We start from the raw sequence: 55,269 nt of genomic DNA, 5'->3' as shown, positions 1-55,269 counted from the left end.
ACCGCATGACACCGGTTCCCTGGTCGAAACGGCTCCTCGACCGGCTCGACTCCTTCGGCATGACGGTCCGGGCGAGTTCCGCCCACGCCCATTCGGTGTCCGATCTGACCGTCACGCCGGGTTCGGTCAACGCCCAGGTGCGGGGTTCGCGGCGACGGCCTTACGACGTGTGGATCGATCTTCCGGTGTTCAGCGGCACCGAATGGACCCGGGTCGAGAACGCCCTCGCCGCCGCTCCCGACCTGGCCCTGCAGATCCTCGGCGGCGAACTCGCCTTCGACATCGACGCCCTGTTCGCCTCCCTCGGCCTCTCGCTGCTCCCCTCACGCGCCGGCGACCTGACCCTGGACTGCCCCTGTCCGGGACGCAGCCGGTTGTGCGCCCACGTCACCGCGGTCTTGCACAGCCTCGCGCACACCGTCGACGACGACCCGTTCGTCCTGCTGACCTGGCGAGGACGCACCCGCACCCGGCTGCGCGAGCGACTGCGGCACCTCCGCATCGCCGATTCCGACCCCGGCGCGACAGGGCAGCCTCGGGACGATCTCCCGCCGGAGAGCCTCCCCGACAGCTTCTGGCGCGAGGCCGGCACACCCCGCCCGAGCACGCCCCACACCCCACCCGCCGTCCCGGCCCTGTACCGGCTCGACCGCCCGGCCATCAGCGTCCACGGCCGCAACCTCACCAACCTCCTCGAACCCGCATACGAAGCCTTCTACACCTGGTGACACCACCGACCAGCACACCCGGGACCCACCCGCCACCCCCTGGCCTGCACCCGTCGCCTACCTCCCCACGCAAGCGGACCTGGCTGGCTACCGAGCTGCCGCACGGCGATCTGCACCGGCAGCGCTTGGAAGCACATCTGCTCTAGGGAGTGCCCCGCGTCCCCCGCCGGACGAAACCACGACCGAACCCCTGACACGTTTGGGCGTGGTTCCTGCTAAAGGAACCGGCTGATCACGCATTCCTGGTCGAGACGGCGCCTCCAGTAAGAGGAAATGGCCGCCTGCGACCACGTCGCCCCCGGCTTTGTCCAAGCGAAGACGGCCCAGGTCGACTCGCAGTAGGTGAACGCACGGTAACTGGAAGCCTCGAAGGCCCTGCTTTTGGGGAGGGACGGCCTCTGGCGGCCGGTGCGGGGCCGGGCTGAGCGTGGAGGGTATGGACGAGTCTTCCGGTGGCAGCAGAACGGGGACGCTGACGGGGCTGGGCCGGCGGGTGGAGGGATTGCTCGCGGACTGTGCGGCGGCCGAGTCGGTGTGGGCGCGGCAGATCGAAGGCGTGGACGAGCAGAACCGGGCCAGTGCGCTGAATCTGGCGCATTACACCGTCAGTGCCTCAACCTCGCGATCTCAACGGTCCTCGTGTCGGCGGTCCTCGTGTCGGCGGCCCTCGGTTGAACGGGCGCAGCACCGACCAGTCCCGCACCGACCGGCACGACATCGACCGGCACCCGTGCTCCACAAACCGGAGACTCCACCACCCCGGCACGCGTGAACAACCCACACCAGCCGGCGAAGGCCCACGCCCCACCACCCCAACGGCACCCCACCCTGCAACTCCGCCCGCCCAGCAGGCCCGCCTCCACCCGCACCACCGCCCCCGGTCCCGAGCGAGCGGATCAGCCCATGCCACCAGCCAGCACCCACCCACCCGCAGGCACCCTGATCGCCGTCGAACCCGACCTCCGCACCACCGCCGCGGAAAGCCCGGCTCCGCACCACCCACCGCACTTCAACCGGGACCCGCACGAACACCAGCGACTCATCCATGACCACACCGAAACCGTCCTGCACGCCGCGTTCGTCCTCACCGGCCTGCCGTGGGACACCTCCCGCCCCCTGCCCCGCCCCACCGGACTCCTCATCCACTGCCCCGCCACCCTCGACAACGCTGAGATCCTCGATACCTTCACCGGCCACATGGCGGCCCTCCTGCAACGACGCAACCGCCTTTTCGTCGACCGTCTCCGCCTCCGCGCCGCCGTCCACGCACTCCAATCACCCACCCCAGGGGCCAGCTCCCCTTCTCTGGAGCAGGCGGCTCAACTGCTGCACCGGCTGATATCGGCCGATGACCTTCAACGCCAGATGACCGACAACCCCGACGCCGACCTGGGCATCGTCGTCACGAACACCGTCGCTGAACACGCCACACGACCCGGCCACTACCGCCCGCTGAACCTCACCGGCACCCCGGCAGAGACGGCCGCCCGCCCCGCAGGCTCACTACGGCTGACCCGCCACACCGGACCCGAGCCGGTGCCCCACGACTTCCTGGCCCACACGATCGACACCCGCGAACCCCCAGACACCCAGGCGTGACTGGCAGCAAGACCATGAAGCCATCACCGGGAACCAGCCGTACGACCTCCAGCGACCCCGCATAGCACCGTGCTACTGCCGATCGTGACAGGACGGCAAAGCGATACCTTTCCGCCGTGACACTCGACGATTTCTGGACGCTCATTCACCGGTCCGCGGCCGAGAGCGACGGCAAAGACCAGCGCACGGAATGGCTCGCCGCTCACCTCGCCAGCCGTCCAGTCTCAGAGATCATCGAGTTCGAGCTGCACCTCACCACCCAGCGCAAGCGAGTCGACACCTGGCACATGTGGGGCGCTGCCTGGAACATCTTGCAAGGCCGGTGCTCCGACGACAGCTTCTAATACTTCCAGCCCTGGCTCGTCAGCCTGGGCCGCGACACTTTCGACCGCGTCGCCGCGCACCCCGACGCCCTCGCCGACACCCACGAAGTCCGCCGTCTCGCCGGACGCCACATGTCACGGTGGACCGACGAGGAGTGGCCTGCATGGGAAAGCATGAACTATATCGCGCTCGACGCCTACGACCGCGCCACGGGAGAAGAGGAAGGGCTCGAAGAAGCCTTTGAGGCACGAGGCCTCTCCCGCATCTGCCACGCCTCCCCGGAAGACGAACGCTGGGACTACAAGGACCTCGAACAGCGCCGAGCGCGACTCCCTCGCCTCACAAATCTGTTGGGCGAGCGCCCCCCACGGCCTGCCAGACCACGCGCTGATTCCACCAACGCACCGCCGAATCGCCGAACCGCCGAGTGCAGCTTGGCCTGGACCATGCGCACCCGCCGCAACCACAGGATCTGAGAGCCGACGCCGGCACCGGCCGAATGGCCTACAGCGAAGCCTCCGAAAGAACCTTCCTCAACCGGCCGCACTGCTCACGCCAGCCGTCGTCACCGGCATCCGCCCACAACTCCGCCGACTCCGAGGCTTCTCCCATCGCCCGGTCGAGCGCCCGGACCGCCAACGATCGCAGGTCGGCGGGCAGCGGCGGGATCGCCTGCTTGGGACCGTAGGGCGAGGCGACCGGTGAACCACCGGCGCAATGCGCGGCCACAAGCGCCGCTCTCGACGGCGGCGTCACCCGAGGCCCTGCTCACTCGTGTGGTTCGTCGGAGTCGCTGCAGTCCAGGCGACCTGAGCACCGGGCCGCCGATAGAGCGATGATGACCAGGGGCGCTGCCGCAGAGCTCAGCCTCCGATAGCCGGCGCCCAGGGCGATGGGTCGTTCCGCCGATGGCGCCCTCGGAGGAGGTGGCGATGTCGAAGGCACCGAAGCTTCGTCAGAGCATGCATACAAATCACCGTCGAACAACATGACCGCGGCATTGCTCTGAAGCACACGAATATCAGATGCCCCGATGGGCTCAACCCCGCCGACAAGATGATCAAAATTTGAGCTCGTTAAGTGACCTTCGGGGCCGGGTGATCGTTGCATGACCGGGCAAACCGAGTGGAAGACCTCGACCTGTTCGGATCACCGGACACCTTCAGATGTCCGAACCTGGCGCTGGCCGAACAGACGTCCGGCACGGGTCCCACAAGCCCCCAGGGGCGTTGACGCCCAAGCCCGATACGCTCCAAGGTGACTTCACCTTCCGAGCCGCCCCTGACGGGCTGGGACCGCCACCGAAACGTCCTGCTGATCCACCCGGTCAACGTGCCGGGCCCAGCGAACGAGACTCGATGCATGTTCTGGAACAAGCGTGAAAGTTGTAACACTTTGAATCCAGAGTCGATCGAGAAGTGATCTGAAAGACGCCCTCGGACACGGGGCGGACCCGCTGCCCAAAGGGCCTTTCGTCCCTGGCACCACACTCCCAACCGTCTATGATTCAAACATGGACGGAATTAATGAACTCGGCGGCGAGCACCCTTCAGAGCCGCATGGTCTGAATCATGACCAAGGGCGAGTCTCGAACGATCTCTGGGAAACGATCCAGCGTGGCGCGGGCAGAGAAGTGAGGCCGACGGTAAGATCAGAGTTCGACTCGCGTCTCTGGGGACCGGTCGTCAAACGCTCGCGAGAAGCCGACGATTTCCTGAGCAAGGTGCAGGAAGTCGGACAGGGAGGAGAAGCCGCATTCCATGATGCCCGTCTGGCCCTCCAGGACTTCCAGGCCCCGGACGACCCCCGTATCCAGGTAGTCGCTCAAGGTATAGGCCGTGCCTCCGAGGTGTTCAAGGCGATGGTTTCTCGCGGCCCCGGACAGTCCCCTCAGTACATGATCATCATCTTTGCTGAAATGGACGTGGTCGAACAGGAGGCGGCGCGCGCGGCGAAAGATGAGACCGATGAGATCTGGAGGAACAGGTGGGAGAAGTTCACGGCCGAGGCGGGGACAATCCGCAAATGGGTTAACCTGCTGTCCGCGCGACTGGTGACACCAGCCCAGGTGAAGGTCACCGGAGAGATCGGCGGTAACTGGGTCGTCCTCGCCAAGGCGAGCGTCGAGTTGACGTATACAGCAGAGTCGACCAAACACGACCCGACAGGAACCCAGCCGAACGTCACCAAGACCTGAAGAAATGAGTACCGCAGTCACCGCTCTCCGCTGAGCAGCTCCATCGCCAACCGGGTCGCTTCGACGATACCGAGCTCCGCGGCATGCTCGGCGAGGTGCACACGGGCCTGCGGGTTCACGGGCTGCAACGCGGCGAGGATCAGGCCGGAGACGTCCACGCCGAGGATGCAGCCGTCGTCGTCCCGCGCCAGGGAGTGAGGGGTCAGCTCGGCGCGGAAGAACGGCTCGACCAGAGCACCCGCCCGCAGTTCCGCACCGCCTCCACTGCGGAGACTCGGGCGCAGGCAGCGGCGGTCGCCGCGGTCACGGCCTGTGGCGGCACGCTTGTAATGATCCATAACCCTGGTCGAAACAGGACAGGCCGCCTCGGAGTAGGCCGCGCACTCGGGGTGGAGACACGGTTCCACGGTCCGGCCGAGGACGAGGTCCTGAGGGCGGACGTACAAATGACGGGACCTCCGAAGGTAGACGAACAGATGCCCTTACAGCCCGCAACCGCCCCGGAGCCAGAGGAGGGACGACGGGTTCAGCGGATGCGGCTGATGCGCTCGGCCACACTGAGCTCGGCCACACGAGGAGTTCCCCGGTCGGCTCAGTCGGCCTCCAGTGCCTTGCTTCACCGCGGCGAAGACGACGACGGCTCCCATACGGCCGAGTGGGGGCGTGCAGGTCGTACTCTCCGCGTTCCTCCGGTCGTCGTCGGAGGGGCGGAACGGTCCCTTGCCGGGCCTTCCCGCCCCTCCGACGGAATCCCCCCACGGAATCACGCTCACCCCCCACCGGCCCCCCACCCGGCAGGCGTCCCGCCCGGCGGGGTCAGGCCCGCAGGTACTCGTTCACGATCAACGGCAGCGACGCGTCCATCCCCGCGATGTTCAACACCCCCGGGTCCCTCGGGTCGCCGATGGTCGTCCCCGACGGCGACAGCGTCGCCACGACGACCCGCGCCGCCGGGTTCCGCCCCCGCCGGTACGCTTCGAGCGCCTGCACCGGATGCTGCCGGCCCGCCCACGTCTCGTTGTCGGTGAGGATCAGGAACCCGTCGACGTCGACCTGCTCCTCCAGGGTTTACTGGAACGGCAGGGCCAGGTCCGTGCCACCGCCCGACGGCCGCCACGACGCGACGTCGCTGAGACTGGTCCGCCGCCGGATCCGCGACGGCTGGACCTGGGTGTCGACGTCGATGACGTGACAGTTGCCCTGTTCGATCCGGCTCACGGTCATCGCCATCCCGCACGCGACCTGATAGGAGGATCCGAGCTTCGATCCCCCGGCATGCACCGACTCCCATGTCATCGAGGACGAGGAGTCCACGGCGATGAGAAGCCTCCGCCCGACGGCACCACGTTCCCGAACAACAGGTCGTACGCCCCGTCCAACGCGTCGGCGATCTCCGGGACCGGCGTCCACCTCCGGACGTCCGCCCGGGGATGCGGCTGCGCCTGCCCGGACTGGTAGACCCGCCCCGCCGGGTACAGGTCCATGGGCTGGATCCGCGCCGCGGCCAGCGCATCCTGATCGGTGAGCCGCTTCACGGCCCGCCGCGTCGCGCCCTCCAGCGGCTTCAAGGTTCTGATCTGCGTCATCCGCGCCAGGTTCCGGATCAGCGCGGTCAGCCCGACCGTCTCGACCAGCGCCTCCCACACCTTCGCATCGCCCAGGACGCGGTTCGGGAGGTACTCCCGCGGCACCCCAGGCCCCACAAGACCCTCACCGCCTCGGCGGGGGTCTGGACGGACTTCGCCGTCAGGTACGTGTCGATCGGGACGGACCGGGCACGCGCCTCGTCGTCCGACACGGTCCCCGCCAGCCACCCCAGCAGCGCCTGCCGCACCGCGCTGTCCGGGCCGGGTGCGCGATCCGGAGAATGTCCCGCAGGTCCACGACCTCACCGTCCGGGGCACGCCGCTGCCGGGCCTTGCACGCCCGGTGCGTCGCCACCGACACCGGAGGATCGAGGAACCACGACGCGAACATCTTCCGCGCCGCGCTCCCCACCCGCGGCGAGGTCCCGCTCCCCCGCGGCGACGGCTTCCCGCCGAGCTGCTTGAAGTAGCCGAAGAACGTGGTGAGGTGGTCGGGGTCCGCACCACCTCCGGGGACACCTTCCGGACGGCCCACCGGGCCTCCGGGCCGCCGTGTTTGGCGCTCTTCTCGGATCCGTCGGCTATCGCCCGGGGGGCGAATTCGTCGAGAGGACGGATGGTCGCAGATCGTCACGCAACTCCCCGTTCCCTGTCGGGCCGGTGCCAGAGCCGCCACCCGAGCACGATGGCGGCTTGCACCATGACCACGGTGGTCACCGCCGCGGCGACCGAACCGCGCGCCGCGACCGTCGCCGACCCGAGGTTGTAGGACGCGTGCCAACACGCCACCGCCAGCACACTGCCGGTGCGTTCGACAATCCATCCCAGCACCACCGCCCCCGCGAACATCCCCACCAGGAAACCGGTCAGCGTGCCCGGCCCGAACCCCTCGAAGGACTCCAGCACCCAGAACAGCGGCAGATGCCACCCCGCCCAGACCAGCGTGACGACCGCGACCGCGGGCACGAACCCCATCCGCGTCCGCAGCCGGAGCTGCAGGAACCCGCGCCACCCGGTCTCCTCCCCGAGCCCGTTCACCACCACCAGCAGCACCACCAGCACCGCCAGTCCCCAGAAACCGCCGACATCGGGGAAGCCGTTCACCCCGCCCAGGTCCACCGCCGTCGGCCAACGCCCCGTCGCCGCCCCCTTGGCCACCAGCACCACCACCGCCACCAGCACCGGGCTCACCGCCACGCCCCACCAGACCAGCCCGATCCGCCAACGCAGCATCCGGTGGACCAGTTCGACCAGCCCGATCCGCCCGGTGGTGAACGCGGTGACCAGCAGCGCCGCCAGTGCGGGGGCCATCAGCCCGGGCAACTGTGTCGGCGTGGCGCCATGGGTGACCGTTTCACCGCCGAGTGCGAGCGGGATCCACCACATCCAGCCCAGCCCGTAGGCGAGCACCACGAACACCACCACCGGCCGCCACCCCGACGGCACCCGCCGCACGTCCGCATCCGACTCGCGGGCCTCGGTCACGACGCTCAGCGCCCCTTCAGCGGCCGGTGACCAGCGCGCCCGAGCGGTCCAGCACCAACGCCCCCATCGCCTCCAGCACCCCGCGAGAACACCGGAAATGATGTCCGCACAGCAGCAGATCAACGCACCGCACCGACGGTCCCGGCGTGGTCACCACCACCACGACCATCGGCGCAGCCGGACAGCAGCAACTCTCGCCCCGCCGCAAGGCCAGCACCCACTCACGCGGCCCTGCCCCAGCCCCGTCGCGCGCCCCCGCATCGGGCACAACGGCCGGCCGGCTCGTCGCAAAGAACCTGGAACCCATGGCCGCAGCTTCACCCGCCCGCGATCACCCGGCCACGGCCGAACGCCCCCAGCGGCAGGGCCGATAGTCCCGCAACCCAGGGGGCCCGCAGAACCCGGCGCCGACACGGAACGCGCGGTGCTGTGACCCGACTCACCGCCCAAGGCCGAGGAAGCCGTGGTAGCCGCAAGCCTGTCGTCCACCGTCAGCTCGCAGATCCCGGCTCGGAGGCTGATGACCACGACGCCCAGAGGGCTTGCCGAGGCCACTGGAGGTCATGGTCGTTCGCTGGTCCGAGCGGCCCGGCGGATTCGGTACGCCTTGGTCTTGCACCGGCGGCCGCAGTACACCGCGTCGGCGTGGCTGTCGGTCCCGGACGCGCCGACCGGGGCGGGACACCTCGAGCGCGGGCCGCGCGCCCTCGGCGACGTCCAGGAGCGTCCGGCGCGGCGGGTGGCGGAGCAGCTCGCGCTGGACCTGGGCCTGGGCCTGGGCCTGGGCCTGGGCCTGGGCCTGGGGCTGGGCCTGGAGGTGCGGGACGACCGTCCGGACCGCGCTCGCGACGGCGGCGGGTGGGCGGTCGATCCGCTGTTCTGAGCGGGCCGCCGAGGTGACGATAGAGCTTGACCTGCCCCTCGCGGTGAAGCGGACCAGGTCGTGCCGGGCGTATCCGGCAGTGGTGGCGACCTCGATGAAGCGGGCGGGGCCGCCGAGCTGGTCAGCGAGGTGACCAGGGGCAGGCAGTGGCGGAAAACGGCGACCCAGGAGGTCGCGGCTCCGCGAGCCGGTCCGCGGGCGTCTCTCAGCCGGTTGGCGGTCTGTCCCGGGCTCCGCGAGGCCGGCGAGGCCGGTGTTGATCTTGGGACGTCCGCCGGCGGCTGCTTGGGTGGGCTGGACGGCGCGGGGGCAGGGGCTGGGCGGTGATGTCGCGCGGACGGCGGGTTCAGGCGCCGGCGCCGCCGTCCACCGGCACTATGGCACCGGTGACCATCGAGGCGCGGTCGCTGAGCAGCCATGCGGCCGCCTCGGCGACCTCGCGGGGCTCGGCCATCCGGCCGAGCGGCGTCGCGGCGTTGTTGCGCTCGATGATGCCCGGGGACACCGCCTCCCACTCTTGCATCATCTCCGTCGCGGTGCCGCCGGGGGTGATGCCGTTCACCCGGATGCCCTGCGGGCCCCAGGTCACGGCGGCGGTCTCGGTGATGCTGTTGAGCGCGCGCTTCATCGCGGCGTAGGCGGGCAGGGCGGGGTTGGCGCGGCGGCTGCCGATGCTGGAGGTGTTGACGATCGCCCCGCCGCCGTTGCGGCGCATGAGTGCGGCCTCGGCGGTCATCGCGGTCCAGTGCGCGCGGAAGTTCACCGTGAACTGGGTGTCGATGTCCTCATCGCCGGTGGTGTCCAGCGGGCCGGGCCGCTGGCCCGCCGCGCCGTTGTTGAAGGCGCCGTCGAGTCGTCCGTGCAGTTCCTGGACACGGTCGACAGCGGCGCGGATGCTCGCGCGGTCGGCGAGGTCCAGGGGGACGGCGTCGGCGACGCCGCCGTCGGCGCGGATGCCGGCGACGATCCGGTCGAGGGCCCGGGTGTCGCGGGCGGCGAGGACGACGGCGGCGCCCTCGGCGGCGAACAGCCGGGCCGCGGCCGCGCCGATGCCGCGGCTGGCGCCGGTGATGAACACGATCTTGCCGGCCAGCAGGCCGATGGACGTGGTGTCGTTGTCACTGGTCATGACGCCAGTGTCAGGCCGCTCACCGGTCCGGATGCAGGTACAGGCGGTACCAGGAAGCATCGCCGCGCAGCATGCAGACTCAAGGTATGGACAAGCGAGAACTCGGGGCGTTCCTCCGCAGCCGGCGCGAGCGGCTCCGGCCCGAGGACGTCGGCCTGCCTTCGGGCTCGCGGCGCCGGACACCGGGTCTCCGCCGCGAGGAGGTGGCGGTCCTGGCGCACATCTCCACCGAGTACTACGTCCGGCTCGAACAGGGCAGGGCGCCGCGTCCCTCAGGCGAGGTCCTGGCCGGGATCGCCGGCGCGCTGCGGCTGACCGGCGCCGAGACCGATCACCTCCACGTCCTGGCGGGCACCGCGCCGAGCCGTACCGGGCTGCACCGGCGCGACGTCCGCCCGAGCATCCTGGCGCTCCTGGAGCGGTTGCCGCAGACGGCCGCGTTCGTGATGTCCGCCGCGTTCGAGGTGCTGGCGTGGAACGACCTGGCCGCCGCGCTCATGGAGGACTTCGCTCGGCTCGCCCCGCGGGACCGCAACCTTGCGCGCCGGGCCTTCCTCGGACCGGCGCGCGCCGATCAGCCGCGGTACGAGGTCTCCGACATCGCCGATTTCCGGCACCAGGTCGTCATGGAGCTCCGCACCACCCTCGCCCGCTACCCGGCGGATCCCGCGGTGACCGGGCTCGTCGACGAACTCCGCACCGCCAGCACCGACTTCGCCCGGCTCTGGGAGCGGCACGACGTGCAGGCCGCGCCGACGCTCACCAAGACCTTCCGCCACCCGGTCGTCGGGGAGGTCACCGTCGACTGCGACGCGCTCGCCCTCACCGACCGCGACCAGTACCTCGTCCTCTACAGCGCACCTCCCGGATCGTCCGGCGCCGAGGCTCTGGCCCTGCTGGACGTCCTCGGAGCCGAGTACGTCCAGGCGAACAGGTCACCTTGACCAGGTCGGCCCGTCCCCCGCCGGACGGCGCCGAAGGGCAACTGCACGTGCAACCGAGCCCCTTGTCGAGTTCCGCCTGACGACGGACGCCTGCCCGCGACCAACCAGCAGTCGGCCTCGGCGTACTCTCCCCGCCTTCTGGCAACCGAAAACCAGGCCTCCATCTGGCCTCACATCCGTTGGTTGTCGGTGTCGCCTGTTGGATGTTGGCCGCCCCGCCGCGTCGTGGCTTTCCTAGGTGTCGAACGCGAGACCGGCTCATCCGGCCCCGCGGCAACCAGGGGAACCACCGCCAATCAGGAGGCAGCCATGCCCGCCGTGACCGTTCAGCAGGGCCCCCGCGACATCGAGCTCAAGCGGGAGCTGATCAAGAAGATCACCGATGCGTTCGTCGAGACCTACCGGATCCCGGCCGAGACGGTGATGGTCTTCATCGAGGAGACCCCCGCCGACAGCTTCGGCGTCGGTGGGAAGCTCGCCGCCGACAAGTGACCTCCGCTCGGCCCGATCAGGCCGGCAGCTACGCCGGCGGGCCTGACGGCGGCGCGAACACCGTTGGCGGCATGTTCGCGCCGCTGCCGGCACCGCTGGCTGCGGCTGGCCCCGGCCCGGATCGGGCACCTGTTCCCGCGCCTGCCCTGCCAGTCGGATACAACCGGCACCTGCGTGATGCGGCGCCGCTTTCCCGCGGTCGCGGCGGGCGGCGCCCGTCACCTGAGCACGCCCGGCGCTGCTGCATCGCATTGATCCGCGCATCGGGCTGACCGCCGCCGACTTCGCCGAGCCGGCGGACTAGCGACCAGCTCGCCGGCACGGCGTTGGTGCCGGCGCGGTCGGCGCCCCGCGTTGAACAAGTGCAGCGTCCCCCGCCAGGCCGTGTCTCGGCGTTCCCCGTCTGAGCGTTCCGCGACCCGGCGATCCGACCCGGCACCTGAGCAGTTCGGAAACCGTGACGCTGGCATCAGCCGAGCAGCCGCAGCCAGCTAGTCGGATTCCCGGTCATCGGAGGGACGCTGGGCGCCTTCCGCTTTGCATTCCCGCACAGCAGCTCGTTCAGCATCGGGTACGTCGCGCTGGAGACCTGGTGCTCGTGCTGCTGGTGATCATCAGCTACTGCAAGGACTGCGCCTCGGCCGGTCGCGGCGAGGCTCTCACCGGGTTCTGCTCAGGCACGCGTCCGGCTACCAGCGGGTTGGTGGACGAATTCCAGGAGCAGGGCGCAGAAGGCGGCGGGTTGTTCCAGGGGCGCCAGGTGTCCTGCGCCGGGCAGGACCACGGGCTCGTCGGCGTTCAGGTCGCGGGCCAGCGTCCGGCCACCCTGGAAGAAGTCGGGCATGTCGTGCTCGCCGACGCCGACGAGGGCGGGAAGGTCGAGGCGGCGCAGGGCCGCTGCGTCGTGGCCGAGCGGGTCCGGCGCTTGCGACGGTTCGCCGTGGGCGCGTTGGGCGCTGAGTTGGCGGTGGAGCATGCGGGCCGCGTGCGCGCGTACCTGGCCGGACGCGTCGGGCGAGGTCCACGCGCGGACACCGGCGGCCACCGCGGCCTCCAGGTCGTCGGCGGCGAGCGCCGCGCGTTCGGCTTCCCAGGCCGCCTGCAGGTGGGGGGAGGCCGGCTGGTCGTGGGGCCGGTACCCGATCAGCACCAGGCCCTCGATCCGTTCGGGTGCGGTGACGGCGGTCTGGAGCGCCACCAGGGCACCGAGGGAGTTGCCGGCCAGGACGGCGCGTTCGGCGCCGAGGTGGTCCAGGGTGTCGAGCACGTCGGACCAGGGGGCCACGTGGTGGAGGCCGGGCCCGGCCGCGTCGCCGTGGCCGGGCAGGTCCAGGGCGATGGCCCGCACGCCGGCCGCGGCGAGGAGCGGCAGATGCGCGTCCCACATGGTGCGGTCGGTAGGACGGGCGTGCAGCAGGACGACGGGAAGTCCCCGGCCTGCCTCGGTGGAAGGGAGCAGCATGGCGCTCATCCGTTCTGTTCGTCGGTGTCGTCCGGTTCCGGGACGCCGGTGGGCTGCTCGGCCAGTGCGCGCAGCTTCGCCAGGGCCTGTTCGCTGCCACCGCCCGGAGCGGCGGTGTAGACCGACAGGTGCTGGCCCGGGGCGCTGGTGATGGCCAGCGCCTCAAAGTGCAGGCGCAGCTCCCCCACCTGCGGGTGTCGGAAGCGCTTGTCCTCGTGCGTGCGCGGACGGACCTCGTAGCGCGCCCACATCCCGGCGAATCCGGGGCTGCGGACGCTCACCTCGCCGACGACCCGCTCAATCCGCTCGTCCTGCGGGAAATGCGACGAGGACGCCCGCAGGTTGCCGACCGCGGTCCGCGCGGCGGTGTCCCAGTCGAGGTAGAACTCGCGCGCGTGGGGATCCAGGAAGATCATCCGCAGGAGGTTGTCGTACCGGTCGAACCCCCGGTACAGCTCGCGCGCCATCGCGTTGGCCGCCAGGACGTCCTGGGCCGCGCCGACGATGAAGGCCGGCACGTCCCGCAGGCCGTCCATCAGCCGCAGCAGCTCCGGGGCGACGGTCGCCGTGGCGGTGGCCGCGGCCGGAAAGACCGGCAGGCCGAGCCGGAACAGGTGGGCGGCCGCGGCGCCGTCCAGCCGCAGGGCGCCGGCGATCGCCCGCAGCACCTGCTCGGACGGGTGCCGCTCGCGGCCCTGCTCCAGCCGGATGTAGTAGTCGGTGCTCACCCCGGCCAGCAGCGCCACCTCGTCGCGCCGCAGCCCCGGCACCCGCCGAGACCCGTCGTCGGGCAGCCCGACGTCGGCCGGCGCGGTCGCCGCGCGGCGCGCTCGCAGGTAGTCACCGAGCCTGTTCTCCGTGTTCACGGCAGTCACGCTAGCCGCAGCCGCGTCCCGGGGCGTGGGTGCGCCGCACCCACCCGGACCGCGCCGGGGTACCGGCGTCCGCGCAGGTCGGTGCCGGAGCGAGAACCGGAGGGGTCAGGGGTGTTCCAGGATGGCGACCTGGCGTTCGCGCGAGGTGAGGGCGGCCAACGGGCCGGAAGCGGCGTCGTCGGCGAGGGGCCGTGGCCGAACGGCTCGGGGCGGCGACCACGGTCAGGTCGCGCAGTTCTGGACAGCTTCGCGGGGCTGTCAGCGCGGGGGGCTGTCAGGGGTGAAGGCGGTGAGTAGGGCTGTGAGGGCGGGGAGGTAGGCGGATTCGGAGGGGGCGGCGAAGCCGATCAGGAGGCCTTGGGGGCGGTCGCGGGGGGCGTGGTGGAGTTCGGCCAGGCCGCGGACGGCGACTCCGTGCGCCGCGCAGCGGGCCAGGGCTTCGGGTTCGGACGGGCCGTCGTCCGGGAGAAGGAGCAGGCTGTGCAGGCCGGCGGGCACGCCCTGGACGGTGAGGCCGGTGACGGCGGCGACGCGGTCGAGGAGGACGGCGCGGCGGCGGCGGTAGCGGAGACGTGCGGCGCGGATGTGGCGGTCGTAGGTGTGGCGCGTGATGAGGTCGGCCAGGACCAGTTGGCTGAGGGTCTCCGTGTACAGGTCGGCGTCCTGCTTGGCGCGCACCACGTCGGGGACGAGGTGGCGGGGTAGGACCATCCAGGCCAGGCGGAGCGCCGGGCCGAGCGTCTTGGACGCCGTTCCGCAGTAGACGACGTGGTCCGGGGCGATGCCCTGGAGGGCTCCGACGGGTTGGCGGTCGTAGCGGAACTCGCCGTCGTAGTCGTCCTCGACGATGACGCCGCCAGTGGCCCGTGCCCATGCGCACACGGCTTGGCGGCGGGCGGGGTGGAGCGGCACACCGGTCGGGTACTGGTGCGAGGGCGTGAGGAAGACGGCGCCGGCGTCCGGGGGGATCAGGTCGATGCGGGCGCCTTCGGGATCGACCGTTAGCGGTGTAGTGGTGATTCCGCTGCGTTGGACGGCCTGGCGGAAGATGTTGTGGCCGGGGTCCTCGACGGCGGCGAGTGCCGTTCCGGCGCTGGCGAGGACGCCGCTGAGCAGGCGCACTCCCTGGTAGTAGCCGGAGGTGATCACGATCCGGTCGGGGGTGGCGACGACGCCGCGGGTGCGGCCCAGGTAGTCGGCGAGCGCCTGCCGCAGTTCGATCCGTCCCTGCGGGTCACCGGCCGCGAAGACCTCCGGACGGGCGCCTGTCAGCACGCGGCGCGTCGCGGCGAGCCAGGCAGTGGTGGGGAAAGCGCTGAGGTCGGGGCGTCCCGGCCGCAGGTCGTGGCGAGGAGGCGGCGGGTGAGGCGAGGGTGGTTCCGCCTCCGGCGTCCGCGACGGGAGACCGGCCACAGTGGTGCCCGCCCCCGGACGCGTGGTCAGGAACCCTTCCTCGGCCAGCTGGTCGTAGGCGGCCGTGACCGTCCCCCGGGACAGACCGAGGTCCCGCGCCAGGCCCCGGGTGGACGGCAGGAGGGTTCCGGCGGGCAGGCGGCCGTCCTGGATCGCGGCGCGCAGGGCCGCCTCCAGGCCCGCCCGCCGTCTTCCGGCGCCCCGCAGGTCGAGATGCAGGTCGAGTCCGGAACTGGACCAGGAAAGCGTCATGGAACTGGATCTTATTTATGGTCCGGTCGGCTCCTAGGCTCGGCATCCCACCGACCGAACCGGGACGAAGGAGCACCGCGTTGATCGTGATCGCCCATGTGAGCGATGTGCACATCGACGGCACCGAGCGCAGCGCCGAGCGCACCCGGGCCGTCATGTCGTACCTCGACGGCCTGCCCTTCGCTCTGGACGCCGTCCTGGTCACCGGGGACATCGCCGACCACGGCCGTCCGGAGGAGTACGAGCTGGCCCGCGATCTGCTGGCCTCGCGGCACCCCGTCATGGTCTGCCCCGGCAACCACGACGACCGCGCCGCCTTCCGGGAGTTCCTGCTGCGCCAGGCGCCGTCCAAGGAGCCGATCAACCAGGTGCGCGATGTCGGCGGCGCCGTGATCGCGCTCTGCGACTCCTCGATACCGGGCGCGGACGACGGGCTGCTGGACGACCAGACCCTCGACTGGCTGACGCACGTGCTCGCGGAGACTCCGCACACGACGCCCGTCCTCGTCGGTTTCCACCATCCGCCGACACTCCTGCACGAACCGTTCGTCGACGGCATCCGCCAGTTCCGCACCGAACGGCTGGCGGCCCTCGCCGAGCGGCACCCGAACCTGGCGGCCTTCCTGTGCGGGCACGCCCACACCGCGGCGGCCACCACCTTCGCCGGACGGCCGCTGCTGGTGGCGCCCGGCGTGGTCTCCACGCTCCGCCTCCCCTGGGAACGGCGCGCCCATCCCGAGGATCACGTCCATCTCGATCAGCCGCCCGCGCTCGCGTTCCACGTCCTGGACGACACGGGACGCCTCACCACCCACTACCGGACCGTCCTCGCCTGACGCCGCCCCGGCCGACCACGCAGGGAGAGGGAGTCCGCATGTCCGGCAACCTGGGGACGGGTGGTCATGCGCCGAGGCGGCGCGGGGAAGCGGCGTGGTCGGGAGGGCGGGGCGGGGGGACGGGGTGGCCGGGGAGCACGAAGGTCGGAGAGGTGGGGGCCGAGGGTGTGAGCGGGCGGATCAGGTCGTCGATGTCGTGGTGACGGCTTCGCGTCGCGCTCAGCTGCTGGAGTCGTCGCAGGGCGATGCCTTCGCGGAGCGCCCAGGGGCACAGCTCGACGTGCCTGAGGTCGAACGCCGTCATGAAGGCTTCGGCGACCATGGCTCCGGCGAGGATCTGGCGGGCGCGGGATTCGGACACGCCCTTCAGCCGGGCGCGCTGGCCGCTCGGCAGCTTGGCCAGCCGCGGGATCTGCTGGCGCAGTCGCTTGCGTTTCAGGACGCGGTGCCCGTCGCGGTTCCGTCCGCCGGTGAGCCTGGCGAGCTGCTTGAAGGTCTTGGACGTGACGACCGCGCGGAAGTCGAGGTGCGGTCCGGCGATGGCGTCGAGGCGTTCCGGGGAGAGCTCAGCGTGCACCCGGTCGGCGAACACGCGCCGGATGTGCTCGGCGAGCCGCTCGATCTGCTCCGGCTCGGGCGGGTCGTCCGGGAGGTGGTCGCGGGTGAGGCGCCCGGCTCCGAGCGGCACCGACAGCGTCGCCGCCGCTTCCAGGCCGTCACCGGCCGCGAGTTCGAGGGATCCGCCGCCGATGTCCGCGAGGAGCAGCGGCCCGGCCGACCTGCCGTACCAGGCGCGGGCCGCCAGGAACGTGAGCCGGGCCTCGTCCCGTCCGGGCAGCGACTCCAGCCGGACGCCGGTGCGGTCGGCGATCCGGGCGACCACGGCGTCCTGGTCGCCGGCGCCGCGGATCGCGGACGTCGCGAACGCCACCATCTCGTCCGCTCCCCGCTCCAGCGCCATCCGCCGGGCCGTTCCGACGGCCCGCGCGAGGCGCTCCACCGCCGCGTCGTCGATGCGGCCGCCGGGCCCCGTCCGTTCGGCCAGCCGCGTCGGGTGCTTGGCGGAGTCGACGTCCCGGATCGCCCCGTCGTCGCCCAGGTCGACGATCTTCAGATGTGCGGAGTTCGATCCCACGTCCAGAATCGCGATTCGCATGACCACGCTGTGCCCGCGTCCGAGGGATCAATTCCTTTCCCGCCGTGGGCCGGGCCCCCGCCATTCCGGCAGGCCGGCTAACGTCCTTCCGCCGCGCCCTGGTACTCGCGCGCCCGGGACTCCGCGGGCAACGCCTCCTCCATACTTCCGCGAATGTCGAACCGCTGGACCAGGCCGGTGATGGTGAACACCGACATGACGTTCGGCCGCGGCGCGACCAGCGTGAAACGGCCGCCGCACGCGTTCGCCCGCTTGTATCCGTCTATCAGGGCGCCCAGGCCGGACGAGTCGATGAACCCCAGCTCGGTGAGGTCGACGACCACGATGTCGCTGCGCTGGAACGCGGCCCGGACCTGGTCGGTCAGCTGCCCCACGCCCGCGAGATCCAGCTCCCCGCGCAACTCGATGACGACGCATCCGCGCCGCGGCCGGACGATGATTTCCAAGGACTGCATAACGCCACACTCTCCCGGGGGGCGGCACCTTTTCGCCGCTCTCTCACGTGTACTCCGTCGCCTTCTTATTCCCCGCCAGGGTCGATGAACCGTCTTCCGGGAGATGCCGCCGCGTCGTCCGGCCGCCGGGCGGCGATACCGCGCGCCGGAGGCCCCACGCCGACCGGACCAACGGGCCGACGCGCGCGCCCTCGACCCGGCGCCGGGGTCATGGACGGTGGCGCCACGCGCGCCGGGGAAGTTCGCGCGGCGGCGGGCCCTCGTCCCGCACGAGCCGCTCGAACAGCGCGTACCGCGCGACCAACTCGGGATTCTCCCGCGTCAGCCGGCTCTTGATCTCGGCCAGGACCTGCTCCTCGCGGTGGGAGGTGGACACCGCTGACCTCCTTTGCACGGGTGGTGGATGACTTTGCACGGGTGGTGGATGACCGTATTCCCACCGAGGACGGCTCCATGCCGGATCGTCCGGCGGGACGACCGATCGGCCCGCGCGACGGCCGCGGGCGCGCGCCCGTCCGGCGCGCGGGGGGCGGCGTGCCTGTTTGGCGTGTGACGCGCGGGTAGGGACCCGGTTCCGCCACCCAACGAAGGGGGACACGGTGCGCGGTCTACTGATCAATTGCACGCTGAAACGGTCGCCCGAATCGTCCAATACCGAGGCGCTGGCCTCGATCGTGGTCGAGGAGCTGCGCAAGCGCCAGGTGGAGGTGGACGAGATCCGCGCGGTCGATCTCGACATCCCGCCGGGGGTGAAGACGGAGATGGGGCCCGGCGATCCGTGGCCCGAGGTGCACCGCAAGCTGCTGGACTCGCAGATCCTCGTGCTGGCGTCGCCGACGTGGGCCGGACGGCCGTCGTCGGTCGCGCAGCGGGTCATCGAGCGGATGGACGCCATGCTGTCCGAGACCGACGACGAGGGCCGCCCGGTCTGCTTCAACCGCGTCGCGGGCATCGTGGTCACCGGCAACGAGGACGGCGCCCACCACGTCATCAGCGAACTGAACGGCGCGCTCGTCGACTTCGGCTACACGGTCCCCGGCCAGTCCTGGACCTACTGGAACAAGGGTCCCGGACCGGGGCCGTCCTACGGCGACACCGAGGACGGGCACGAGTGGTCGGCCTCGACCGGGCGCGCCATGGCGGCGAACCTCGTCGCCGTCGCGCACGCGCTCGCCGAGAACCCCGTCCCGGCGCCGCCGTCCTGAGAGAGGAGAGCTTCGATGAAGGCCGTCACCTGGCACGGCAAGCGGGACGTCCGCGTGGAGGAGGTCCCCGATCCGGCGATCAAGGAGCCGACGGACGCGATCGTCCGCATCACCAGCACCGCCATCTGCGGTTCCGACCTGCACCTCTACGAGGTGCTCGGGCCGTTCCTCGGTGAGGGCGACGTGCTCGGGCACGAGCCGATGGGCGTCGTCGAGGAGGTGGGCGCGGACGTCACCCACATCTCCCCCGGCGACCGCGTCGTGATCCCGTTCAACATCTCCTGCGGGCACTGCGCGATGTGCGACCGGAAACTGTACGCGCAGTGCGAGACCACGCAGGTGCGGGAGCAGGGCACCGGCGGCGCGCTGTTCGGCTACACCAAGCTGTACGGGCAGGTTCCCGGCGGGCAGGCCGAGTACCTGCGCGTCCCGCAGGCGCATTTCGGCCCGATCAAGGTCCCGGAGGGGACGCCGGACGAGCGCTACCTCTACCTGTCCGACGTGCTGCCCACCGCGTGGCAGGCGGTCGACTTCGCCGAAATCCCCGAGGGCGGCAGCGTGACCGTGCTCGGCCTCGGCCCGATCGGGCAGATGTCGGCGCGCATCGCGCGGCACCTCGGCTACCGGGCCATCGGCGTCGACCTCGTCCCCGAACGCCTGGAGATGGCGCGGCGGCACGGCGTCGAGACCGTGGACGGCGCCCGCACCAAGGACGTGCCGGAGGCGATCCGCGACCTGACCGACGGCCGCGGCACCGACTCGGTGATCGACGCGGTCGGCATGGAGGCCCACGGCTCGCCGTTCGGGAAGCTCGCGCAGACGATGGCGGGACTGATGCCCGACCGCGCCGCGGCGCCGCTGATGTCGAAGATGGGCGTCGACCGGCTGGCCGCGCTGAACCTGGCCATCGAGATCGTCCGCCGCGGCGGGACGATCTCCCTCTCCGGCGTCTACGGAGGCATGGCCGATCCGCTGCCGATGCTCCAGATGTTCGACAAGGGCATCACCCTCCGGATGGGCCAGGCCCACGTGAAGCGCTGGATCGACGACCTGCTGCCCCTGGTCGCCGACGACGCCGACCCGCTCGGCGTCGCGGACCTCGCCACCCACCGCCTCCCGCTCGCCGAGGCCCCGCACGGCTACGAGATCTTCCAGAAGAAGCAGGACGGCGCGATCAAGGTCGTCCTGGAACCCTGAAACCGACAGAGGAGATGAGCCGAATGCCGAACCCGCAACAGCCCGAGATCCGGCGCTCCGAGCGGACGGCGGTGACGGAGGACCCGCCCGCCGACCCGAAGAATCCGGTCACCAAGGGGCACGAGCACGGCACTGACAAGGGCGACCGAGGCGGCGGCAAGGGCGGCGGCGTCCCGCCGGACCAGCAGCCGCCGCACCCCGCCTGACCGGCGCCGATACGGGGGCCGACGCGCACGCCGCGCCGGCCCCCGGCCGCGTGCTCTTCCTATGAAGATCCTCTGAGCCCGCCCGGAGAACGGACAGGACGGCCTTCGCGCGGATTGACTGCGGTTCGTCACTCTGAGCGGAAGGACCCGTCATGCCCTCGTCCGTGTGGGGACTGCCCGTCCACCCCCTGGTCGTCCACCTCGTCGTCTTCCTGATCCCGCTGGTCGTCCTGGCCTCCCTCGTCGTCGCGGTGTGGCCGCGGGCGCGCAGGGTCGCGGCCCCGTGGGTCCTCGCCGTGGCCACCCTCGGCGTCCTGTCGGTGCCGCTGGCCACCTCCAGCGGCGAGCGCCTGGAGCACCAGGTCCCCCACTCCGCCCTCGTCGAGCGGCACGCCGAATTGGCCGACGGCCTCCTGCCGCTGGTCGCGGGCCTCTGGCTGGCCTTGGCGATCATGGTGGCGGTCGCCTGGCACGTCCGCCGCCGGCCCACCGCCCCGCGCTGGGCCGCCGCGGTCACCGTCATCGCCGCCGTCCTGACCGTCGGCACCTCCGCAGCCGCCGGCGTCCAGGTCGTCCGCATCGGCCACAGCGGAGCCAAGGCGGTCTGGCACAACGTCGACGCCCATTCCCGCCCCCGCTGACCGCCGCCCGCCCCGGGAATGTCCTACCTCGGGACCAGCATGGTGTCGAAGACCGACGAGCCGTCCGTTCTTGAGGAGGGACCATGCCTTTCGCCGAGCTTCCGCGGCCCGCCCCGGGCGAGGTGCTGCTGGTGAGCACGTGCTACGAGCACGGGAAGGCGTCGTGGGGCGGACTGCTCGGCGAGATCGGAGGCCGCCGCGACGGCGACGTGGTGCCGCTGGAGGACGGCCGGGTGCGGCTCCGGCTCGTGGGGGGCCGCGAATGGGACTACATGCACGGCGGAAACGTCCCGGCACTCGTCCCTGAAGGTGCGTCGATGCAGGTCGCCGTGCTCGCAGACATTCCGGTGGTCCACGGCGGGGACGGCCCGCTGCTGGTGGACCTGGCGTCGGTACCCGGACGCGGCGTCCGGGTCCCGCCGGCTCGGCTCGGCGAGATCCTGCTCGACCTCCGGGACGGCCCGCTCACGTTCGACGACCTGGTGCGGGGCATGGACCTGCGCGGGATGTACGAGGGAGACGCCGGCGAACCCGAGTTCCCCGTCCCGGCCACGGCGCCTCCGAAGCGGGACTTCCCGTCGTTGCCTGCCACCGAGGTCTCCGTGCTCGTGCGTACCTGTTTCGATGACGAGGACGGTTGGCGCGGTCTGCTCACCGCACTCGGCGGGGTCGACGCGGACGGCTGGGTGGGCACCGATCTGGACCTCGACGAGATCGATGTCGAGAACTATCCGCTGACGGCGGTGGTCGTCGACGACCGCGCGTTCGAGGACCTCCAGCCCGGCCAGGTGCCCGCGCTCGTCCCGGCCCGCGAGCACACGACCCTGGTCGCGCTGGCGGACGCCCGAACGTTCGCCGAGCCGGGGCGTCCGCTGACGGTCGTCGATCTCTACGACGCGCCGGGCAACGTCGCCGTCCTGCCCGCCCGCAAGGTCGGCTCCCTCGCGTGCAACCTGGACCTCGCCAACATGGACTTCTTCGAGTTCGTCCTGGAGAAGGGCGCTCATCCGTGGTGGGACGACCGGCCGTCCGGCGACGGAGGCTGACCCGCTCTCCGGACGCGTCGCTCACCGCGTCGGGAACGGGACGCCGGTCAGCTCTTCGCTCAGTTCCAGCAGGCGCTTGCGGGCGGTGGCGTCGTAGGCCTGGGCGTGGGCGCGGGCCTGGCGCGTCCGGTTGAAGTACGCGCTGGTGACCTCGGCGCCGATCGGGTCGGCGACCAGGCGCGCGGTGCTCTCCAGGCCCTCCTCCAGGGTGCTCTGCACCGAGAAGAGACGCGTGACGATCTTGGTGGGCATGTAGGACGCCGGGTGCAGCGCGTTGACGGTGACGCCGGAGCCGCGCAGCAGCTCGGCGTGCTCGAAGGTGAGCATGATCTGGGCGAGCTTGGCCTGGCAGTACGCCTGGACGCCGTCCCAGCCGCGGGTGAGCAGCACGTCGTCGAAGTCGAGCGGCGCCTGCCCGGCCGAGCTGACGTTGACGATCCGCGCGGGCGCCGAACGGGCGAGCAGCGGGGTGAGCAGGGCGCTGAGCACGTAGGTCGCCAGGTAGTCGACCTGGAAGGTGAGTTCCAGGCCGTCCTCGCTGTCCCGGCGGGCGAGCTCGACGCCCATCCCGGCGTTGTTGACCAGGACGTCGAGGCGGTCGCGGCGCGCGACGCGTTCGCCCAGGGCGCGGATCTCGGCGAGGGAGGAGAAGTCGGCGCGCTCGAAGGTGAGGCGGTCGTTGCCGGTCTCCTCGCGCAGTTCGGTGAGGAGCGCGTCGCCCTTGGCCTGGTCGCGTCCGTGCAGGATGAGGGTCGCGCCGCGCGCGGCGAGGTTCACGGCCAGGGCGCGGCCGAGGCCGTCGGTCGCGCCGGTGATGAGGATCGTCTGTTCTGACAGCGGTGCCATGGAAGGTCTCCTTGAGCCGGGAGGACGGTTACTTGGCCGCCGGTGCGAGCGGCGCATCGACGGCGGGTTCGGACGGGCGGCCCGACGCGGCGTGCGCGGCGGCGGCGAGCGCGAGGGGGGCGAACGCGAGCGCGGACAGCCAGCAGGCGCCCAGGTCGGGCAGCAGCGCGCTGCCGAGCAGGCTGCCGAGGCTCATGCCCAGGTAGAGGGCGGACGCGTTGAGCGCGAGCAGGATGCCGCGCTGCGCGGGCAGCAGCTCGACCAGCCGGGCCTGCTGCGGCGACACGAACGACGCGCTGAAGAACGCCCAGAAGGCGAACAGCGCGATCCCGGCGGCGGGCGCGTCCGGGACGGCGGTCAGCGCGGCGAACGTGACCGCGAGCCCGGCGAGCGTGACGGCGATGGTCCGCGCACCGCCGAGCCGCTCGAACATCCGGGCCCCGGCGCTGTTGCCGACCATCCCGACGGCGCCGAACACGAACAGCACGACCGAGACCATGCCCTGGGACGCGCCGAACCGCGCGGCCAGGTACGCCCCGGCGACGCCGTACACGGTGAACTGCGAGGCGAGCACCAGCAGCGTGGTCGCCACCATCGGCAGCGCGCCGGGGACGCGCAGCACCTCGCGGAACACGCGGGCGGACGGCGCGGGCCCCGCCTCGACCGGCGGGAGCAGCCAGGCCAGCAGCGCCGTGGCGGCGGCGGTCAGGGCGACCACGCCCGCCATCGCCCAGCGCCAGCCGACCGCGTCCCCGACCGACGCGGCGACCGGGACGCCGAGGACGGTCGCGGCGGTCATCCCGGCGAAGACCGTGGCGAGCGCGCGCGGCCGCCGCTCGGGCGGGACGATCAGCGATCCGGCGGCCGACGCCGCGGGCCCGAAGATCGCGGCGCCGAGCCCGGCGACCACGCGGGCCCCGGTCAGCACGCCGAAGCTCGGCGCGACCGCCCCGGCGATCCCGCCGGCGATCATCAGCGCGAGGCCGAGCAGCAGCACCCGCTTGCGGCACATGCGGCCGAGCGCGACCGCGGCCACCGGCGCGGCGATCGCGAAGACCAGGGCGAACACGGTGACCAGCGTGCCGACCGTCGCGTCCCGGACGTGCAGGTCGGCCCCGATCGGGGCGCTGAGGCCGATGACGGCGAGCGACGCGGTGCCGAGGCTGAAGTATCCGAGCGCCAAGGCCAGCAGCGCGGGAGTCGGGGAGCCGGTCGAGGAGCGGGAGGGGAGTTCGGGCGAGGAGTGGGACGAGGGGCTGATCGGGACGTTCCGCACGACGCGCCTCCTAGTTCAAATACGGAGCGGTGCGTATTGGAATTACACTACGCACCGTCTCGGATGTCAACTAGGGTCGGGGCCATGACGGGACGACCGCGCGACCCCGCCGTCGACGACGCGATCCGCCGCGCAGCCCTGGAACTGGTCGGCGAGCACGGCTACCGGGGCGTGAGCATGGAGGCCATCGCCGCCCGCAGCGGCGTGTCCAAGCAGGCGATCTACCGCCGCCACGCGAGCAAGGGCGAGGTCATGCTGGACGCCCAGGCCGCCTTCGCCCGCACGCGGCTGCCCACCCCCGACACCGGCGACCTGCGCGAGGACCTGCTCGCCCTGCTGGAGGAGACCTTCTCGGGCCAGCGCGGCGTCAACGGGGCGCTCAACCGCGCCCTCGCCGCCGAGGCCCTCCAGGACGACGCCTTCTCCGAGCTGCTGAACGAGCGGCTGATCCGGCAGCGGCGCGACGCCGTCCGGCTGATCCTCGCGCGGGCCCGCGAGCGCGGCGAGGTGGCGCACCCCAGCGACGATCTCCTCATCGACCTGGTCTTCGGCCCGATGTGGTACGCCCTGCTCCTGGATCCGGGAAAGCTCACCGCCGAGTACGCCGCCACGCTGACCGACGCGGTGCTGGCCGTCGCGCGGAGCCATGGCCGCCCGGAATCCAGGACGAATTCCCCGACATCCGGAAATACCGCCGGGTGACACAGGGCGCCGAAACAGAGAATGCCGTCCTACCCGCGATACACCCAGACATGCCCGCACGCCCCGCCAAGGCCGAACGAATTGCCGCACATGATCTTGCCATCGGCCGCGGAGGCGGGTCAAGGGCGTTCAGGCCGTTCGCAAAATGCCGTCCAAAATCCTTTCGACGCCGGGATCCGGCCCGAAATAATTACTGTTGTGTGCGCTATCTTCTGAATCTGTGTTCCAAGGACCTGCCCGTGGAACTCCAGAGAGGAAGAACATGCTCAAGCGATTTGCGGCCGCCGGCCTTCTGTCCGTCACGGCCGCGGGCGTGGCGATGAGCGCCGCCCCGGCGATGGCCGACATCGACACCGACAACACCCATAACATCCAGATCGTCGGCGTCCAGACCTGCCGCGGTCTGGACATCGCCGGCATCGGCGCCGCCATCCACAACATCCTCGGCATCACCGACGAGTCCGGCGACTGCGTCAACGGCTCCACCAGCGTGCACGAGCACCCGACGGACGGCCACCACCCGGACCACAACCTTCCGTCCACCGGGTGACCCGCGCGGCGCGATGACCGCCCGCCCCTTCGCCGAGCCCTCGGCGCAAGGCGAATTCGAAGCCCATGGCGCTCGTCATGGGCTTCGAATTTGCCCCGACGTGATCAACCCATTGCCGTGACGCGGAGCGGGCGAGTGGAAATGCGGCGCTCCGGACGAGGTTCCGGACGGGCGACTCCCGAAGCCCGGGCAGGTCGGCGCTTCGATGACGGCGCGGCCACCGAACGTGCCGGACAATGGCCTCGGGCGAACGGGGCGGGGAAGGATTTCGAGGTGGTCCAGGGGGTTTTCCGGGGGGCCCGCTGATGGGGCGGTCGCCGCAGGTCTGGGGGCGGCGGCTGTTCGACCTCGGGACGCTGCGGTTCTCGGCGATGGTCGAGGGCGTGTGGCCGGTGCTCCAGCAGACGGCGGCGGTCTCGGCGTCGTGGCTGATCGCGGCGCGCTGGGCCGGGCACCCGCAGCCGGTGTTCGCGCCGATCGCCACCGCCGTCGCGCTCAACGCGCGGCGCGGGGACCGGGGGACCAACGCGATCCGGCTGCTGGTCGGCGTCGCCGTCGGCCTGCTCACCGCGGAGGCGAGCCAGTGGGCCTGGGGCGCGCCGAAGCACCTGCTCGCCGTCCTCGCCACGGCGGTGTTCGTGTCCCTGATGGTCGCGCGGGCGCTGACGTCCCAGCGGATCGTGATGGCGCAGGCGGCGGCGAGCGCGGTGATCGCCGTCGTGACCGGGGCGCCGCACGCGGGCCTGAACCGGATGGTCGACGCGGCGATCGGAGTGGCCGTCGCGCTCCTGGTCAGCCAGTTGCTGCTGCCGGCCGAGCCGCTCTCCACGCTGCGCCGGGTCGAGCAGGAGGCGATCGGGCGCCTGGCGGACACCGTCCGGCTGGTCGCGGACGCGATCGACCGGAGCGACGAGACGCGCACCAGGCGGGCGCTGGCGGAGATGGAGGAGGCGGTCGCCCGGCTGGCCGACCTCACCGACGTCCGCGGGTCGAGCACGCGCGCGGCCAAGCGGTCGCTCCAGCACCGCAGGCGCCTCGCCGCCGTCCGGCGGGAGGTGCGGCACGCGCACCGCCTGCAGCTCCTCAGCCTGAGCTGCCTCTCGCTGGTGCGGACGGTCCTGATCCCCCCGGCGGAGGACCGGCCGGTCGCGCACGCGGTGCCGCGCCGCCTCCAGGAGGTCCTGACCACCCTCGCCGCGCTCGACGGGACGGCCGAGCGGCGCGCCGCCGAGCAGGTGCTCGACCTCGTCCGGGCCACGGCCGTCGCCACCCGCCGGCGACCCCGGACCCTGGACGCGATCGGCGCGACCCTGCGCCTCACGGCCGTCGATGTGCTGATCTTCGCCGGACGCGACCAGACCGACGCGGACCGGATCGTCCGGGAGGCCTGGGAGCGGGCCACCGCTGAACCGGACGAGCCGGGAGACGCCGCGCCGGAAGGCTGATCGCGCGCCCTGTTCGTTGTCGACGAGTGCCTGGCCTCGTGCATGGGGCCGTCTGAGGCGGGCCGCGTCGGCCGGCCCGTGGACGTTCGTCCCGGACGGCACGGAAGTTGCCGGTGAGGCAAGGTGGCCGGTGTGGCGGACGAGACGGACCAGGTCATGGACACGGTCGGGCCCCGGCTGCGGGCCCTGCGCAGGCAGCGCGAGCTGACCCTGGCCGACGTGCCGGCGGCGACCGGGACGTGTCGGCCGACGGCCACCCCGTCGAGACGCTCGTCCTGTTCGGTCCGCAGGGCGAACGCGCCCACGTCCGCGCCCGGCCCGCGCGGGAGGGCGCCTCCTGACCGGCGTCGGCGCTCCCCGGGCGGCAACGGTCGGGTAACGATGCGGGCGGGTTCGCGCGAGCGGACGGCGCGGCGCGGATGATCTTCTGCGCCAACCCTGAGATCGCTTGAACGGACGTGGATCCATGCGACGACTCCCCTCGGCGTTGACCCCGGCGTTGACCACCGCGCTCACCACCGCGCTCACCGCCGGGCTCGCCCTCGGCGCCGCGGGCTGCGGCTCCTCCCCCGGCCGCAGCGGCGCTCTCTCCGGTGCCGACTCCCGGTCGAACTCCGACGCGGCGGCGGCGAGCCTCGGCAAGCTGCACTCCACGAGCACGCAGGCGTTCGTGCGCGCCGACGGCAAGGCGGTGCGGCTCGACGGGCCGAACGTGCAGCCCGTCTGGGACGCCTCGTCCCGCGACACCTGGCCCCAGTCGGCGTACACCGCCATCAAGGCCAAGGGCTTCACGAGCGTGCGCTTCGTCCTGTTCTGGGATGACTTCGAGCCGCGCAAGGGCGCCTGGAACGAGACCGCCTTCGCGACCCTGTCCACCGCGCTCGGACGCGCGAAGTCCGTCGGCCTGTACGTCGTGCTCGACTGCGTCCACCTGTACGGGCAGCCGGAGGGCCAGGGCCGCGTGCCCGCGTGGGCCCGCAAGGCCGACGGGATGGGCGCGGTGGCCGCCAACGGCCTGCGCTTCCTGCAGCAGCTCGCCGCCCGGTACGGCTCCAACCCCGCCCTCGCGGCCTACGACCCGGTGAACGAGCCGTACCGGTGGCCGGTGAACCACAGGAGCGTCCTCGCCGACTACACCAAGATCGTGAACGCGATCCGCGCGAAGGACGCGAAGACGAGCATCGCGCTGGAGCCGACCTACGGCGACGCGCGCGTCCCCGTCAGCGCGTTCGCGTCCTTCAAGCCCGCCAAGCGCGCCGACCTGATCTGGTCGGTGCACGACTACTACACCGGCAACGCCGGGGTGGGCTTCGACCGCAACGACATCGGGACGTCCCCCAACGCGTCGGACGGCAGGACCGGGTACAAGCCCGCGGACAAGGCGAACCTCGCCAAGCACCTCCAGGTCCACCTGGACATGGCCAGGAAGGTCAAGCTGCCGGTGTGGATCGGCGAGTTCGGCATCGGCGCGCGTGCCGCCGGACACGACCAGTTCATCAAGGACAAGGTCGCGCTCTACAAGTCCAAGGGTCTCGGCTACGCGTGGTGGGAGTACTCCGACAACGGCACGTTCTCCATGCTGAACTCCAACGGTTCGTGGAAGCCCTGGGCGAGCCTCGCCCGCTGATCCGGACAGGCCCCCGCGAGGGTCGCGGGGGCCTGTCCCCGGTCGGCGACCGGGCTCACAGCCAGATCGTGGCGAGCCAGCCGGTGACGGCCGCGACGACGAGCAGCACCAGGTTGAGCGCGACCTGGCGGTCGCCCAGCCGCAGATGGACGCGGACCGCGCCGAGTTGCAGCAGGACGAACCCCGCGGCGGCGGCGAGCGCGAGCCACGACGCGACGCCGGTCAACGGCGGCAGGACCAGTCCCAGCGCGCCGATGATCTCCACCGCCCCGATCGCCCTGACCACCGGCATCGGGATGGTGTCGACCCAGGCCATCATCGGCCGCAGCCGCTCGCGGCTCCGGGACGCCTTGAGGACACCCGAGTAGAGGTAGAACGCCGCGAGCAGTCCCGCGACGATCCAGTAAGCGACGTGCATCAAGATCCTTCTTCGAGTGGTGAGGCCGGTCAGGCGGGTGCAGGTCAGGCGGGCTCGGTCGCGTAGCGGGCCATCACCGCGACGTTCTCCTCCCTGGACGGTGTCCCGCCGTCGGCGAACATGGCGGCCAGGTCCCGGAAGTACTGGACGTACAGGTCGGGCGTGAAGGTGCTGACCATGACGGCCGGCTCGTCCGCCGGGTTGGCGAACGTGTGCGGGGCGCCGGGCGGGACCATCACCAGCGTCCCGGCGGTCGCGTCGTAGGTGTCCTCTCCGACGGTGAACCGCACCGTGCCCGAGACGATGTAGAAGCCCTCGTCGTGCTCGGCGTGCCGGTGCTGCGGCGGGCCGGGCGTGTGCGGAGGGAGGACGGACTCGGCGAGCCCGAGGCGGTGCCCGGTGGTGCGGCCGTCCTCCAGGACGCGGAAGCGCGTGCCGCCCAGCATGATGATCTCGCCGTCGTCCGGGCCGACCACGGAGACCGCGGGTGGTTGCTGTGTCATGCTCCGAGTCCACCGCCCGCGGGACGGCGCTGTCCAAGTCCGTTCGGGTGAGGCCGATACCGGATCGGTATCGTGGCCTTTCATGGAGCTGCGCACGCTGAGGTACTTCGTCGCGGTCGCCGAGGAACGCCACTTCGGCCGGGCCGCCGCGCGGCTGACCATGACCCAGCCGCCGCTGAGCAGGGCGATCCGGCACCTGGAACGCGAGCTCGGGGCGGCGCTGCTCGTCCGCTCGCCCACCGGGGTGGCGCTGACCCCGGCCGGGACGATCCTGCTCGACGAGGCCCGGGACCTGCTCGACCGGGCGGACCGCGCGCGGGTCCGGGTCGCCGCGGTGGCCGGAACCGCGACGATCACGGTCGGGATCCTCGGCGACGCCACCGACGCGGGGCCGCTGCGCCTGGCCGCCGCCTACCGCGCGCGGCATCCGGACGTCACGGTCCGCGTGCGCGACGCCGACCTCGCCGACCCGACCTGCGGGCTGCGCGCCGGGCTGGTGGACGTCGCGCTGACCCGCGCGCCGTTCGACGAGACGGGCCTCGCGGTGCGCGAGCTGCGCAGCGACCCGGTCGGCGCGGTGCTGCGCGACGACGACCCGCTCGCCGGACGCGACCACCTCGAACTGGCCGATCTCGCCGGACGCCGGTGGTTCCAGTTCCCCGAGGGCACCGACCCGGCGTGGCGGTCCTACTGGAACGGCGGCGAGCCGCGCGAGGGGCCGGTGGTCCGGGTCGTCCAGGAATGCCGCCAAGCTGTCCTGTGGAACGGAACGGTCGGCGTCTCGCCGCTCGGCCACGAGCCGCCCGAGGGCCTCGCGCTGGTGCCGCTCACCGACATGGAACCGAGCCGGGTCGTGGTCGCCTGGAGGCACGGCGACACCGACCCGCTCGTCCGGTCCTTCGTCGAGTCCGCGTCCGCCGCCTACCGCGCGGGAGGCTGAGACCGGCGGCGAGGCGTCACCACGTCTCGTGGTCGATGCCGGTGGTGACGATGCGCAGGGCGCGGAACGCCGCGTACGGACGGTCGTGCCCGCTCATCCCGCCGTAGGACGGCATCGGCAGCCTGGGAAGCAGGGCCAGGACCGCGTCGAGACGCCGTTGCCCGGCCGCCTGGATGAGCAGCTCGGCGGTCGGTTCCTGCCGCTTGGCGGGAGGGATGCGGGCGATTTCGGCGTAACGGCGGGCCAGGTCCTCGTCGGAGGAGTCGCTCGGGGCGTCCAACGCGTAGTTGTTGCGTTCGGCCCATTCGTGGAGCAGTCCGGTCTGGCCGTACTGCCGGAGAAGATCCATGACCGTCCAGCCGTGGAACCAGCTCCCCGCGGAACGCAGGACGCGTGCGGCGAGGTCGATCCGGTCCTTGCGCAGCAGGTAGGCGACGAAGGGCACGCCCGCGGCGTCGCCGGGATCGCCGGGGGCCTCGTCCAGGACGGCCAGCGCCTCGTCCTCCCGTCCGCACTCCAGCAGCGCCCGGACGACCGGCAGGCGGTGATCGCCGTTGCCGTACGGCCCGCGCAGCGCCTCGCGCGCCCGCTGGAACCAGCCGTCCGCGCGGTCTCCGTCGCCCAGCAGCGCGTACGCCGCGCCCACGGCGGCGCCGGCGCGGGCCTGGCTGCCCATCTGCATCGGGTACCAGACCGGCTCGGCCCACCGGTTCTCGCAGGTCGCCGCATGGTCGGCGAGGAGCGAGCGCGCGTCGTCGGGCCGTCCGGCGGACGCGAGCAGCATCGCGGCCTCGGCCGCGACGAACGGGCGGCGGTCCGCCGGGGACGCCGCGACCAGCTTCCGCACGCCGTCCGGCTCGCCCCGCCGGGCCCGGATGAGGGCGGCGTCGCGCAGCGCCTCGCCCGACCAGGGCGATGCGTCCTCGCGGTACTCCAGGACCGTTTCGAGGAAGGTGTCGAAGAGGTCGTCCAGCGTGACCTCGCCGGGCGGCGGCCACTCCCCCGGCTCCGGCGACGGGGCTTCCTGGCCGGCGAACGACGCCAGGAGCGCCTTCAGGCCGTCCGGGGCGTGGCGCGCAGCGGAGGACGCGTCGGGGAACACGTCCAGCGTCCCCCAGCGGAGCGGCCACGCGAAGCGGCGGTCGACGGCCCAGGCGAGCGACGCGTCCAGGTCGTCCTCGCGTCCCGGAGGGGCGATGACGAGGCCCTCGGGGAAGGCGACCGCCCAGGTGTCCTCGTCGAGCGCGAACGTGGGATTCGGGTCGGGCCACATGTCGTCGCCGATGTCCTGGCCGTCGAGGAGGAGCGGGCGCGGGACGGGCGGCTGCCGCAGCAGCGGGAAGTCGCCGACGACCCGGCCGGTGTCCGCCCGCACGAAGCGCAGGACGGTCGGGCCGACCGCCACGAGCACGTCGTCCGCGCCCCAGAGGAGCCCGGTGGCCTTGACGGGGGTGTCGAACGCGCGCAGACGCCTCGGCTGCTCGTCGTCGATCGACCAGATCTCGACCCGTCCGTCGGCGGTGAGGAACGCGACGCGATCGCCGTCGGGCGCCCACGCCCAGGTCGGGATCACCAGGTCGTGACCCGGCTTTCGGACGTCCACATCGAGGTCGGCAGAGGCTCGGCCGGAGCGGTCCACCATCACCACGCGCGGACGGCCCTCGTCGTTCCGGGCGATGACGAGCACGCCGTGCGGCGATCCCCAGGACAGGCGAACGGTCTCGGCGTCGGAGAGGTCGGGTCCGGCGGCGATGTCGTGGCCGGTCGCCGCGTCCGCGATCATGAGAACGCCGTTCCTGCGGTAGGCCAGCAGCGTCTCGTCCGGGCTCCACACGGCGGACGGCCACGAACGACTCTCGTCGCCCTGGACGATCCAGGAGATCTCCCGGGAGGCGACGTCGATCGAGCAGATCTTCCCGTCGCGCACCGGCCCGTACAGCCGCTCGCCGTCTCGCGACCAGGCGGGCCACTGGAGGACGAAGCCCTCGTGCTCGTCCCCGCCGTCGTCCTCTCCGTCGTCCTCTCCGTCGTCCTCTCCGTCGTCCTCGCTCTCGTCCTCGCTCTCGTCCTCCTCTTCGAGTTCCAGCACTGGCACCGTCGTCGTCTCCAGGCCGGGGAACTCGACGAAGGAGGCGAACGTGTCGGAGTCCTCGTCCAGGGCGTAGGCGCGCCGCCCGTCGGGCGCGAACGCGAACGGGTCGGGACGGCCGTTGAACGACAGGCGGACGGTCGAGACCGGCTCATCGTCGTCGCCGAACGGATCCCAGACGCCGATGTTGTTGGACCGGTACATGACGGCCAGCCGGGTCTCGTCGGCCGACCACTGGAGCGTCCCGCCGTAGCCGGGCCAGCCGATGCCGCCCTCGATCCCGTCGATGACGTTGACGCAGCGGCCGGTGGCGACCTCCCAGATCTGCAGGGTGGCGCCGGCCTCGTAGTCGTCGCCTCCGAAGTCGCCCACCGCGAGGTACCGGCCGGACGGGCTGAGCGCCTGCGCGGTCAGCTCGACGCGGTGCACGTCGGGATGGCGGAGCAGCACCCCTCGCGCGCGGATCCGCTCGGTCGCGCGCCGGTGCGCCTCGCCGACGCCTTCGCGGCGTTCCAGTTCTTCCAGCGCGGCGCGCAAGGGCGGCAGATCGCGGGCGGGCTCGAACGCGGCCCAGTCCTGCGCGTCCAGGGCGGAGAGGACGGCCCGCTCCGTCATGTCGGTGATCTTCATGGCGGGCGATGCTAGGGGGCGTCACCGACAGTGCGCGACCGCCACCGTCCGAGCTGGGCGAACTCCCGGCGGGAACGGTCAGCGGGTTCCGGTCGTCCAGTCCCAGTCGGTGATCGCGGCGCGCATCAGGCGGGCGGCGGACGGCAGGTGGGCGCCCGTCCACCAGGACAGCGTGACGGTGCGGCGGCTGTCGGGGCTGTCGACGGGGATCCAGGCGGCGGCGAGGCGGCTGGCCACGCGGCGCGCGTAGCCCGGGACGAGGCCGATGCCGAGCCCGACGCTGATCAGCTCGGCGATGGCGCTCAGCTCGTCCACCTCGCAGACGATCCGCGGCGTGAGGTCGCGCGCGGCGAACAGCCGGTCGAGCAGGCGGCGCTGCCAGTGGCCCGGACTCGTGGAGACGAACGGCTCGTCGGCGAGGTCCTCGACGCGCACCGACGCGCGTCCGGCCAGGGGATGGTCGAACGCCACACCGATACCCACCGGGTCGTCGAACAGCCGCGCCGACTCCAGGCCCTCGGCGGGAATCGGCTGGGACGCGACGCACAGATCGACCTCCTGCGCGCGCAGGCGGCGGCCCATCTCCTCGACGGGAAGCTGGCGCAGCTCGACCTCGATCTCGGGATGGGCGCGCCTGAAAGCGGCGAGCGGCGCGGTGAAGGTCAGGAAGGTCTCCGACGCCAGCCGGACGGTCCCGAACCCCTCGCCGGTGGTCTCGGCCACGGCGCGGCGTCCGGCGTCCAGCTCGCCGAGGGCGCGCTCGACGTGGTCGCGGAAGAGCTTCCCGGCGTCGTTCAGCCGGAGCCGTCCCGCCCGGTCGAACAGGGGCGTGCCGAGCTCGCCCTCCAGCCGCGCGATGCTGCGGCTCAGCGACGGCTGGGCGACGTGGAGCTCCTCGGCGGCGCGGCTGAGGTGCTCCAGCCTGGCCACCACGAGGAACTGCGCGAGGGTGTTCAGCTCCACCGGTCATGCCTCCGCTGTGATAGCCACATAGCGATATTCATCTTAGACAGGATAACGCTCGGGTCATAACGTCTCGGTGATCACGGAAACGAGAGCGAGTGAGGAGGACGCCTCATGGTCACCCCAGCCGACAGGTTCGCCGCAGCCGATGCGGTCACCGCGGGCGACCGGGACACTGCGGGCGACAGGGTCACCGCAGCCGACCGACCGCGCCGGGCCGCGGCGGTCCGGGCCGGGGACGGGCGCGGAACCGGAGCCGCCGGGTGGACCCTGCGGGCCGTCGTCAGCGCGCACGTGGTCGCGATCGCCGGCCAGCCGGTGTTCGCGGGCGTGTACCTGAGCGGTTCGTACGCGGGCCTGCGCCTGCACGAGCTCGGCGCGAACATCGTCACGTCCGTCGGCTACGTCCAGTTCGCCGTGGCGATCGTGGTGTGGGCCCGGCTCCGGCTGGCCTGGCCGTTCGCCGGGACTGCGGCGCTGGTCGCGGCCGAGACGGTCCAGTACTTCGCCGGGATGGCGGGCGCGCTGTGGCTGCACCTGCCGCTGGGCGTGATGACGATCGTCGCGCTCGTCGTGCAGTTCATCGCCGTGTGGTTCCGCCCGCTGGGACGGCGCGCACCGTCCGTCCGCGAGCGCGTGGCGACCGCGGGCGCGGCACGGGAGCAGGACGACGATGAGTGAGCACAGGAACGAACGCACGCGGAGCGAGGAACGCGACGCACAGCGCGTCCAGGATGACGACGGGCGACGGAGCGGTGGGAGTCGCGGAATCGGGCGGCGGCGGCTGCTGGGGGTCGGCGGCGCGCTCGGGCTGGTGGCGTTCACGGGGCTGACGACCGCGGGCGCGCTGGCACGGCGTCCGCCGCGCACCGGCGACGAGCTGCGCAGCGAGGTGCCGTTGCCGCCGCCGTTCGAGGTGCCGCTGCCGCTGCCGCCCGTCCTGAAGCCGGTCAGTACCGCGGGCGGCGTGGACCGGTACGAGATCACCCAACGCGAAACGTCGGCGGAGATCCTGCCCGGGGTTCGGACGCCGCTGTGGACGTACGAGGGCACCTTCCCGGGGCCGACGATCGAGTCGCGGCGGGGCCGTCCGGTCACCGTGACGCATCGCAACGAGCTGCCGGTGCCGACCGTCGTCCACCTGCACGGCGGACGGACGCCGGCGTCGTCCGACGGGTACCCCACCGATCTCGTCCTGCCCGAGAAGTGGCACGAGCCGGTCTCCATGCACGGCATGCACGGGATGGGCGGGAACATGCGCGACCCGCGCGCGGTGGTCACCAGGCGGATCCGCGACTACACCTTCCCGCTCGACCAGCGGCCGACGCTGCTGTGGTACCACGACCACCGGATGGACTTCACCGCGCCCGCGATCTGGCGCGGCCTGGCCGGGCTGCACCTGGTCCGCGACGCCGCCGAGGAGGCGCTCGGCCTCCCGTCCGGACGGCGCGAACTGCCGCTGATGATCGCCGATCGCGCGTTCACCGCCGACGGCTCGCTGCGCTATCCGGCGCTCGACCGCGACCTGCGGACGAGACCGGGCGTCGAGGAGCCGTACGCGGCGGGCGTCCTAGGGGACGTCATCCTCGTCAACGGCGCGCCCTGGCCGGTGCACGAGGTCGACGCCGCGAGGTACCGGCTGCGCGTGCTGAACGCCTCCAACGCCCGGCACTACGACCTGGAGGCCGTCCTCGACGACGGGCGGCGGCTCGACCTCGTGCAGGTCGGCGCCGACCAGGGACTGCTCGCGAGCCCGGTCGTCCACCGGAACCTGCCGATCGCGCCCGCCGAACGCTACGACGTCGTCCTCGACTTCGCGCGCGTCCCGGTGGGCGGACGGGTCCGGATCGTCAACCGGCTCGGCTCCGGACGCACCCGCGACGTGATGGCCTTCCGAGTCGCGCGCAGGGCCGCCGACGACAGCCGCGTGCCGCGCGTCCTGTCGCGGGACCTGCCGTCCTGGCGGCGGTCCGACGCCGTCCGGACACGCGAGTTCTCCTTCCGCGCCGGACGCATGGACGGCGGCCACGGCTGGCTGATCGACGGCCGCCCGTTCGACCCGTCCCGCACCGACGTCACGACCCGGCTCGGCGACACCGAGGTGTGGCGGCTCGTCGCCGACGTCCACCACCCCGTCCACCTGCACATGGTCGGCTTCCGGGTGCTGTCGCGCGGCGGCCGTCCCCCGCTTCCCCACGACGCGGGCCTGAAGGACACCATCTCCCTCCGTCCGGGCGAGGCCGCCGAGATCATCACCCGCTTCGACGGCTACCGGGGCCGCTTCCTCTTCCACTGCCACAACGCCGAGCACGAGGACATGGGCATGATGGCCAACCTCGAAGTCACCTGACCCGCCGCTCGAACCCGCTCATGCGATCACTTCCCGGGGCGGGCAGGGGACGGAAGGCGCGGACGATCGCGGCGGCGACGACCGCCGCGATCACGGAGCACACACTGAGCGCCAACCACGCCGCGCCACGAGTTCGCCCTCGTGCAGGGCGGCGGCCCTGTGGTGTCGGGCGTGACAGTTGCGTCCGCTTCCGACAAGTTCCCGGGCGAGACGGAAAAGCCCCGCCTTGTGCAGGCGGGGCATTGGTGAGGTCAGTGGGTGGGCCAGGTGGCGCATTTGTGGGTGGCGGCTTCGGCGGTGGTGGGCGCGGTCGCGGTGCCGCCGGGGGTCAGGCGCTGGACGTTCGGAGCGGTCGCGCGGTAGCGGGGCCAGGTGGGGGCGGTGCGGGGTGCGCCGTCGTGGGCGAAGGACGTCCAGTAGCCGATCATCTGGGCGGAGAGGCGCTGCTGGGTGGGGGTGAGCCGGGCCGGGCCGTTGTCGGCGCCGGGCAGCGCGGGACGGGTGGTGGCGAACAGGTACGGCAGGTCGGCCAGGTGCGGGGCGCCGGCGGGGAAGTGGGCGGGCACCGGCAGCCAGGTCGGGGCGGTGCGGTCGGCGAACTCGTAGACGTAGGTCGGGACCCGGCGGGACAGGGCGGCGGCGTCGGCGAGCATCGGGCAGGCCGTCGCGCGGTCGGTCTCGATCGCGGCCCAGGCCAGTGCGCCTTCGATGCCCGTCCGGTCGGACTCCGGGGTGCCGGGGAGCAGGTCGCCCGCGTAGGCGGACGGGTCGTAGGCGCGGCGGACCGCGGCGGCGCGGGGGCCGTAGGCGGCGTCGGTGAGCTCGGCGTAGACGTCCGGGGTGAAGGTGACCTTTCCGATGGCCGGGTTGACGATGGACGACGTGACGAACCGTCCTTCGTCGCGGGTGTAGCCGAGCACCACCGGGACGTGCGCGAACCTGCCCTGCTCGATGGCCCGGTGCGGGTCGGCGGGCAGGGTCGGCGTCCCGTAGGCGGGCGACTTGAACGCCGGGAAGGTGGGGTCGGTCGCGGTGGCCGGTCCGGCGAGGGCGTCCACCGAGGCGTTCCGAAGGCAGGACACCGGGTCTTTGTGGGACGCGCAGCCCAGCTTGGACGCCAGCGTCGTGCCGCGCGCGGTCACGGTCTTCAGCGGTGCCCAGGGCGAGACGTCGTGGGCGTCCGGAGCGGGCGCGCCCGGGAAGAGGCGCGGTTCGAGGGTGCCGCAGCTCGCGCTCTGCAGGATCGCCTTGGCGAACATGCCGCGGGCCGCGGGTGAGGTGAGCTGGGCGCAGACGGCGGCGGATCCGGCGGACTGGCCGAACAGCGTCACGTTCGCCGCGTCCCCGCCGAAGGCGCGCGCGTTGCGGTGCACCCAGCGCAGGGCGGCCTGCTGGTCCTGGAGGCCGAAGTCGCCCGAGCCCGGCAGGCCGGGGTAGCCGAAGAAGCCGAACACGCCGAGCCGGTAGTTGACGGTCACGACCACGACGTCGCCGCGCGCCGCCATCTCGGCGGGGTCGAAGGCTCCGCCCGTGCCGGAGACGAAGTCGCCGCCGTGCACGAAGACCATCACCGGCCGCGGACGCGCCGGCGCGGACGCCGGGGTCGTGACGTTGACGGTCAGGCAGTCCTCGCTGACGGTCGTCCCGGCTGGCAGGTTGTAGGCGGGGCCGACGCACGCGGGGCCGGACGCGGTCGCGGCGCGAGTCCCGGTCCACGGCTTCACCGGACGCGGCGACTTCCAGCGAAGCGCGCCCACCGGCGGAGCCGCGTAGGGGACGCCGAGGAACTGGTGCGCCTGCCCGTGAGCGACGCCGCGCACCGTCCCGGCGTCAGTCCGCACAGTGAGCGAGGCGGTGCCCTGCGCGGTGGTGGTCTGCGCGGCGATGGCCTGCGCGGCGGTGGCGGTGGCGCATCCGGTCACCAGGGTGACACCGAGGGCGGCGGCGGGGGCGATCGCGAACTTGATGTGGTTCTTCATCGTCGGGCTCCGATTCGTGATTCGTCGTCGATGAGGGAACCTTCGCGGCGTCCGCGCACCGCCTTCGCACCATCGGCTGACAACCCGCTCCCGGCCGTCGCTCAGCGGACGGCCCGCCCGCTCGGTGACGATCGTTCGGCCCGGATTAACCCACGATTCTCGGCTGTGAATGAACCAGATCATGGGTCTTTGTGAGCCGTAGATTCGTGGACATCAGCACAAAAGGCCTGATCAGAGCGCAGGCCGAGCAATCCGGGAGAGACAACCATGAACGCAGTCACCGGCGAGACCACCGCCCCCGTCCTCGTCCGCGCCGGGGGCGCCGAGACGCTCCAGGACGGCGCGACCAGCCTGATCACCCTGCTCGCCGACGCGGACGCGACCGGCGGCGCGCTCACCGCGAACAAGGCGACGTTCCGGAAGGGATCGCCGGGCGCTCCCGCGCACTTCCACACGAGGGCGACGGAGATGTTCCTCGTCCTCGACGGGACGATGCGCATCCTGCTGGACGACGAGGTCCTCACGCTGGGGAAGGGCGACTTCCTGACCGTCCCGCCGACCGTGCCGCACGCCTTCGCGCCCGCGCCCGGCAGCGAGGCCGAGATGCTGGTCGTCTTCACGCCCGGCCTTCAGCGCTTCGGCTACTACCGGCTGCTCGAGCGGGTCTTCCGAGGTGAGGCGACCGTGCAGGACATCCGCGACAGCTCGCAGCAGTACGACAACCACTACTTCGAGAGCCCGGTGTGGGCCGCGGCCCTCGCCGAGGGCTGAGCGCTGCTACCAGGGGACGAGCGCGCCGTGCCGGTCGTCCCCGAAGACTTTCTGGATCCCCTCATCGAGAACCTGCTCGGACGAGTCAGGTGAAGATGACGGCGGCGACCGGCATGGCGGGGTTCTGGTCGCCGTGGAGGAGCAGGGAGAAGCCGTGGTCGGGGACGCGGCCGATCAGCTCGCCGGGTTCGACGCGGACGTTCTGCGAGGCCAGGTCGGCGACGACTTCGGCGTAGGGGCGGTCGAGGAGCCGGACGCCGCGGAAGCGGGCCGTCCCGGTGACGCCGACGAAGCCGATCGCCAGGGAGACCAGGCGGTCGGACGCGTCGTAGCCCAGGATGAGGCCGTGGTCGAAGTGCCAGTCCTGGGTCTCGCCGCCGTATTCCGGGCGGCTCTGCATCGCTGGTCCGAGGAGGCGGCGCAGCTCCTGTTTCGTCTGGCCGAGCCGGACGAGTTCGGTGCCCTCGTTCGAGACGAGGTGGTGATCGGTGATGGGTTCCACCTCGTCCTCGTCGGACATGCCGAGGACGCTGTTCGCGGGGCTGCGCACGTAGACGCCGACGCAGGTGACGGGTTCGTCTGCGTCTGAGGCGGAGAGGTTGAATCCGGCGTCCGGCAGGTCGCAGCCGTCGGTGTCCTCGACGACGTGCTCGCCCGCTCGGCGCAGGTCGTGCAGGACGTCGCCGTAGGGGCGTCCTAGAAGGGGAACATCGTTGTGGACGACGGGGGCGGGTTCGAACAGCTCGATGTAGATCAGGCGGTCCCGGTCGTCGTAGTGCAGGATGAGGCCGCCGTCGACGTACTGGTCGCTCAGGCCGAGCTGCCAGGCCGCCTTGCGGAAGGCGCGCACCTCGCCCAGGCGCTCGCCGAACGCGGCGGAAAAGCGGGCGGTCAGCACCGCCCGCTCCTCGCCGAGCCGCACGTCGCCCGGCACCATCCCGTCCAGCCCCTTGAACGGGACGATCCGCCACCCTGCCTGTTCGCTCATCGGAGCATCCTCGCAGAACGGGCAGGAGCCATGAATTCAGATTCCGAACGGAACCCGCGTCAGCGGGGACTTGGCGAACGCGAAGGGCGTGTCGTTCTTCAACGGCTGTGTGGACGTCGGCTCGGGAACGCCCTGGCATTCGCCGTGGTCGGGGCGTCCGGAGGAGAAGTAGGCGGCGATGCGCGGCGCGCAGTCGGACGCCATCCCGGCGGTCGAGCCGTGGACGTCGTCGTCCACGGTCAGCACCGACCCGCCCACGGCGGCGCGCATGAGCAGCGACCAGGGATAGGGCGACGGCACCTCGTACCGGTGCGCCGACATCATCAGCGGCGCGTCACTGTGGTGGAGCCGGACGGCTTGGGCCGGCAACTGCCAGCCCGCGCACGAGTTGATCGGCGGGGTCAGCGCGCCGGTGACCGGATAGCGCTTCAGGTCCTTCCGGTAGGCGGCCCAGAAGGTGCCGAAGTCGCGTGGGCCGGTGTCCTCGTTGCAGAACACCGCCTGGTTCATCGTCCGGTTGAACTGCTCGGGCACGTCCGGGGGCAGCGGTCCTCCGCCGCCCTGCCGGGAGAAGAACTGCTTGAGCAGGGCGGGGGCCGGACCGCCGCTCGTGGCGTCGCGCAGCTCCTTCATGAGCGCGGCGGCGGTGGGCCAGTTCGGGCTCGGCTGGCCCGCCATCTGGGCGACCATGAAGCCGTCGAACCGCAGGTCCGGCAGGTCGGTGAAGGTCTTGGGACGGGCGTTGAGCTCCTTCTCCATGCGGGCGATCGCGTCCTGGACCCGGCGCGCGGTCGTGCCGAAGCCGTAGGTGGAGTTGCGCGTGGCGATCCAAACGGCGTCCCGTCCGAAGTCCAGGGCGGTGGCCCTGGCGCGTCCGGCCGAGAAGGTGTCGAGCCGGAAGTCGGGCGGGGCCGTGCTGTCGAGCCACATCAGCCCCACCTTGCCCGGATACAGCTCGCGGTAGAGCACGCCGAGCCAGGTGCCCCACGAGATGCCGAGGTAGCTGAGCTTCCTCGCGCCGAGGCCGCGCCGGACACGGTCCAAGTCGCGGGCGACGTTCGCGGTGGTGAGCTGGCCGAGGAAGGCCGGATCCCGCTTGCCGCACGCCTGGTTGTTGCGGACCGTCCAGTCGTAGAGCTCGCGCGCGTCCGCCTCGGTCGCCGGCGAGCCCGGCTGCGGCGGGTTCGGCGGCTGGGCACAGTCGAGCTTGGTGCTGTAGCCGACGCCGCGCGGGTCGAAGCCGATCAGGTCGTAGCGCTGGTTGAGCTTGGCGCCGTTGCCGTTGTCGTGGCGCATGACGTACTGGACGGGCATCAGGTAGCCGCTGCCGCCCGGACCGCCCGGGTTGAGCGCGAGGCTGCCGAGCCGGTGCGCCTGGTCGACGGCCTTCAGCCTGGTCACGGCGATGCCGATGTGCCGTCCGGACGGGTGGCGGTAGTCGAGCGGGACGTCCAGCGTCCCGCACTCGGTCCGCGCCCACAGCTGCTTGAACTCGGGGATCTGCGCGGGCGGCATCATGGCCTTCAGCGCCGCGTCGGAGTACTGCGGGCAGGCGTGCCAGGAGATCGCGGACGCCCGGTCCGGCCCCGCGGCGGCGACGGCCGCCAGAGGCATCAGCGTGGTGGTGCCGGCGGCGACCAGGCAGGCCGCCGCCCCGGCGAATGCTCGTGATCGAGTCATGGCGCTCATGCTCGCCAGCCCGATGTCACGTGAGCATAACCAACGCCCCGCCCTCCCCTCCCGCCCCGGCGCCCTCGCCCGGCCCCGGCGCGGCTTCCGCGCAGGACGGCGCGCCCGTCGGCCCCCGTCACTACACTCCGCCGGATGATCACCAGTGCGAGGATTCCGACCGGCGCGGCGATCGTCGACCACGACGTCGTCCGGCACGAGGGCGAGACGCTCGTCGTCTGCGTGGAGGACGGCGGCGAGGTGTTCACGTGGTCGCCCGAGTCCCTGACGTGGACCGGGCGGCCCCTGCGGTACGCGCACGCCGGCGACCCGGCGGTGGCGGCGTTCCCGGACGCCGGCAACGAGCTCGGCGCGCTCGCGGCGGCGTCGGTCGGCGGAAGGCTGCTGATGGCGGCGGGCGGGGACGAGCAGGAGCCGGCGCTCTGGGACCTCGGCAGCGGCGACGTGGTGGGGCGGACCCCGCTCAACGGCGCCTACCTCGCGGGCGTCGTCGCCGTCCCCGGCGGGTTCGTCACCGCGGAGCAGTACTCGGAGGAGTTGCGGCTGTGGTCGCCGGACGGCACCGCGACCGTCCTGGCCGAGGCGGGGCCGGTGAGCTGCCTGGCCACCGCGCGGGCCGCCGATCGGCTCCTCGTCCTCGCAGGTGGCGAAGGCGCCACCGCGTGGGACGCGGCGACGTGGGAAGAGCTCGGGTCCTTCTTTCCGGACGGCGACCACCTGGTGGCCGTCACGGCGTGCGACCTGGCCCAGGGCGCGGCGTTGCTCGGGGTGACCGAGACGGGTGAGCTGTACGCCTGGCCCCTCGATGGCGACGGTGATCCGGACGAGCCGGTCTACGGACCGGTCGGCGTCGCCGGCGGCGCGGTGCGTTCGATCGCCGTGATGTCGGTCGGCGGGCGCTCGCTGCTGGTGACCCCGGCCGACGACACGGTGCGCCTCTGGGATCCGTCCGACGGCAGCGCGGCCGGGAGCCTCGGCGCGCACGGGCAGGAGGTGGCCACGGTGCGGACGGCGATCGTCGGCGGGCGGCCGGTGCTCGTCACGTCGGGGGGCGATGGTGTGGTCCGGGTCTGGGACGGGTTCGGCCTCGCGGGTGCGCGGGGGTGAGGACGTCCGTGGGGTGGGGGCGGTGCGGGGACGGCGGCGGGGGTACTTACGCTGGGCGGGTGATCATTGCGGGGGCGGCGGTGTCGCGCGGGATGCGGGGGACGTTCCTCGCGGCCGTGTGCACGGCGCTGGCGCTCGCGGGGCACGCGCTCGGCGGGCGCGGGGCGTGCTGCGTGCCGCCGTGGCCCGCCGTCATCGGGACCGGCGGCGTGGTCGGCGTGCTGTGCGTCGCGGTCGCGGGCCGGATGATGACGTTCTGGAAGATCCTCGTCGTGGTCGGGTGGGCGCAGGTCGCGTTCCACGTGGCGTTCACGGTGTTCAGCGGGCCCGGCATGCAGCACGACATGGGCGCTCCGCCCCCGGCCGCGGCCGGCGGGACGAGCTGGTCGATGCTGGGCGGGCACGCGCTCGCTGCGGTGGCCGCGTCGGTGCTGCTGGCCGGGGCCGAGCGGGTGGCATGGTGGCTCGGCGGCGCGGTGTTCGCCGTCGCCGCGGCGGTGTTCCTGCTGCTCGGACGGCCCGTCGCGCCGGAACGCGCGCCCTGGATCGTCATCGCGGACTCCCCCGCGCCCCGGCTCGGCGTCCTGCTGGCGCGGGCGGTACGGCGGCGGGGTCCGCCTCCGGTGGTCTCGCACGCCGTCTGAACCCGCCGGAGCGTCCGCCGGATGCCGGTGGGTCCGTCAGGCGTGCCGTCGCATGCCCGAAGACCACCGGATCACAGGGAATGACCCCCATGTTCGATCGCAGGACCCTCGCGGCCGTCACGGCCGCCGTGCTCGGCGCCGCCGGATGCGCCGGGACGACCTCGGCCGCCCCGGACGGCGGCGTGCCGTCCACGCCCGGCCGGACGGCCTACCCGTTCACCCTCGACAACTGCGGGCAGAAGGTGACGTTCAAGCGTCCGCCGCAGCGGGTGCTGATCCTCAACGGCACGTCGGTCGCCGAGTCCGAGAGCTTCGTGCTGCTCGGGCTGCAGGGCCGCGTCCTCGCCAACGCCCAGTCCTACGGCGTCTCGGACGACCCGTCCATGACCGCCCGCGTCGCGGCGCTGCCGAAGCGCGGCCTCACCATGAACCGCAACTTCGAGGTGCCCGCCGAGCAGTCCCTGGCCACCAAGCCGGACCTGGTGATTTCGACCTGGACGGGCGGCTTCGACGCCAAGCGCGGCCTGGCCACCCGCGCGCAGTTCGCCGCCGCCGGGGCGAACACGCTGGTCAACCCGGTGAACTGCGCGCTCGGCAAGCCGGACGCCACGCCCGCCGAGAAGAAGGCGTACGCGGGCGTGTCCATCGAGTCGTCGCGCGAGTTCCTGATGCTGCTCGGACGGATCTTCGACGTCCAGTACAAGGCCGCGCAGGTCGCCGGCGATTTGCGGAAGCGCGTGGACGACGTGCGCCGCGCGGTCGCGGGCCGGCCGGTGAAGAAGGTGCTGCTCGCCTATCCGGGCATGGCGATGATGAACGCCAACGGGCTGCCCGCCGTCATGACCGGACGCATCACCGACGACGTCATCCGCGCGGCGGGCGGCGTCAACGCGTTCGCCGGACGCGACCGCGACACGACCAGGACGCTCAACAAGGAGCAGCTCGCCTCGGCGCAGGTGGACGTCCTGGTCGTCGGCGTGTTCACGCCCAAGGAGGATCCCGCCGCCGAGGCCCGCGCGCTGTTCGCCGCCTACCCGCAGTGGCGCGCCTCGCAGACCCGGACCTCCACCACCGTCTCGGACGGGGCGTTCCTCGGGCCGCTCAACGCCTGGGCCGTCGAGAAGATCGCGAAGGCGGTGCACGGCGTTGGCTAGCGCGCAGTCCACGCTCCGGGCGCGTCCCGTCCGGCGGCCGCATCTGGTGTCGGCGCGGCTCACCGGCGCGCTGGTCGCGGGGCTCGCGGTGGCGCTCGTCGCCGTGTGCGTCGTGGCGGTCTCGGTCGGTTCGGTGACGCTGCCGCTCGGCGCGGTCTGGCGGGTGATCGCCGCGCACGTCACCGGCTCGTCCGGCACCGACCCGCTGCACGACCAGGTCGTCTGGGACATCCGCGTGCCGCGCGTGCTGGTCGCCGCGCTCGTCGGGGCCGGGCTCAGCGCGGCGGGCGTCGCCCTCCAGGCGCTGGTCCGCAACCCGCTCGCCGACCCCTACGTGCTGGGCGTGTCGTCGGGGGCGTCGCTCGGCGCGGTGCTGGTCGCCGCGCTCGGCGCGCCCGCGCTGGGCGGGCTGGGCGTGACCGGCGCCGCGTTCGTCGCCGCGCTGCTGAGCGTCCTCGCGGTGTACGCGCTGGCGCAGCGCGGCGGGCGGCTGCTGGACTCGCGGCTCGTCCTCGCCGGCGTGGCCGTCGGGTACCTGTGCCAGGCGGCGACCAGTTACGTCCAGCTCCAGCTCGCGCCGTCCGAACTCCAGAAGCTGATGTTCTGGCTGATGGGCAGCATCGCGGGCGCGACCTGGAACGACCTGCGGCTGCCCGCCGCGGTGATCGCCGCCTGCACCGCCTACCTGCTGCTCCAGGCGCGGCGGCTGAACGCGCTGCTGGCCGGGGACGACGCCGCGACCGCGCTCGGCACGCCGGTCCGGACGCTGCGGCTGGCGCTGCTGGCCGTCGCGTCGCTGCTCACCGCGACCGCCGTCAGCGTCGTCGGCGGCATCGGTTTCGTGGGGCTGATGGTGCCGCACGCGGCCCGGTTCGCGGTCGGCGCCGACCACCGCCGCGTGCTGCCGGTCGCGACGCTCCTCGGCGCGGTGTTCCTGGTGGTGGTCGATCTGGCGACCCGGACCGTGGACCGGCCGAACGAGCTGCCGGTCGGGGTGTTCACCACGGCGATCGGCGTGCCGTTCTTCCTGTGGCTGCTGCGCCGCCGGACGGGAGGGACGGACTGATGCGCCTCGACCTCAACGGCGTCACCGCCGCGATCGACGGCACGGACATCGTCTCCGGCGTCGGGCTGACCGCCGGGCCTGGGCAGTTCGTCGGGCTCGTCGGGCCGAACGGCAGCGGCAAGTCCACGCTTCTCCGCACGGTCTACCGGACGCTGCGTCCGGCCGAGGGCGTCGTCTCGCTGGACGGCGACGACCTGTGGCGGATGCGCCCGCGCGCCGCCGCCCTCCGCCGGGCGGCCGTCACCCAGCACGGCGATCCCGGCGGGGAGTTCACCGTCGCCGAGATCGTCGCGATGGGACGCGCCGCGCACCAGGGGCTGCTCGACCGGGAGACCCGGGCCGACCGCGAGGTCGTCGCCGAGTCGCTGGAGCGCGTCGGCATGGGCGGACGGGGCGACCGGCTGTTCAGCACCCTGTCCGGCGGGGAACGACAGCGGGTCCTGCTGGCGCGCGCGCTCGCCCAGCGGGCCCCGCTGCTCGTCCTGGACGAGCCGACCAACCACCTGGACGTCGGGGCGCAGCTCGGCCTGCTCGATCTGGTGCGGTCGCTGGGGTTGACCGTCCTGGCCGCGCTGCACGACCTCGACCACGCCGCCGCCTACTGCGATCATGTCGTCGTGCTGCGCGACGGACGCGTCCGGGCGGCCGGGCCGCCCCTGGAGGTGCTCACGCCCGAGTTCATCGCCGAGACGTTCGGCGTGCGGGCCCACGTCGGCCCGCATCCGCTGACCGGACGCCCGCACATCGCGATCGCCTCACCCGCCTGAACCGCCGGGGGCGGCCTCCGGCGCGTCCGGGAGGCCGCCCCCGGCTCGGCGGTCCCCTATCCCCTGAGCAGGCAAAGACTTCTTCAGGGCCGTGTCCGCGTGCGGGGCGGAGTCGCGTGCGGTCCCGCGGCGCGGGGACACCCACGTGTATGACTCGAATCGTCGCTGTCGGGGCGGGTTTCGGGGGATTCCACTGCCTGAGAACGCTTCAGCGCCTGCTTCCCCGGAACGCGGCCGAGCTGGTCGTGGTGAACCCGAAGGACTACCACCTCTACACTCCGCTGCTCCCGCACGTCGCGGGCGGACGCGTCCACCCCGCCTCGGTGGCGGTGTCGCTGCGCACGCTGAGACGCACCCGGTTCCTGCGCGGCAGCGTCGTGGACGTCGACCTGGACGGGAAGACGGTCACCGTCCGGGACCCGCTGGACCGCCACCGCGAGCTGGCCTGGGACCGGCTCGTCCTCGCGCCGGGCGCGGTCACCCGGATCTTCGACATCCCGGGGCTGAAGGAGCACGCCCACGGGTTCAAGACGATCGTCGAGGCCGTCTACCTGTTCGACCGCGTCCTGGCGAACCTCGACATGGCCGCCACCACCGACGACGAGGCCGAACGCGAGGCGCTCACCACGTTCATCGTCGTCGGCGCGGGCCTCGCCGGGTCGGAGTACATCGCCCAGGCGCGCCGCCTGGCGGCCGAGGCCGCGCCGCGGCTGGCCACCCGGTGGATCCTGCTCGACATGGCCGACTCGGTCATGCCGCAGCTCGGCGACGACCTGCCCCGCAAGGCGCTGGAGGCGCTGAACGCGCAGGGCGTCGAGGTGCGGCTCGGCATGTCGGTGAAGGAGGTGACGGCCGACTCGGTGACGCTCACCGACGGCACCCGCGTGCCGTGCCGCCTGCTGGTGTGGACGGCGGGCGTGTCCGCCAGCCCGCTGATCGAGCGGCTCGGGCTGCCGACCAACCGCGGACGCCTGGAGGTGACGGCGGAGATGGCCGTGCCCGGGTATCCGGACGTGTTCGCCCTCGGCGACGCCGCGGCCGTCCCGGACCTGACGGGCGAACCCGGCACGATCTGCGCCCAGAGCGCCCAGCACGCCATGCGGCAGGGGCCCGCGCTGGCCCGCAACATCGCCGCGTCGCTGGGGTACGGCGAGGCGCGTCCCTACCGGCACCACGACCTCGGAATGGTCGCCGACCTCGGCGGCTGGAAGGGCGTCGCGAGCCCGATGCACGTGCCGCTGGCGGGGTTCGCGGCCAAGGCGGTCGCGAGCGCCTACCACCTGATGTCGCTGGAGTCGGTCAGCAACCAGGCGCGGCTCGCCTCCGACTGGGTGATGCGCGCCCTGACCCGTCCGGCGCCGACGTCGTTCGGGCTCGTGCCGGACTACCACGCGGCGCTGACCGCGGCCGAGCAGCTCGGCATCTACCCCGCCGCCAAGCCGGAGCCGACGTCGCCCGCGGAGGCCACCGCCCGGATCGCGCACGCGTCCTCGACGCACGTGGACACCGGGGCGGGAGCGCACCGGGCGAGCTGACCGAACCGCGATCGAAGCAAGTTCGGGCCGGGTTCGAGGCGGGTTCGAGGCGGGTTGGAGCCGGGGCTGAGCCGCGAGCGACCGCGAGCGAGCCGGAGTCGAACCGCGTCGCGCCCGTCCGGGACGGCGGCTAGGTCGATTCGAGGAGCGGACGCAGGGACGCCTGGATCTGCTCGTCGCTGGGGACGACATCGACGGTCTCCCCGGCGAGGTGCGTCTCGTAGGCGGTGAGGTCCAGCAGGCCGTGGCCGCTGAGGCCGAACAGGATGACGCGCTCACGCCCTTCCTCGCGCGCCCGCACCGCCTCGTCGATCGCGGCGGCCACGGCGTGCGCCGATTCGGGCGCGGGCACGAGCCCCTCGGCCTTCGCGAACGCCGCGCCGCTCTCGAAGACGCGGCTCTGGGCGTAGGACGCCGCCTCCACCAGGCCCTCGTGGTACATCGCGCTGACGATCGGCGCGGCGCCGTGGTAGCGCAGCCCTCCGGCGTGGATGTGGTAGGCCGTGAACGTGTGCCCGAGCGTGTACATCTTGACCATGGGCGTCACGCCCGAGTAGTCGGTGTAGTCCATGAGATAACTGCCCCGGGTCATCTTGGGGCAGGCGTCGGGTTCGACGGCCAGGAACCGCGTGCCGCGATTCTCCGCGGACGCCGCGCGGTAGAACGGAAAGGCGATTCCGGCGAAGTTGCTGCCCGCGCCCATCGCCGCGATCACCACGTCGGGGAACTCCCCCGCCTTCTCCATCTGGAGCAGCGCCTCCTCGCCGATGACGGTCTGGTGCAGCAGGACGTGGTTCTCGCCGCTGCCGATGGAGAACCGCGCGCCGGGGCGTCCGGACGCGTACTCGATGGCCTCGGCGTTCGCGATCCCGAGGCTGCCCGGCGAGTCGGGGTCCGCGCGCAGGGCCGCCCGCCCCACTTCGGTCTCCGTGCTCGGGCTCTCGATGACGCGGGCGCCGTTGAGCCGCATGAGCGTGCCCCGGTAAGGCTTCTGCCGGTGGCTGGAGCGCACCATGAACACGGTGCATTCCATGCCGTACGGATGGCAGGCCATCGACAGCGCGGTGCCCCACTGGCCCGCTCCCGTGCCGGTCACCATCTCCTTGACTCCGGACTGGGCGTAATAGTAAGCCTGCGCCAGCGCGGTGTTTATCTTGTGGCTGCCGGACGGGCTCGTCCCCTCGTACTTGAAGTAGATGTGCGCGGGGGTGTCGAGCGCCTTTTCCAATCGGGACGCGCGGTAGAGCGGTGTCGGCCGCCAGCGCTGGTATTCCGCCCGGACGGGTCCGGGTATCTCGACGAAACGATTCCGGCCGATGCTCTGCCGGTACATGGACAGCGGCAACTGCGGCCGCAAAGGGCCGCGTTCTCGCGGCTGACCATTTCCATTGTTCCCGTTCACGCCATTACCGGATGGGCCCGACCGTGGGTCGGACCGCGGGCCGGATCGCGGGGCGGATCGCGGGGCGGGAACCTCCATCGGCAGATCCGCGAGGACGTTGTACCAATGCGTGGGAACCTGGTCCGCGTCCAAGTGGAAGACCTCGCGCATGCTATTCGCCCACCCTGTTCCCGTCGACGGCCCTCCGGATCATCTCCACCAGGCTGCCCACGTCGCTCAGCTCGGCGGCCATCACGTCCTCGTCGTCGATCTCGATGCCGAACCGGCCCTCGACCTGCACGAGGATGTGCAGCAGGCTGAGCGAGTCCAGGCCCACCGACGGCGAGTAGAGCGACACCGAGTCGTCGAGCCGGGAGCGGTCGACGCCCAGGTCGAGCACGCCGATCATGATGTCCTTGACCGCCGCGGCGAGCTCCGCGTCCGGATCCGGGTCCTTGGCACGATCCACAGCATTACCTCTTCCGCAGGCGTCGTCCTCGGGAATTCGCTATGCGAGCGGTAAAGGGCGGAAAGGACGCCGGAATGGCCGTCCGGCGACGCCGGCGACGGCGCGCCGCGCGGCGGCGGCCCGGGCCGCCGGCCTCGTCCGCCCGGAGTCCCGGCGCTCCCGGGCGAACCGGCCGGGACCGTTCACGAGCCGCATCGATTTCCACCGCGGGTGGCTGACGGTCCGTACCGTACGACAGCGATCTGAGCTGTGCAAGAGATCATCCGGAGCCGTTCGGCGGGTGCCACCTGCCCAAAGTTCACCCTTTTCAAGATCGGATGTCTCATGGACAATGGGCTGCGGCCGGTGCGGCCGAGCCGGGTCCGGCGTACCCGGCTCCCGCGAATCGGCCGATCGGAGAGCCATGCGATTCGAATGGGATGACCGGCGGGACGACCTCTATCGGGATTTTCGCGGGCTCGGCGAACGGGCGCTGGGCAAGGACGTGGCGGAACGCGACCGGACCGGGGAGTTCGGCCGGGACGATTGGCTCCTCTGCGCCGAACACGGCCTGCTCGGCCTGCTCCTGCCGCCCGAGTACGGCGGGTCCGGTCGCGGTCCGGTCGCGTACGCGAGCGCGATGGAGGGCCTCGGGTACGGCTGCCCGGACAACGGCCTCATGATGGCGATGGGCGCGCACGTGCTGGCCGCCGAGGTCCCGGTGTGGAAGTTCGGCGACGAGGACCAGAAGCGCCGCTACCTGCCCGGCCTCGCCTCCGGACGGCTCATCGGGGCCAACGCGATGACCGAGCCGGACAGCGGCTCCGACGCCCTCGCGCTCACCACCACCGCCGAGCGCGACGGCGACGGCTACCGGCTGACCGGCCGCAAGCTCTACGTCACGAACGCGCCGGTCGCCGACCTGTTCGTCGTGTACGCGACCGTGGGACGGCACCTCGGCTTCACCGGCGTCACCGCGTTCCTGGTCGAGCGCGGCGACGTCGGCGTGTCGGTGAAGGAGCAGGGCGAGAAGATGGGGCTGCGCACCGCCCGGTGGGGCGAACTCGTCCTCGACGCGTGCCGGATTCCCGCGTCCCGGCGGCTCGGGGCCGAGAAGCAGGGCGGCTTCGTCTTCGGCCGCACGATGGCGTGGGAACGTTCCCTCCTGCTCGCGCCGTGGCTCGGCGTCCTGGAGCGCGAGTTCGACGAGGCGCTGCGCCACTGCCGCCGTCGCCGCCAGTTCGGCCGGCACATCGGGCACTTCCAGTCGGTCGCCAACCGGATCGTCGACATGCGGATCCGCTGGGAGCTGTCCCGCATGCTGCTCTACCGCGCCGCGGCCGAGCTCGAACGCCCCCGGACGACGATCTTCCCCGAGGCGGGCAAGCTCTACGTGAGCGAGACCGCGGTCGAGATGCTCACCAGCCTGACGCAGCTGTACGGAGCCCTCGGCTACTCGACCGACGGACGCGTCGAGCGCCATCTCCGGGACGCCGTGGGCATGACGATCTCGTCCGGGACGTCCGACATGCAGCGCGTGGTCATCGCCGGGAAGCTCGGCGTCACCTGGCCGGACACGAGCACGGACGGCGGCGCGGACGGCGGCGCGGACGGCGGCGCGGACGGCGGCGCGGACGGCGGCGGAAGCGAGGACGGGCGGTGAGCGCCCTCGGCGACTACCTGCGCCGCCACGCGGCCGAGCGGCCGGACGCGCCCGCCGTCGAGTACCGGGACCGGACGATGACCTACGGCGAGCTGGACGCGCGCAGCTCATCCCTCGCCCGCACGCTGCTCCGCGACGGGGTGAAGACCGGCGACCGGGTCGGCCTGTGGGCGCGCAAGTCGATCGAGTCGGTCGTCGCCATCCACGGCGTCCTGAAGGCGGGCGCGGTCTACGTCCCGATCGACCCGAGCGCGCCGTTCAACCGGGCGGGCCACATCCTGGCGCACTGCGACGTCGCCTGCGTCATCGCCGAGGACGATCGCGTCGAGTGGCTGCGCGAGCAGTTCACCTGCCCGATCGTGTCCATCGGTTCCGGAAGCTCCGCGCCGCACGCCTCGGTCATCCCCTGGCACGAGGCAGTCGCGCCCGCGAACAACCCGCGAGCTGTGCCCGCGAACAACCCGCCGGTCGGGTCCGCGAACAACTCGTCGGTCGCGCCGGCGGACGATCCGGTCCCGGCGCGCGTCGGCCTCCACGACCCGGCGTACATCCTGCACACGTCCGGCTCGAAGGGGACGCCGAAGGGCGTCGCGCTGTCCCACGGGAACGCCCGCGCGTTCGTGGAGTGGGCGGTCGGGGAGTTCGGCCTGTCCCCCGCCGACCGGGTGGCCGGCCATGCGCCGTTCCACTTCGACCTGTCGATCCTGGACCTGTTCGCGACGTGCGCCGCCGGCGGCTGCGTGGTGCTGGTGCCGGAGAGCCAGGTCGGGCTCGGCGGGGCGCTCAACAGGTTCGTCGCCGACCGGGGCGTCACCGTCTGGTACTCGGTGCCGGGCGCGCTGACCCGGATGCTGGCCGCGAAGAACGCGGACCTGCTGACCGGGTCGCCGCTGCGGGTCGTCCTCTTCGCGGGCGAGCCGTTCCCGCTGCCGCACCTGCGGCAACTGCGCGCGCGCCTGCCCGAGGCGGCCCTCTACAACCTGTACGGCCCGACCGAGACGAACGTGTGCCTGTTCCACGCCGTCCGGCCGTCGGACGTCGCGCCGGACCGCACGCGGCCCGTGCCGATCGGACGTCCCTGCCCGTACGCGACGGCGTTCGTCGTCGACAGGGACGGCCGCCCGCTCGACCCCGCGCCCGGACGGACCGGCGAGCTGTGCGTCGCGGGCGATTCGGTGATGCTCGGCTACTGGCGCGACGACGACCTCACCGCGTCCAGGACGGTGCTGATCCCGCGCGCCGGCGCCGAGCCGCTCGCCGCCTACCGGACCGGCGACCTGGTCCGCTTCGACGACGACCTGAACCACGTGTTCCTCGGACGCGAGGACGACATGGTGAAGATCCGCGGCCACCGGGTCGAGATCGGCGAGATCGAGGCGGTGCTGTCGGCGGCCGGGAACGTCCGGGAGGCCGCGTGCGTGGTGGTCGGCGACGGCCCCGACGACCGGGCCGTCGAGGCGTACGTGGTGCCGGAGGCGCCCCCGCTCGACCTCGGGCCGGTGCGGCGGCACTGCCTGGCCGAGCTGCCGCGCTACATGGTCCCCGAGCGGTTCCACGTCGTCGCCGCGCTGCCGCTGACCGGGACCGGGAAGATCGACCGGCGCGGGCTGGCCGGGACGGGGAAGATCGACCGGCGCGGGCTGGCCGGGTCGTAGGCGGGACGCGCGGTGAAGGTGCTGACGGAGACCTGGCGGAGCGCGTCGATCGGCCGCAAGAAGGCGGTGACCGTCGTCCTGCCGCCGGGCTACTCCGCGACCGGGCGCCCGTTCCCGGTGCTGTACCTGCTGCACGGGTTCGGCGGCGACCGGACCACCTGGCTCCGGTGCGGGCGGCTGCCCGGCCTGGTCGACTCCGGGCGGCTGATCCTGGTGTTCCCCGAGTCCGGACGGTCCTGGTTCATCAACGACGCGCGCGGACGCCGCTACGAGGACCACCTGGTCGGCGAGGTCGTCCCGGAGATCGACGCGCGGTTCAACACCGTCGCGTCCAGGGACGGGCGCGGCGTCGGCGGGTTCTCGATGGGCGGTGCGGCGGCGCTGTTCCAGGCGCTGCGGCACGGCGGGGTGTTCTCGGTCGTGTGCAGCAGCGCCGGCGCGTTCGAGGCGCCGTTGCGGGAGGGCGACCCGTACGAGCGCTTCCGCAGCGACCGGAACCTGGCGATGCCGACCGTCCGGGACCACGAGCGCGTGTGGGGGCCGCCAGGAAGCGAGGTCCGGCGGCGCTACGACCCGTACGCGCTGATCCGGAACCGGGACGCCGGGCGCCCGCTCGCGGTCCGCCTCGACGTCGGGCTGGACGACTACGACCGGATGATCGCCATGAACCGCAGGACGCGGGACGCGCTGTCGGCCGCCGCCGTCCCGCACGAGTACGAGGAACGGCCCGGCGGCCACGACTGGGAGTTCGTCGACGCCGGGCTGCCGCGGCTGTTCGCCTTCGCCCACGACCACCTCCTCTCCGCCTGACCCCCCGCGACGAGACGCCGAGACGACGACCGGAGGACTGCGCATGTGCGGCATCACCGGATGGTTCGACCCGATCCGCGACCTGAGCCAGGAACGTCCCGCCCTGTCCGCCATGACCCGGACGCAGGCCCCGCGCGGACCGGACGCGGAGGGCCTCTGGCTGTCGGCCCGCGCGGCGCTCGGGCACCGGCGGCTCGCCGTGATCGACATCGAGGGCGGGCGGCAGCCCATGGCCCGGACCGGACGCGGCGGCGGGCAGGCCGTCATCACGTTCAGCGGCGAGATCTACAACTTCCGGGAGCTGCGGGACGAGCTGGCGTCGGCGGGCTGGTCGTTCCGCACCCGCTCCGACACCGAGGTGCTGCTGACGGCCTACCTGGAGTGGGGGCCCGAGCTCGTCCACCGGCTCAACGGCATGTACGCCTTCGCCATCTGGGACGAGCGGGAACAGCGGCTGCTGCTCGTCCGGGACCGCCTCGGCATCAAGCCGCTCTACTACGCCCGGCTCGGCGACGGGATCGTCTTCGGCTCGGAGCCGAAGGCGCTGCTGGCGCATCCCGAGATGGCCGCCGAGGTGGATCTCGAAGGGATCGCCGAGCTGACGGCCGTCCCGCGGGCGCGCACGCCCGGGCACGCGGTCTACCGGGGGATGCGGGAGCTGCGGCCGGGCTGCCTGCTGATCTCCGACGCGTCCGGCTGCCGGGAACGGAGGTACTGGGAGCTGGAGGCCCGTCCGCACACCGCGGACCTCGCCACCACGACGGACGAGATCCGCTCGCTGCTGACCGACATCGTCCACCGCCAGCTCGTCGCGGACGTCACGGTCGGGACGCTGCTGTCCGGCGGCATCGACTCCAGCGCCATCACCGCGATGGCGGCCCGCGAGTTCAAGGGCGAGCTGACCAGCCACTCGGTGAGCGTCCCCGCGCCCGCGAGCCCGGGCGGCGACTCGTGGCGGCCGAGCCCGGACGAGCCGTACGCGAAGCTCGTCGCCGAGCGGCTCGGCCTCAAGCACTTCGTCACGCAGGTCAGCACGGACAGCCTGGTCGCGGGCATCGACCGCGGCCTGGCGGCGCGCGACCTGCCCGGCTGGGGCGACCTCGACACCTCGATCCACCACCTGTTCAGCGCCGTCCGGGAGCACTGCACGGTCGCGCTGTCG

54 protein-coding genes and 3 pseudogenes (2 of these 57 cut by a window edge) are annotated in these 55,269 nt (G+C 72.4%); 33 read left to right on the top strand and 24 right to left on the bottom strand.

The genetic code is table 11. The features are described 5' to 3' along the window. From ACFPCY_RS20540 to ACFPCY_RS20525, 4 genes and pseudogenes are all read left to right on the top strand, one after another. Positions 1–9 carry the 3' portion of a DEAD/DEAH box helicase gene (locus tag ACFPCY_RS20540; RefSeq protein ID WP_378257432.1) on the top strand. 3,054 nt of this gene lie to the left of the window's left edge, so only the last 9 of its 3,063 coding nucleotides appear in the window; the start codon falls outside the window, past its left edge; it ends in the stop codon at positions 7–9. Continuing rightward, positions 6–728 (top strand): SWIM zinc finger family protein, encoded by a 723-nt coding sequence (locus ACFPCY_RS20535; RefSeq protein WP_378257430.1) that lies wholly within the window; start codon positions 6–8, stop codon positions 726–728. Before ACFPCY_RS20540 ends, ACFPCY_RS20535 begins: the two co-directional genes overlap by 4 nt. Positions 729–1,631: 903 nt before the next feature. Further along, positions 1,632–2,327, top strand: coding sequence for a hypothetical protein (locus ACFPCY_RS20530; RefSeq protein ID WP_378257428.1), 696 nt, complete (start codon positions 1,632–1,634; stop codon positions 2,325–2,327). 116 nt (positions 2,328–2,443) lie between these two features. After that, positions 2,444–3,127, top strand: a pseudogene (locus ACFPCY_RS20525) (DUF4240 domain-containing protein). Between the two features lie 28 nt (positions 3,128–3,155). On the opposite strand, the gene ACFPCY_RS20520 reads toward ACFPCY_RS20525, so the two are convergent. Beyond that, the gene (locus ACFPCY_RS20520; protein ID WP_378257529.1) at positions 3,156–3,380 is read right to left on the bottom strand and encodes a DUF4259 domain-containing protein; all 225 of its coding nucleotides are present in this window, start codon (positions 3,378–3,380) and stop codon (positions 3,156–3,158) included. A gap of 784 nt (positions 3,381–4,164) precedes the next feature. Here ACFPCY_RS20520 and ACFPCY_RS20515 point away from each other — a divergent pair. Beyond that, a complete protein-coding gene (locus ACFPCY_RS20515; protein ID WP_378257426.1) occupies positions 4,165–4,848 on the top strand; it encodes a hypothetical protein in 684 nt (227 codons plus the stop codon). A 17-nt stretch (positions 4,849–4,865) separates the two neighbouring features. On the opposite strand, the gene ACFPCY_RS20510 is transcribed toward ACFPCY_RS20515, so the two are convergent. From ACFPCY_RS20510 to ACFPCY_RS20485, 5 genes and pseudogenes are all read right to left on the bottom strand, one after another. Beyond that, on the bottom strand, positions 4,866–5,186 hold the full coding sequence (locus ACFPCY_RS20510; RefSeq protein ID WP_378257424.1) for a hypothetical protein: 321 nt from the start codon (positions 5,184–5,186) through the stop codon (positions 4,866–4,868). Positions 5,187–5,664: 478 nt separating this feature from the next. Further along, positions 5,665–6,144 (bottom strand): annotated as a pseudogene (locus tag ACFPCY_RS43125) (hypothetical protein). Continuing rightward, positions 6,141–6,539 (bottom strand): TROVE domain-containing protein, encoded by a 399-nt coding sequence (locus ACFPCY_RS20495; protein ID WP_378257418.1) that lies wholly within the window; start codon positions 6,537–6,539, stop codon positions 6,141–6,143. Before ACFPCY_RS20495 ends, ACFPCY_RS43125 begins: the two are co-directional and overlap by 4 nt. Positions 6,540–7,064: 525 nt before the next feature. Beyond that, positions 7,065–7,919: a CPBP family intramembrane glutamic endopeptidase gene (locus ACFPCY_RS20490; RefSeq protein ID WP_378257416.1), complete on the bottom strand. Its 855-nt coding sequence runs from the start codon at positions 7,917–7,919 to the stop codon at positions 7,065–7,067. Positions 7,920–7,935: 16 nt separating this feature from the next. Further along, complete coding sequence (locus ACFPCY_RS20485; RefSeq protein ID WP_378257414.1) at positions 7,936–8,088, bottom strand: hypothetical protein; 153 nt, start codon at positions 8,086–8,088, stop codon at positions 7,936–7,938. Positions 8,089–8,532: 444 nt separating this feature from the next. Between ACFPCY_RS20485 and ACFPCY_RS20480 the strand changes: the two genes are divergently transcribed. Continuing rightward, positions 8,533–8,802 carry a hypothetical protein gene (locus ACFPCY_RS20480; RefSeq protein WP_378257412.1) on the top strand — a complete coding sequence of 90 codons (270 nt, stop codon included), beginning with the start codon at positions 8,533–8,535 and terminating at the stop codon, positions 8,800–8,802. Between the two features lie 346 nt (positions 8,803–9,148). Here the strand turns inward: ACFPCY_RS20480 and ACFPCY_RS20475 are convergent, their stop codons facing one another. Beyond that, complete coding sequence (locus ACFPCY_RS20475; RefSeq protein ID WP_378257410.1) at positions 9,149–9,931, bottom strand: SDR family NAD(P)-dependent oxidoreductase; 783 nt, start codon at positions 9,929–9,931, stop codon at positions 9,149–9,151. Positions 9,932–10,017: 86 nt separating this feature from the next. On the opposite strand from ACFPCY_RS20475, the gene ACFPCY_RS20470 reads away from it, so the two are divergent. The 3 genes and pseudogenes from ACFPCY_RS20470 to ACFPCY_RS43120 all read left to right on the top strand — a co-directional run. Next, positions 10,018–10,875 carry a helix-turn-helix transcriptional regulator gene (locus ACFPCY_RS20470; protein ID WP_378257408.1) on the top strand — a complete coding sequence of 286 codons (858 nt, stop codon included), beginning with the start codon at positions 10,018–10,020 and terminating at the stop codon, positions 10,873–10,875. 309 nt (positions 10,876–11,184) lie between these two features. Continuing rightward, positions 11,185–11,367, top strand: a complete 183-nt coding sequence (dmpI, locus tag ACFPCY_RS20465; protein WP_378257406.1) for a 4-oxalocrotonate tautomerase DmpI — start codon at positions 11,185–11,187, stop codon at positions 11,365–11,367. A gap of 90 nt (positions 11,368–11,457) precedes the next feature. Then, a pseudogene (locus tag ACFPCY_RS43120) lies at positions 11,458–11,555 on the top strand (IS982 family transposase); the annotation flags it as partial. A 485-nt stretch (positions 11,556–12,040) separates the two neighbouring features. Here the strand turns inward: ACFPCY_RS43120 and ACFPCY_RS20460 are convergent. From ACFPCY_RS20460 to pdxR, 3 genes are all read right to left on the bottom strand, one after another. Further along, the gene (locus ACFPCY_RS20460; RefSeq protein ID WP_378257404.1) at positions 12,041–12,829 is read right to left on the bottom strand and encodes an alpha/beta fold hydrolase; all 789 of its coding nucleotides are present in this window, start codon (positions 12,827–12,829) and stop codon (positions 12,041–12,043) included. Positions 12,830–12,834: 5 nt separating this feature from the next. Further along, positions 12,835–13,695: a helix-turn-helix domain-containing protein gene (locus ACFPCY_RS20455; protein WP_378257403.1), complete on the bottom strand. Its 861-nt coding sequence runs from the start codon at positions 13,693–13,695 to the stop codon at positions 12,835–12,837. A gap of 267 nt (positions 13,696–13,962) precedes the next feature. Further along, positions 13,963–15,369, bottom strand: coding sequence for a MocR-like pyridoxine biosynthesis transcription factor PdxR (gene pdxR / locus ACFPCY_RS20450; RefSeq protein ID WP_378257401.1), 1,407 nt, complete (start codon positions 15,367–15,369; stop codon positions 13,963–13,965). A gap of 86 nt (positions 15,370–15,455) precedes the next feature. Here pdxR and ACFPCY_RS20445 point away from each other — a divergent pair, with 86 nt between their 5' ends. Beyond that, on the top strand, positions 15,456–16,205 hold the full coding sequence (locus ACFPCY_RS20445) for a metallophosphoesterase (protein ID WP_378257527.1): 750 nt from the start codon (positions 15,456–15,458) through the stop codon (positions 16,203–16,205). Positions 16,206–16,269: 64 nt separating this feature from the next. On the opposite strand, the gene ACFPCY_RS20440 is transcribed toward ACFPCY_RS20445, so the two are convergent. The 3 genes from ACFPCY_RS20440 to ACFPCY_RS20430 form a co-directional block, all read right to left on the bottom strand. Then, positions 16,270–17,361 carry a Ppx/GppA phosphatase family protein gene (locus tag ACFPCY_RS20440; RefSeq protein WP_378257400.1) on the bottom strand — a complete coding sequence of 364 codons (1,092 nt, stop codon included), beginning with the start codon at positions 17,359–17,361 and terminating at the stop codon, positions 16,270–16,272. Between the two features lie 77 nt (positions 17,362–17,438). Further along, positions 17,439–17,816: an STAS domain-containing protein gene (locus ACFPCY_RS20435; protein WP_378257398.1), complete on the bottom strand. Its 378-nt coding sequence runs from the start codon at positions 17,814–17,816 to the stop codon at positions 17,439–17,441. 208 nt (positions 17,817–18,024) lie between these two features. Further along, a complete protein-coding gene (locus tag ACFPCY_RS20430; protein ID WP_378257397.1) occupies positions 18,025–18,192 on the bottom strand; it encodes a hypothetical protein in 168 nt (55 codons plus the stop codon). 223 nt (positions 18,193–18,415) lie between these two features. On the opposite strand from ACFPCY_RS20430, the gene ACFPCY_RS20425 reads away from it, so the two are divergent. The 5 genes from ACFPCY_RS20425 to ACFPCY_RS20405 all read left to right on the top strand — a co-directional run bounded on the left by ACFPCY_RS20425 (position 18,416) and on the right by ACFPCY_RS20405 (position 22,111). Continuing rightward, the gene (locus ACFPCY_RS20425; protein ID WP_378257396.1) at positions 18,416–19,021 is read left to right on the top strand and encodes a flavodoxin family protein; all 606 of its coding nucleotides are present in this window, start codon (positions 18,416–18,418) and stop codon (positions 19,019–19,021) included. Between the two features lie 15 nt (positions 19,022–19,036). Beyond that, the gene (locus ACFPCY_RS20420; protein WP_378257395.1) at positions 19,037–20,218 is read left to right on the top strand and encodes a zinc-dependent alcohol dehydrogenase; all 1,182 of its coding nucleotides are present in this window, start codon (positions 19,037–19,039) and stop codon (positions 20,216–20,218) included. Positions 20,219–20,241: 23 nt separating this feature from the next. Then, complete coding sequence (locus ACFPCY_RS20415) at positions 20,242–20,424, top strand: hypothetical protein (RefSeq protein ID WP_378257393.1); 183 nt, start codon at positions 20,242–20,244, stop codon at positions 20,422–20,424. A gap of 152 nt (positions 20,425–20,576) precedes the next feature. Further along, on the top strand, positions 20,577–21,065 hold the full coding sequence (locus ACFPCY_RS20410; protein ID WP_378257391.1) for a DUF2231 domain-containing protein: 489 nt from the start codon (positions 20,577–20,579) through the stop codon (positions 21,063–21,065). Positions 21,066–21,148: 83 nt separating this feature from the next. After that, on the top strand, positions 21,149–22,111 hold the full coding sequence (locus ACFPCY_RS20405; RefSeq protein ID WP_378257390.1) for a DUF6924 domain-containing protein: 963 nt from the start codon (positions 21,149–21,151) through the stop codon (positions 22,109–22,111). Between the two features lie 21 nt (positions 22,112–22,132). On the opposite strand, the gene ACFPCY_RS20400 is transcribed toward ACFPCY_RS20405, so the two are convergent. Together ACFPCY_RS20400 and ACFPCY_RS20395 are read right to left on the bottom strand one after the other, a co-directional pair. After that, positions 22,133–22,957, bottom strand: coding sequence for an SDR family NAD(P)-dependent oxidoreductase (locus ACFPCY_RS20400; protein WP_378257389.1), 825 nt, complete (start codon positions 22,955–22,957; stop codon positions 22,133–22,135). Between the two features lie 28 nt (positions 22,958–22,985). Continuing rightward, positions 22,986–24,233, bottom strand: a complete 1,248-nt coding sequence (locus tag ACFPCY_RS20395; protein WP_378257388.1) for an MFS transporter — start codon at positions 24,231–24,233, stop codon at positions 22,986–22,988. Between the two features lie 84 nt (positions 24,234–24,317). Here ACFPCY_RS20395 and ACFPCY_RS20390 point away from each other — a divergent pair, with 84 nt between their 5' ends. From ACFPCY_RS20390 to ACFPCY_RS20375, 4 genes are all read left to right on the top strand, one after another. Continuing rightward, positions 24,318–24,935 carry a TetR/AcrR family transcriptional regulator gene (locus ACFPCY_RS20390; RefSeq protein WP_378257387.1) on the top strand — a complete coding sequence of 206 codons (618 nt, stop codon included), beginning with the start codon at positions 24,318–24,320 and terminating at the stop codon, positions 24,933–24,935. 262 nt (positions 24,936–25,197) lie between these two features. Then, positions 25,198–25,485, top strand: coding sequence for a hypothetical protein (locus tag ACFPCY_RS20385; RefSeq protein ID WP_378257386.1), 288 nt, complete (start codon positions 25,198–25,200; stop codon positions 25,483–25,485). Between the two features lie 305 nt (positions 25,486–25,790). Next, positions 25,791–26,930 (top strand): FUSC family protein, encoded by a 1,140-nt coding sequence (locus tag ACFPCY_RS20380; RefSeq protein ID WP_378257385.1) that lies wholly within the window; start codon positions 25,791–25,793, stop codon positions 26,928–26,930. Positions 26,931–27,396: 466 nt separating this feature from the next. After that, positions 27,397–28,557 carry a glycoside hydrolase family 5 protein gene (locus ACFPCY_RS20375; protein ID WP_378257384.1) on the top strand — a complete coding sequence of 387 codons (1,161 nt, stop codon included), beginning with the start codon at positions 27,397–27,399 and terminating at the stop codon, positions 28,555–28,557. A 55-nt stretch (positions 28,558–28,612) separates the two neighbouring features. Here the strand turns inward: ACFPCY_RS20375 and ACFPCY_RS20370 are convergent, their stop codons facing one another. Together ACFPCY_RS20370 and ACFPCY_RS20365 are read right to left on the bottom strand one after the other, a co-directional pair. Next, the gene (locus ACFPCY_RS20370) at positions 28,613–28,975 is read right to left on the bottom strand and encodes a DoxX family protein (protein WP_378257383.1); all 363 of its coding nucleotides are present in this window, start codon (positions 28,973–28,975) and stop codon (positions 28,613–28,615) included. A 44-nt stretch (positions 28,976–29,019) separates the two neighbouring features. Next, positions 29,020–29,478, bottom strand: coding sequence for a cupin domain-containing protein (locus ACFPCY_RS20365; RefSeq protein WP_378257382.1), 459 nt, complete (start codon positions 29,476–29,478; stop codon positions 29,020–29,022). Positions 29,479–29,560: 82 nt separating this feature from the next. On the opposite strand from ACFPCY_RS20365, the gene ACFPCY_RS20360 reads away from it, so the two are divergent. Beyond that, positions 29,561–30,418 carry a LysR family transcriptional regulator gene (locus ACFPCY_RS20360; protein ID WP_378257381.1) on the top strand — a complete coding sequence of 286 codons (858 nt, stop codon included), beginning with the start codon at positions 29,561–29,563 and terminating at the stop codon, positions 30,416–30,418. Between the two features lie 16 nt (positions 30,419–30,434). On the opposite strand, the gene ACFPCY_RS20355 is transcribed toward ACFPCY_RS20360, so the two are convergent. Next, complete coding sequence (locus ACFPCY_RS20355) at positions 30,435–33,137, bottom strand: hypothetical protein (protein WP_378257380.1); 2,703 nt, start codon at positions 33,135–33,137, stop codon at positions 30,435–30,437. Between the two features lie 78 nt (positions 33,138–33,215). Beyond that, entirely contained in the window at positions 33,216–34,100 is an 885-nt protein-coding gene (locus ACFPCY_RS20350; RefSeq protein WP_378257379.1) for a LysR substrate-binding domain-containing protein, read from the bottom strand. Positions 34,101–34,214: 114 nt separating this feature from the next. On the opposite strand from ACFPCY_RS20350, the gene ACFPCY_RS20345 reads away from it, so the two are divergent. Next, the gene (locus ACFPCY_RS20345) at positions 34,215–34,781 is read left to right on the top strand and encodes a hypothetical protein (protein WP_378257378.1); all 567 of its coding nucleotides are present in this window, start codon (positions 34,215–34,217) and stop codon (positions 34,779–34,781) included. After that, positions 34,774–36,450, top strand: coding sequence for a multicopper oxidase family protein (locus ACFPCY_RS20340; RefSeq protein WP_378257377.1), 1,677 nt, complete (start codon positions 34,774–34,776; stop codon positions 36,448–36,450). The genes ACFPCY_RS20345 and ACFPCY_RS20340 overlap by 8 nt, the downstream gene beginning before the upstream one ends. 251 nt (positions 36,451–36,701) lie before the next feature. Here the strand turns inward: ACFPCY_RS20340 and ACFPCY_RS20335 are convergent, their stop codons facing one another. Further along, on the bottom strand, positions 36,702–38,429 hold the full coding sequence (locus tag ACFPCY_RS20335; protein WP_378257375.1) for a carboxylesterase/lipase family protein: 1,728 nt from the start codon (positions 38,427–38,429) through the stop codon (positions 36,702–36,704). Between the two features lie 267 nt (positions 38,430–38,696). On the opposite strand from ACFPCY_RS20335, the gene ACFPCY_RS20330 reads away from it, so the two are divergent. After that, positions 38,697–39,200 (top strand): cupin domain-containing protein, encoded by a 504-nt coding sequence (locus ACFPCY_RS20330; protein ID WP_378257373.1) that lies wholly within the window; start codon positions 38,697–38,699, stop codon positions 39,198–39,200. A gap of 85 nt (positions 39,201–39,285) precedes the next feature. Here ACFPCY_RS20330 and ACFPCY_RS20325 read toward each other — a convergent pair whose 3' ends face one another. Further along, the gene (locus tag ACFPCY_RS20325; RefSeq protein WP_378257371.1) at positions 39,286–40,188 is read right to left on the bottom strand and encodes a hypothetical protein; all 903 of its coding nucleotides are present in this window, start codon (positions 40,186–40,188) and stop codon (positions 39,286–39,288) included. A 36-nt stretch (positions 40,189–40,224) separates the two neighbouring features. Beyond that, positions 40,225–41,868, bottom strand: a complete 1,644-nt coding sequence (locus ACFPCY_RS20320) for an alpha/beta fold hydrolase (RefSeq protein WP_378257369.1) — start codon at positions 41,866–41,868, stop codon at positions 40,225–40,227. A gap of 144 nt (positions 41,869–42,012) precedes the next feature. Between ACFPCY_RS20320 and ACFPCY_RS20315 the strand changes: the two genes are divergently transcribed. The 6 genes from ACFPCY_RS20315 to ACFPCY_RS20290 all read left to right on the top strand — a co-directional run bounded on the left by ACFPCY_RS20315 (position 42,013) and on the right by ACFPCY_RS20290 (position 48,150). Then, entirely contained in the window at positions 42,013–42,984 is a 972-nt protein-coding gene (locus ACFPCY_RS20315; RefSeq protein WP_378257367.1) for a WD40 repeat domain-containing protein, read from the top strand. A gap of 59 nt (positions 42,985–43,043) precedes the next feature. Then, positions 43,044–43,628, top strand: a complete 585-nt coding sequence (locus ACFPCY_RS20310; protein WP_378257365.1) for a hypothetical protein — start codon at positions 43,044–43,046, stop codon at positions 43,626–43,628. 89 nt (positions 43,629–43,717) lie between these two features. Further along, a complete protein-coding gene (locus ACFPCY_RS20305) occupies positions 43,718–44,782 on the top strand; it encodes an ABC transporter substrate-binding protein (RefSeq protein WP_378257363.1) in 1,065 nt (354 codons plus the stop codon). Further along, positions 44,775–45,848 carry a FecCD family ABC transporter permease gene (locus tag ACFPCY_RS20300; RefSeq protein ID WP_378257361.1) on the top strand — a complete coding sequence of 358 codons (1,074 nt, stop codon included), beginning with the start codon at positions 44,775–44,777 and terminating at the stop codon, positions 45,846–45,848. The genes ACFPCY_RS20305 and ACFPCY_RS20300 overlap by 8 nt, the downstream gene beginning before the upstream one ends. Beyond that, complete coding sequence (locus ACFPCY_RS20295; RefSeq protein ID WP_378257359.1) at positions 45,848–46,615, top strand: ABC transporter ATP-binding protein; 768 nt, start codon at positions 45,848–45,850, stop codon at positions 46,613–46,615. Before ACFPCY_RS20300 ends, ACFPCY_RS20295 begins: the two co-directional genes overlap by 1 nt. Before the next feature lie 149 nt (positions 46,616–46,764). Further along, positions 46,765–48,150, top strand: a complete 1,386-nt coding sequence (locus ACFPCY_RS20290; RefSeq protein WP_378257357.1) for an NAD(P)/FAD-dependent oxidoreductase — start codon at positions 46,765–46,767, stop codon at positions 48,148–48,150. Positions 48,151–48,280: 130 nt separating this feature from the next. On the opposite strand, the gene ACFPCY_RS20285 is transcribed toward ACFPCY_RS20290, so the two are convergent. Both ACFPCY_RS20285 and ACFPCY_RS20280 read right to left on the bottom strand, forming a co-directional pair. Then, positions 48,281–49,630 (bottom strand): TrpB-like pyridoxal phosphate-dependent enzyme, encoded by a 1,350-nt coding sequence (locus ACFPCY_RS20285; protein WP_378257525.1) that lies wholly within the window; start codon positions 49,628–49,630, stop codon positions 48,281–48,283. Between the two features lie 73 nt (positions 49,631–49,703). Then, on the bottom strand, positions 49,704–50,000 hold the full coding sequence (locus ACFPCY_RS20280; RefSeq protein ID WP_378257355.1) for an acyl carrier protein: 297 nt from the start codon (positions 49,998–50,000) through the stop codon (positions 49,704–49,706). Between the two features lie 403 nt (positions 50,001–50,403). On the opposite strand from ACFPCY_RS20280, the gene ACFPCY_RS20275 reads away from it, so the two are divergent. The 4 genes in view from ACFPCY_RS20275 to asnB are tightly spaced (at most 43 nt apart) and all read left to right on the top strand, a layout consistent with a single transcriptional unit that may run on beyond the window. Next, a complete protein-coding gene (locus ACFPCY_RS20275; protein ID WP_378257353.1) occupies positions 50,404–51,642 on the top strand; it encodes an acyl-CoA dehydrogenase family protein in 1,239 nt (412 codons plus the stop codon). Beyond that, positions 51,639–53,297, top strand: coding sequence for an amino acid adenylation domain-containing protein (locus tag ACFPCY_RS20270; RefSeq protein WP_378257351.1), 1,659 nt, complete (start codon positions 51,639–51,641; stop codon positions 53,295–53,297). The genes ACFPCY_RS20275 and ACFPCY_RS20270 overlap by 4 nt, the downstream gene beginning before the upstream one ends. 12 nt (positions 53,298–53,309) lie before the next feature. Beyond that, on the top strand, positions 53,310–54,107 hold the full coding sequence (locus tag ACFPCY_RS20265; RefSeq protein WP_378257349.1) for an alpha/beta hydrolase: 798 nt from the start codon (positions 53,310–53,312) through the stop codon (positions 54,105–54,107). A 43-nt stretch (positions 54,108–54,150) separates the two neighbouring features. Then, positions 54,151–55,269, top strand: partial view of an asparagine synthase (glutamine-hydrolyzing) gene (asnB, locus tag ACFPCY_RS20260; protein WP_378257347.1) — the 5' portion only. It continues 705 nt past the right edge of the window; 1,119 of the gene's 1,824 nt are visible here — the first part of the coding sequence; the start codon lies at positions 54,151–54,153; its stop codon lies beyond the right edge, outside the window.

It is taken from the genome of Actinomadura gamaensis (assembly GCF_042652125.1).
In the GTDB taxonomy this organism is placed as follows: Bacteria; Actinomycetota; Actinomycetes; order Streptosporangiales; family Streptosporangiaceae; genus Spirillospora; species Spirillospora gamaensis.
The sequence above is the reverse complement of the archived record's forward strand: the minus strand, read 5'-3'. Positions and strand labels throughout refer to the sequence as shown.

Bases quoted from the DNA above. Each gene is read 5' to 3' on its own strand.
- ACFPCY_RS20365 (WP_378257382.1), bottom strand. From the start codon at position 29,478: ATGACACAGCAACCACCCGCGGTCTCCGTGGTCGGCCCGGACGACGGC.
- ACFPCY_RS20315 (WP_378257367.1), top strand. From the start codon at position 42,013: ATGATCACCAGTGCGAGGATTCCGACCGGCGCGGCGATCGTCGACCAC.
- ACFPCY_RS20530 (WP_378257428.1), top strand. From the start codon at position 1,632: ATGCCACCAGCCAGCACCCACCCACCCGCAGGCACCCTGATCGCCGTC.
- ACFPCY_RS20440 (WP_378257400.1), bottom strand. From the start codon at position 17,361: ATGCGAATCGCGATTCTGGACGTGGGATCGAACTCCGCACATCTGAAG.
- ACFPCY_RS20510 (WP_378257424.1), bottom strand. From the start codon at position 5,186: ATGGATCATTACAAGCGTGCCGCCACAGGCCGTGACCGCGGCGACCGC.
- ACFPCY_RS20515 (WP_378257426.1), top strand. From the start codon at position 4,165: ATGGACGGAATTAATGAACTCGGCGGCGAGCACCCTTCAGAGCCGCAT.
- ACFPCY_RS20320 (WP_378257369.1), bottom strand. From the start codon at position 41,868: ATGACTCGATCACGAGCATTCGCCGGGGCGGCGGCCTGCCTGGTCGCC.
- ACFPCY_RS20535 (WP_378257430.1), top strand. From the start codon at position 6: ATGACACCGGTTCCCTGGTCGAAACGGCTCCTCGACCGGCTCGACTCC.
- ACFPCY_RS20485 (WP_378257414.1), bottom strand. From the start codon at position 8,088: ATGGTCGTGGTGGTGGTGACCACGCCGGGACCGTCGGTGCGGTGCGTT.
- ACFPCY_RS20360 (WP_378257381.1), top strand. From the start codon at position 29,561: ATGGAGCTGCGCACGCTGAGGTACTTCGTCGCGGTCGCCGAGGAACGC.
- ACFPCY_RS20305 (WP_378257363.1), top strand. From the start codon at position 43,718: ATGTTCGATCGCAGGACCCTCGCGGCCGTCACGGCCGCCGTGCTCGGC.
- ACFPCY_RS20355 (WP_378257380.1), bottom strand. From the start codon at position 33,137: ATGAAGATCACCGACATGACGGAGCGGGCCGTCCTCTCCGCCCTGGAC.
- ACFPCY_RS20345 (WP_378257378.1), top strand. From the start codon at position 34,215: ATGGTCACCCCAGCCGACAGGTTCGCCGCAGCCGATGCGGTCACCGCG.
- ACFPCY_RS20285 (WP_378257525.1), bottom strand. From the start codon at position 49,630: ATGGAGGTTCCCGCCCCGCGATCCGCCCCGCGATCCGGCCCGCGGTCC.
- ACFPCY_RS20325 (WP_378257371.1), bottom strand. From the start codon at position 40,188: ATGAGCGAACAGGCAGGGTGGCGGATCGTCCCGTTCAAGGGGCTGGAC.
- ACFPCY_RS20470 (WP_378257408.1), top strand. From the start codon at position 10,018: ATGGACAAGCGAGAACTCGGGGCGTTCCTCCGCAGCCGGCGCGAGCGG.
- pdxR (WP_378257401.1), bottom strand. From the start codon at position 15,369: ATGACGCTTTCCTGGTCCAGTTCCGGACTCGACCTGCATCTCGACCTG.
- ACFPCY_RS20415 (WP_378257393.1), top strand. From the start codon at position 20,242: ATGCCGAACCCGCAACAGCCCGAGATCCGGCGCTCCGAGCGGACGGCG.
- ACFPCY_RS20400 (WP_378257389.1), bottom strand. From the start codon at position 22,957: ATGGCACCGCTGTCAGAACAGACGATCCTCATCACCGGCGCGACCGAC.
- ACFPCY_RS20420 (WP_378257395.1), top strand. From the start codon at position 19,037: ATGAAGGCCGTCACCTGGCACGGCAAGCGGGACGTCCGCGTGGAGGAG.
- ACFPCY_RS20390 (WP_378257387.1), top strand. From the start codon at position 24,318: ATGACGGGACGACCGCGCGACCCCGCCGTCGACGACGCGATCCGCCGC.
- ACFPCY_RS20275 (WP_378257353.1), top strand. From the start codon at position 50,404: ATGCGATTCGAATGGGATGACCGGCGGGACGACCTCTATCGGGATTTT.
- ACFPCY_RS20405 (WP_378257390.1), top strand. From the start codon at position 21,149: ATGCCTTTCGCCGAGCTTCCGCGGCCCGCCCCGGGCGAGGTGCTGCTG.
- ACFPCY_RS20435 (WP_378257398.1), bottom strand. From the start codon at position 17,816: ATGCAGTCCTTGGAAATCATCGTCCGGCCGCGGCGCGGATGCGTCGTC.
- ACFPCY_RS20330 (WP_378257373.1), top strand. From the start codon at position 38,697: ATGAACGCAGTCACCGGCGAGACCACCGCCCCCGTCCTCGTCCGCGCC.
- ACFPCY_RS20385 (WP_378257386.1), top strand. From the start codon at position 25,198: ATGCTCAAGCGATTTGCGGCCGCCGGCCTTCTGTCCGTCACGGCCGCG.
- ACFPCY_RS20370 (WP_378257383.1), bottom strand. From the start codon at position 28,975: ATGCACGTCGCTTACTGGATCGTCGCGGGACTGCTCGCGGCGTTCTAC.
- ACFPCY_RS20375 (WP_378257384.1), top strand. From the start codon at position 27,397: ATGCGACGACTCCCCTCGGCGTTGACCCCGGCGTTGACCACCGCGCTC.
- ACFPCY_RS20380 (WP_378257385.1), top strand. From the start codon at position 25,791: ATGGGGCGGTCGCCGCAGGTCTGGGGGCGGCGGCTGTTCGACCTCGGG.
- ACFPCY_RS20460 (WP_378257404.1), bottom strand. From the start codon at position 12,829: ATGCTGCTCCCTTCCACCGAGGCAGGCCGGGGACTTCCCGTCGTCCTG.
- ACFPCY_RS20335 (WP_378257375.1), bottom strand. From the start codon at position 38,429: ATGAAGAACCACATCAAGTTCGCGATCGCCCCCGCCGCCGCCCTCGGT.
- ACFPCY_RS20340 (WP_378257377.1), top strand. From the start codon at position 34,774: ATGAGTGAGCACAGGAACGAACGCACGCGGAGCGAGGAACGCGACGCA.
- ACFPCY_RS20290 (WP_378257357.1), top strand. From the start codon at position 46,765: ATGACTCGAATCGTCGCTGTCGGGGCGGGTTTCGGGGGATTCCACTGC.
- dmpI (WP_378257406.1), top strand. From the start codon at position 11,185: ATGCCCGCCGTGACCGTTCAGCAGGGCCCCCGCGACATCGAGCTCAAG.
- ACFPCY_RS20475 (WP_378257410.1), bottom strand. From the start codon at position 9,931: ATGACCAGTGACAACGACACCACGTCCATCGGCCTGCTGGCCGGCAAG.
- ACFPCY_RS20295 (WP_378257359.1), top strand. From the start codon at position 45,848: ATGCGCCTCGACCTCAACGGCGTCACCGCCGCGATCGACGGCACGGAC.
- ACFPCY_RS20410 (WP_378257391.1), top strand. From the start codon at position 20,577: ATGCCCTCGTCCGTGTGGGGACTGCCCGTCCACCCCCTGGTCGTCCAC.